66 protein-coding genes and 4 tRNA genes (1 of these 70 cut by a window edge) are annotated in these 55,045 nt (G+C 70.0%); 69 read left to right on the top strand and 1 reads right to left on the bottom strand.

Annotated features, from left to right (window positions below; translation table 11 throughout):
- From ABZV78_RS12755 to truA, 65 genes are all read left to right on the top strand, one after another.
- Positions 1-75: transfer RNA gene (locus ABZV78_RS12755), tRNA-Tyr, on the top strand; it begins 9 nt to the left of the window's first position.
- A 172-nt stretch (positions 76-247) separates the two neighbouring features.
- Positions 248-631: a DUF2750 domain-containing protein gene (locus ABZV78_RS12750; protein WP_355638043.1), complete on the top strand. Its 384-nt coding sequence runs from the start codon at positions 248-250 to the stop codon at positions 629-631.
- Positions 632-864: 233 nt separating this feature from the next.
- Positions 865-1,110, top strand: a complete 246-nt coding sequence (locus tag ABZV78_RS12745; protein ID WP_355638041.1) for a hypothetical protein — start codon at positions 865-867, stop codon at positions 1,108-1,110.
- An 11-nt stretch (positions 1,111-1,121) separates the two neighbouring features.
- The gene (locus ABZV78_RS12740; RefSeq protein ID WP_355638039.1) at positions 1,122-1,379 is read left to right on the top strand and encodes a hypothetical protein; all 258 of its coding nucleotides are present in this window, start codon (positions 1,122-1,124) and stop codon (positions 1,377-1,379) included.
- Between the two features lie 264 nt (positions 1,380-1,643).
- The gene (locus tag ABZV78_RS12735) at positions 1,644-2,093 is read left to right on the top strand and encodes a hypothetical protein (protein WP_355638037.1); all 450 of its coding nucleotides are present in this window, start codon (positions 1,644-1,646) and stop codon (positions 2,091-2,093) included.
- A 45-nt stretch (positions 2,094-2,138) separates the two neighbouring features.
- On the top strand, positions 2,139-2,705 hold the full coding sequence (locus tag ABZV78_RS12730; protein WP_355638035.1) for a GNAT family N-acetyltransferase: 567 nt from the start codon (positions 2,139-2,141) through the stop codon (positions 2,703-2,705).
- A 136-nt stretch (positions 2,706-2,841) separates the two neighbouring features.
- On the top strand, positions 2,842-3,495 hold the full coding sequence (locus tag ABZV78_RS12725) for a methyltransferase domain-containing protein (protein ID WP_355638034.1): 654 nt from the start codon (positions 2,842-2,844) through the stop codon (positions 3,493-3,495).
- Positions 3,496-3,538: 43 nt separating this feature from the next.
- Positions 3,539-4,051 (top strand): hypothetical protein, encoded by a 513-nt coding sequence (locus ABZV78_RS12720; protein WP_355638032.1) that lies wholly within the window; start codon positions 3,539-3,541, stop codon positions 4,049-4,051.
- A 256-nt stretch (positions 4,052-4,307) separates the two neighbouring features.
- Positions 4,308-5,501 carry an epoxide hydrolase family protein gene (locus ABZV78_RS12715; RefSeq protein ID WP_355638030.1) on the top strand — a complete coding sequence of 398 codons (1,194 nt, stop codon included), beginning with the start codon at positions 4,308-4,310 and terminating at the stop codon, positions 5,499-5,501.
- A 674-nt stretch (positions 5,502-6,175) separates the two neighbouring features.
- Positions 6,176-8,704: a bifunctional diguanylate cyclase/phosphodiesterase gene (locus ABZV78_RS12710; RefSeq protein WP_355638029.1), complete on the top strand. Its 2,529-nt coding sequence runs from the start codon at positions 6,176-6,178 to the stop codon at positions 8,702-8,704.
- 97 nt (positions 8,705-8,801) lie between these two features.
- A tRNA-Thr gene (locus ABZV78_RS12705) sits at positions 8,802-8,874 on the top strand.
- A 25-nt stretch (positions 8,875-8,899) separates the two neighbouring features.
- A tRNA-Met gene (locus ABZV78_RS12700) sits at positions 8,900-8,972 on the top strand.
- Positions 8,973-9,104: 132 nt separating this feature from the next.
- Positions 9,105-9,272: a 50S ribosomal protein L33 gene (gene rpmG / locus ABZV78_RS12695; RefSeq protein ID WP_067301359.1), complete on the top strand. Its 168-nt coding sequence runs from the start codon at positions 9,105-9,107 to the stop codon at positions 9,270-9,272.
- A gap of 120 nt (positions 9,273-9,392) precedes the next feature.
- Positions 9,393-9,839 carry a MaoC family dehydratase N-terminal domain-containing protein gene (locus ABZV78_RS12690; protein ID WP_355638027.1) on the top strand — a complete coding sequence of 149 codons (447 nt, stop codon included), beginning with the start codon at positions 9,393-9,395 and terminating at the stop codon, positions 9,837-9,839.
- Between the two features lie 3 nt (positions 9,840-9,842).
- The gene (locus ABZV78_RS12685) at positions 9,843-10,235 is read left to right on the top strand and encodes a MaoC/PaaZ C-terminal domain-containing protein (protein WP_355638025.1); all 393 of its coding nucleotides are present in this window, start codon (positions 9,843-9,845) and stop codon (positions 10,233-10,235) included.
- Between the two features lie 126 nt (positions 10,236-10,361).
- Positions 10,362-10,434 (top strand) — tRNA-Trp (locus tag ABZV78_RS12680).
- A gap of 214 nt (positions 10,435-10,648) precedes the next feature.
- A complete protein-coding gene (gene secE, locus ABZV78_RS12675; protein WP_355638023.1) occupies positions 10,649-11,056 on the top strand; it encodes a preprotein translocase subunit SecE in 408 nt (135 codons plus the stop codon).
- A gap of 35 nt (positions 11,057-11,091) precedes the next feature.
- Positions 11,092-11,814, top strand: coding sequence for a transcription termination/antitermination protein NusG (gene nusG / locus ABZV78_RS12670; protein WP_046567240.1), 723 nt, complete (start codon positions 11,092-11,094; stop codon positions 11,812-11,814).
- A gap of 186 nt (positions 11,815-12,000) precedes the next feature.
- The gene (rplK, locus tag ABZV78_RS12665; protein WP_091262825.1) at positions 12,001-12,432 is read left to right on the top strand and encodes a 50S ribosomal protein L11; all 432 of its coding nucleotides are present in this window, start codon (positions 12,001-12,003) and stop codon (positions 12,430-12,432) included.
- A gap of 82 nt (positions 12,433-12,514) precedes the next feature.
- Positions 12,515-13,231 (top strand): 50S ribosomal protein L1, encoded by a 717-nt coding sequence (gene rplA / locus ABZV78_RS12660; RefSeq protein WP_355638021.1) that lies wholly within the window; start codon positions 12,515-12,517, stop codon positions 13,229-13,231.
- 79 nt (positions 13,232-13,310) lie between these two features.
- Complete coding sequence (locus tag ABZV78_RS12655) at positions 13,311-14,093, top strand: ATP-binding cassette domain-containing protein (RefSeq protein WP_355638019.1); 783 nt, start codon at positions 13,311-13,313, stop codon at positions 14,091-14,093.
- The gene (locus ABZV78_RS12650; protein WP_355638017.1) at positions 14,090-14,779 is read left to right on the top strand and encodes a hypothetical protein; all 690 of its coding nucleotides are present in this window, start codon (positions 14,090-14,092) and stop codon (positions 14,777-14,779) included. Before ABZV78_RS12655 ends, ABZV78_RS12650 begins: the two co-directional genes overlap by 4 nt.
- Before the next feature lie 313 nt (positions 14,780-15,092).
- The gene (gene rplJ / locus ABZV78_RS12645) at positions 15,093-15,638 is read left to right on the top strand and encodes a 50S ribosomal protein L10 (RefSeq protein ID WP_355638015.1); all 546 of its coding nucleotides are present in this window, start codon (positions 15,093-15,095) and stop codon (positions 15,636-15,638) included.
- 54 nt (positions 15,639-15,692) lie between these two features.
- Complete coding sequence (gene rplL, locus ABZV78_RS12640; protein WP_355638013.1) at positions 15,693-16,076, top strand: 50S ribosomal protein L7/L12; 384 nt, start codon at positions 15,693-15,695, stop codon at positions 16,074-16,076.
- 573 nt (positions 16,077-16,649) lie between these two features.
- Positions 16,650-20,081: a DNA-directed RNA polymerase subunit beta gene (locus tag ABZV78_RS12635; RefSeq protein ID WP_355638011.1), complete on the top strand. Its 3,432-nt coding sequence runs from the start codon at positions 16,650-16,652 to the stop codon at positions 20,079-20,081.
- Between the two features lie 81 nt (positions 20,082-20,162).
- Complete coding sequence (locus ABZV78_RS12630) at positions 20,163-24,050, top strand: DNA-directed RNA polymerase subunit beta' (protein WP_355638009.1); 3,888 nt, start codon at positions 20,163-20,165, stop codon at positions 24,048-24,050.
- A 94-nt stretch (positions 24,051-24,144) separates the two neighbouring features.
- Positions 24,145-24,513 carry a hypothetical protein gene (locus ABZV78_RS12625; protein ID WP_355638007.1) on the top strand — a complete coding sequence of 123 codons (369 nt, stop codon included), beginning with the start codon at positions 24,145-24,147 and terminating at the stop codon, positions 24,511-24,513.
- A gap of 494 nt (positions 24,514-25,007) precedes the next feature.
- Positions 25,008-25,430, top strand: a complete 423-nt coding sequence (locus ABZV78_RS12620) for a hypothetical protein (protein WP_355638057.1) — start codon at positions 25,008-25,010, stop codon at positions 25,428-25,430.
- Positions 25,431-25,964: 534 nt separating this feature from the next.
- Positions 25,965-26,339, top strand: coding sequence for a 30S ribosomal protein S12 (gene rpsL / locus ABZV78_RS12615; protein ID WP_007465318.1), 375 nt, complete (start codon positions 25,965-25,967; stop codon positions 26,337-26,339).
- A gap of 1 nt (position 26,340) precedes the next feature.
- The gene (rpsG, locus tag ABZV78_RS12610) at positions 26,341-26,811 is read left to right on the top strand and encodes a 30S ribosomal protein S7 (RefSeq protein ID WP_088647009.1); all 471 of its coding nucleotides are present in this window, start codon (positions 26,341-26,343) and stop codon (positions 26,809-26,811) included.
- 76 nt (positions 26,812-26,887) lie between these two features.
- Complete coding sequence (gene fusA / locus ABZV78_RS12605) at positions 26,888-28,984, top strand: elongation factor G (RefSeq protein ID WP_355638005.1); 2,097 nt, start codon at positions 26,888-26,890, stop codon at positions 28,982-28,984.
- A gap of 223 nt (positions 28,985-29,207) precedes the next feature.
- Entirely contained in the window at positions 29,208-30,401 is a 1,194-nt protein-coding gene (gene tuf / locus ABZV78_RS12600; RefSeq protein ID WP_091262807.1) for an elongation factor Tu, read from the top strand.
- A 353-nt stretch (positions 30,402-30,754) separates the two neighbouring features.
- Positions 30,755-31,063, top strand: a complete 309-nt coding sequence (gene rpsJ, locus ABZV78_RS12595; RefSeq protein WP_007073037.1) for a 30S ribosomal protein S10 — start codon at positions 30,755-30,757, stop codon at positions 31,061-31,063.
- A gap of 11 nt (positions 31,064-31,074) precedes the next feature.
- Positions 31,075-31,740 carry a 50S ribosomal protein L3 gene (gene rplC / locus ABZV78_RS12590; RefSeq protein WP_355638004.1) on the top strand — a complete coding sequence of 222 codons (666 nt, stop codon included), beginning with the start codon at positions 31,075-31,077 and terminating at the stop codon, positions 31,738-31,740.
- Positions 31,737-32,387: a 50S ribosomal protein L4 gene (rplD, locus tag ABZV78_RS12585; RefSeq protein WP_355638003.1), complete on the top strand. Its 651-nt coding sequence runs from the start codon at positions 31,737-31,739 to the stop codon at positions 32,385-32,387. Before rplC ends, rplD begins: the two co-directional genes overlap by 4 nt.
- Entirely contained in the window at positions 32,384-32,686 is a 303-nt protein-coding gene (rplW, locus tag ABZV78_RS12580) for a 50S ribosomal protein L23 (RefSeq protein ID WP_091317975.1), read from the top strand. Before rplD ends, rplW begins: the two co-directional genes overlap by 4 nt.
- Positions 32,687-32,698: 12 nt before the next feature.
- Positions 32,699-33,538 carry a 50S ribosomal protein L2 gene (rplB, locus tag ABZV78_RS12575; protein ID WP_088976123.1) on the top strand — a complete coding sequence of 280 codons (840 nt, stop codon included), beginning with the start codon at positions 32,699-32,701 and terminating at the stop codon, positions 33,536-33,538.
- Positions 33,539-33,550: 12 nt separating this feature from the next.
- Positions 33,551-33,832 (top strand): 30S ribosomal protein S19, encoded by a 282-nt coding sequence (gene rpsS, locus ABZV78_RS12570; protein WP_091079388.1) that lies wholly within the window; start codon positions 33,551-33,553, stop codon positions 33,830-33,832.
- A gap of 40 nt (positions 33,833-33,872) precedes the next feature.
- Entirely contained in the window at positions 33,873-34,346 is a 474-nt protein-coding gene (gene rplV / locus ABZV78_RS12565) for a 50S ribosomal protein L22 (RefSeq protein WP_154228719.1), read from the top strand.
- Positions 34,346-35,218, top strand: a complete 873-nt coding sequence (rpsC, locus tag ABZV78_RS12560) for a 30S ribosomal protein S3 (protein ID WP_091262800.1) — start codon at positions 34,346-34,348, stop codon at positions 35,216-35,218. The genes rplV and rpsC overlap by 1 nt, the downstream gene beginning before the upstream one ends.
- 3 nt (positions 35,219-35,221) lie before the next feature.
- Complete coding sequence (gene rplP, locus ABZV78_RS12555; RefSeq protein WP_073834927.1) at positions 35,222-35,647, top strand: 50S ribosomal protein L16; 426 nt, start codon at positions 35,222-35,224, stop codon at positions 35,645-35,647.
- Entirely contained in the window at positions 35,647-35,883 is a 237-nt protein-coding gene (rpmC, locus tag ABZV78_RS12550; RefSeq protein ID WP_007073028.1) for a 50S ribosomal protein L29, read from the top strand. The genes rplP and rpmC overlap by 1 nt, the downstream gene beginning before the upstream one ends.
- On the top strand, positions 35,880-36,155 hold the full coding sequence (gene rpsQ, locus ABZV78_RS12545; protein ID WP_154228718.1) for a 30S ribosomal protein S17: 276 nt from the start codon (positions 35,880-35,882) through the stop codon (positions 36,153-36,155). The genes rpmC and rpsQ overlap by 4 nt, the downstream gene beginning before the upstream one ends.
- 97 nt (positions 36,156-36,252) lie before the next feature.
- Entirely contained in the window at positions 36,253-36,621 is a 369-nt protein-coding gene (gene rplN / locus ABZV78_RS12540) for a 50S ribosomal protein L14 (protein WP_007073026.1), read from the top strand.
- The gene (gene rplX, locus ABZV78_RS12535) at positions 36,618-36,938 is read left to right on the top strand and encodes a 50S ribosomal protein L24 (RefSeq protein ID WP_007465276.1); all 321 of its coding nucleotides are present in this window, start codon (positions 36,618-36,620) and stop codon (positions 36,936-36,938) included. The genes rplN and rplX overlap by 4 nt, the downstream gene beginning before the upstream one ends.
- Complete coding sequence (rplE, locus tag ABZV78_RS12530) at positions 36,938-37,507, top strand: 50S ribosomal protein L5 (protein WP_091262796.1); 570 nt, start codon at positions 36,938-36,940, stop codon at positions 37,505-37,507. The genes rplX and rplE overlap by 1 nt, the downstream gene beginning before the upstream one ends.
- Position 37,508: 1 nt before the next feature.
- Positions 37,509-37,694, top strand: a complete 186-nt coding sequence (locus tag ABZV78_RS12525; RefSeq protein ID WP_007073023.1) for a type Z 30S ribosomal protein S14 — start codon at positions 37,509-37,511, stop codon at positions 37,692-37,694.
- Positions 37,695-37,790: 96 nt separating this feature from the next.
- A complete protein-coding gene (gene rpsH, locus ABZV78_RS12520; protein ID WP_148430080.1) occupies positions 37,791-38,198 on the top strand; it encodes a 30S ribosomal protein S8 in 408 nt (135 codons plus the stop codon).
- Between the two features lie 16 nt (positions 38,199-38,214).
- Complete coding sequence (gene rplF, locus ABZV78_RS12515) at positions 38,215-38,757, top strand: 50S ribosomal protein L6 (RefSeq protein WP_091262793.1); 543 nt, start codon at positions 38,215-38,217, stop codon at positions 38,755-38,757.
- On the top strand, positions 38,754-39,143 hold the full coding sequence (gene rplR, locus ABZV78_RS12510) for a 50S ribosomal protein L18 (RefSeq protein WP_355347936.1): 390 nt from the start codon (positions 38,754-38,756) through the stop codon (positions 39,141-39,143). Before rplF ends, rplR begins: the two co-directional genes overlap by 4 nt.
- A gap of 33 nt (positions 39,144-39,176) precedes the next feature.
- Positions 39,177-39,791, top strand: a complete 615-nt coding sequence (rpsE, locus tag ABZV78_RS12505) for a 30S ribosomal protein S5 (protein ID WP_091262790.1) — start codon at positions 39,177-39,179, stop codon at positions 39,789-39,791.
- The gene (rpmD, locus tag ABZV78_RS12500) at positions 39,791-39,973 is read left to right on the top strand and encodes a 50S ribosomal protein L30 (protein WP_013473693.1); all 183 of its coding nucleotides are present in this window, start codon (positions 39,791-39,793) and stop codon (positions 39,971-39,973) included. The genes rpsE and rpmD overlap by 1 nt, the downstream gene beginning before the upstream one ends.
- Positions 39,973-40,416, top strand: coding sequence for a 50S ribosomal protein L15 (gene rplO, locus ABZV78_RS12495; RefSeq protein ID WP_355638000.1), 444 nt, complete (start codon positions 39,973-39,975; stop codon positions 40,414-40,416). Before rpmD ends, rplO begins: the two co-directional genes overlap by 1 nt.
- Positions 40,417-40,651: 235 nt before the next feature.
- Positions 40,652-41,977, top strand: a complete 1,326-nt coding sequence (gene secY, locus ABZV78_RS12490; protein ID WP_355637998.1) for a preprotein translocase subunit SecY — start codon at positions 40,652-40,654, stop codon at positions 41,975-41,977.
- Positions 41,978-42,631 (top strand): adenylate kinase, encoded by a 654-nt coding sequence (locus tag ABZV78_RS12485; protein WP_151463666.1) that lies wholly within the window; start codon positions 41,978-41,980, stop codon positions 42,629-42,631.
- A gap of 90 nt (positions 42,632-42,721) precedes the next feature.
- Positions 42,722-43,573: a type I methionyl aminopeptidase gene (gene map / locus ABZV78_RS12480; protein ID WP_355637996.1), complete on the top strand. Its 852-nt coding sequence runs from the start codon at positions 42,722-42,724 to the stop codon at positions 43,571-43,573.
- 142 nt (positions 43,574-43,715) lie between these two features.
- Positions 43,716-44,219: a DUF1707 domain-containing protein gene (locus ABZV78_RS12475; protein ID WP_355637994.1), complete on the top strand. Its 504-nt coding sequence runs from the start codon at positions 43,716-43,718 to the stop codon at positions 44,217-44,219.
- 274 nt (positions 44,220-44,493) lie between these two features.
- Positions 44,494-44,715 (top strand): translation initiation factor IF-1, encoded by a 222-nt coding sequence (infA, locus tag ABZV78_RS12470; RefSeq protein WP_007073013.1) that lies wholly within the window; start codon positions 44,494-44,496, stop codon positions 44,713-44,715.
- A 93-nt stretch (positions 44,716-44,808) separates the two neighbouring features.
- Positions 44,809-44,925, top strand: coding sequence for a 50S ribosomal protein L36 (gene rpmJ, locus ABZV78_RS12465; RefSeq protein WP_091262778.1), 117 nt, complete (start codon positions 44,809-44,811; stop codon positions 44,923-44,925).
- 264 nt (positions 44,926-45,189) lie between these two features.
- The gene (gene rpsM, locus ABZV78_RS12460) at positions 45,190-45,570 is read left to right on the top strand and encodes a 30S ribosomal protein S13 (protein ID WP_091262776.1); all 381 of its coding nucleotides are present in this window, start codon (positions 45,190-45,192) and stop codon (positions 45,568-45,570) included.
- An 18-nt stretch (positions 45,571-45,588) separates the two neighbouring features.
- Positions 45,589-45,996, top strand: a complete 408-nt coding sequence (gene rpsK / locus ABZV78_RS12455) for a 30S ribosomal protein S11 (protein WP_076466649.1) — start codon at positions 45,589-45,591, stop codon at positions 45,994-45,996.
- Positions 45,997-46,009: 13 nt separating this feature from the next.
- The gene (rpsD, locus tag ABZV78_RS12450; RefSeq protein ID WP_148430064.1) at positions 46,010-46,636 is read left to right on the top strand and encodes a 30S ribosomal protein S4; all 627 of its coding nucleotides are present in this window, start codon (positions 46,010-46,012) and stop codon (positions 46,634-46,636) included.
- 96 nt (positions 46,637-46,732) lie between these two features.
- Positions 46,733-47,755: a DNA-directed RNA polymerase subunit alpha gene (locus ABZV78_RS12445; RefSeq protein WP_007073009.1), complete on the top strand. Its 1,023-nt coding sequence runs from the start codon at positions 46,733-46,735 to the stop codon at positions 47,753-47,755.
- Positions 47,756-47,789: 34 nt separating this feature from the next.
- Complete coding sequence (rplQ, locus tag ABZV78_RS12440; RefSeq protein WP_355637992.1) at positions 47,790-48,353, top strand: 50S ribosomal protein L17; 564 nt, start codon at positions 47,790-47,792, stop codon at positions 48,351-48,353.
- 71 nt (positions 48,354-48,424) lie between these two features.
- Positions 48,425-49,258 (top strand): tRNA pseudouridine(38-40) synthase TruA, encoded by an 834-nt coding sequence (gene truA / locus ABZV78_RS12435; RefSeq protein WP_355637990.1) that lies wholly within the window; start codon positions 48,425-48,427, stop codon positions 49,256-49,258.
- Positions 49,259-49,313: 55 nt separating this feature from the next.
- Here the strand turns inward: truA and ABZV78_RS12430 are convergent, their stop codons facing one another.
- A complete protein-coding gene (locus tag ABZV78_RS12430) occupies positions 49,314-50,501 on the bottom strand; it encodes a hypothetical protein (protein WP_355637988.1) in 1,188 nt (395 codons plus the stop codon).
- A gap of 126 nt (positions 50,502-50,627) precedes the next feature.
- On the opposite strand from ABZV78_RS12430, the gene ABZV78_RS12425 reads away from it, so the two are divergent.
- The 4 genes from ABZV78_RS12425 (at position 50,628) to ABZV78_RS12410 (ending at position 54,866) form a co-directional block, all read left to right on the top strand.
- Complete coding sequence (locus ABZV78_RS12425; protein ID WP_355638055.1) at positions 50,628-51,233, top strand: methyltransferase; 606 nt, start codon at positions 50,628-50,630, stop codon at positions 51,231-51,233.
- Between the two features lie 40 nt (positions 51,234-51,273).
- Entirely contained in the window at positions 51,274-52,953 is a 1,680-nt protein-coding gene (locus tag ABZV78_RS12420) for an ATP-binding cassette domain-containing protein (RefSeq protein WP_355637986.1), read from the top strand.
- Entirely contained in the window at positions 52,950-53,747 is a 798-nt protein-coding gene (locus ABZV78_RS12415) for a nucleotidyltransferase domain-containing protein (RefSeq protein ID WP_355637984.1), read from the top strand. The genes ABZV78_RS12420 and ABZV78_RS12415 overlap by 4 nt, the downstream gene beginning before the upstream one ends.
- Before the next feature lie 156 nt (positions 53,748-53,903).
- Positions 53,904-54,866 carry an aldo/keto reductase gene (locus ABZV78_RS12410; protein ID WP_355637982.1) on the top strand — a complete coding sequence of 321 codons (963 nt, stop codon included), beginning with the start codon at positions 53,904-53,906 and terminating at the stop codon, positions 54,864-54,866.
- Positions 54,867-55,045: the final 179 nt, after the last annotated feature.

Here is a 55,045-nt window from a genome sequence, read left to right as displayed (position 1 = left end):
CCCGAGCGGCCAATGGGAGCGGACTGTAAATCCGTCGCGAAAGCTACAGAGGTTCGAATCCTCTACCCGCCACCAGGGAACGGCAAGGCCTCTGACCTGCGAAAACGCGGTTCAGAGGCCTTTGTCGTCTCCTGCTGCTGTTGACCGCGAGTGCCCCCGGTTTACTGGCTGATCGGGCACGCAACGGGCACGTAGGCGGGTTGTCGGTGAGGTCCGCAGAAGCGCCGGCACGTTCGGGAGGCACGGTTTGACTGTCAGTGCTGCTCACTCTGCTGCGTTCAGGAGCGAGGCTCCTGCTGCCGGGCGTGTTTGGACCCTCCTAGAGGATGACGGCTCCTACATCGCGCCCCACAAGCCCGATGGGAGCCGGGCGATGCCCTTCTGGTCGCTGCGGTCACGGGCGCAACGTGTGGTCGAACAGGTGCCCGCTTACAACGGGCTCGAGATCGACTCCATGCCGTTCGATCAGTGGCTGCACGACTTTGTGCCCTGGTTAGCGGAGCAGGGGGTCCTGATCGGCGTCAACTGGAGCGGGGAACGAGCCACCGGCTACGACGTGAGCCCTCAAGACATGCTCGGCTGGTTCGCCGGGCTTGAAGGCAGCTCATCGCCTACATCTGCGATTGATTGACCGCCAGGCTGCCCCCTTCCCCCGATAGGTGCCAAGGACTGCGGCGCCGGCGGCCGGGGCCTTGGGATTAGAAGAAGATCGCGGATGGCTGGTCAGGTAACTGCGGACATGGTCATTCGGTCCGTCGTTGTCGGGCAGTGTCGACGTCCGCGGGCGGGCTTGGCTGTACGGATGGCTGTACGTGCCCGCTCAGGGGTACAACGTCATGATCATTACCTGCCTAGACTGCCGCGATGGACACGGAGCGGAACCGCGAGCCCCACTGGTCGACAAGACCTGGTGCACTGACCGGCTTCTGGGGCAGCCTCGCGGCAGCCGCAGGAGTCATCGTGATCATGGTCAACTACCAAACGCCCGGCTACGAGGTCGGTTTCTTCATCGGTGCCGTACTCATCGGCGGCGGCCTCCTACTCCGCATCGAATCGGCAATTCGAAGCACGGGCCACAGACCAACCGCTCACGACAGCGGACGAGAGTGAGGGAGCCCGGCATGGAGGCGGAGCCACCGGAGAACCGCGGCTTGGCTGCGCTGATGGTCGCCTCCGGCGCTGGAGGGCTGATACTGCTACTTGCCGGCAGCGGGGATCGGTCCCTGGTCCTCGCCTTGGTGGCCTTCGCTTGTTTCATCGTCTCCGTCGCTCTGCTCGGCTTGAGTTCGGTTCTGCGGCAGCACGAGCTCTGGCGCGTATGGTCCGACCGGCAGCGGTTGAACGATGAGAAGGCTGACGAAGAGGCCGCGGACTGCTAGCGCTCCCGCGAGGTCAAGGGCTGCTTTCGAGCCCCGCGCCTGCCAGGTGGACCGCCGCATCCGCCGAATCTCGTCTCCTGCCATTGCTGACCGCTGTTGCGCCTGATCGACCGGCCGGGGGTTCTTGCGTAGCCCTCGTGGTGCCTGACCGAGGAGATCCCCCGTCCGCCGATCTCCGAGGGAAGGCCGGGGTTCGGGGCGGAGCCCCGAGGATCAAACCGCCCGCTAGGCTCCTCGCCTCAACGTCAGAGTGCGGGAGCGTACGTGATCAAGCTGTTCAGGACCAAGAAGCCCACGTGCCGCTGTCGGCCCCAGTGGCCGGCTCTGGTGACGGAGATGAACGGCCATGTCATGCCATGCCAACCATCCGAGCATGGCAGTCCGATGACCAGGCTATTGGAGCTGTCAGCCCGGTGCGTCGAGTGCGCCGCGACCTACCCGGGCAACTTCATCATCGAACCAGGCACGCCGCCCCCGTTCGATTGGGCGCGCGAGCCTGAGAACACCGTGTGCTCCTGTGACCCGCGGTGGCCGAAGCTGATGGTCATGCTGCGTGGCCAGTGGTACCTCGGCGACCCAGGTACGGAGGGCCAGCTGGTAGTTGACGGCGCAGCGGAGGGGGCCTTCTGCGATAGCTGCGGGGCCCGCTTCCTGGGGGCCATGGTGGTCGACCTCAATGACAGGTCGCACCTCGAAGATCCTGACGAGACGTAGCAGGTGTGGCCGGCCAGCCCGGCCGATGCCGAGAAAGAGACGCGCATGGCGCACGCCTTTCCTGAGGTGTCGATACATGAAGGGGCTCTGACTCTCCGGCCGTTCACCAGCGAGGACGTCGAGGCTACTCAGGCGGGGTGTTCGGACGAGTTGACGCAACGGTGGCTGCCACTACCTCAGCCATACACGCTCGACCACGCCACTGCTTGGTGTACGAAGGTCGCGCATGCCTTGCGGGAGTCCGGTGACGGTATCCACTTCGCGATCACCGACGCGAGGAACGATCATCTCCTGGGCACGGTCGGTCTGAAGAAGACCGACTGGGGCGCGCGAATCAGTGAGGTCGGCTACTGGATCGCCCCTTGGGCCAGAGGACGCGGAGTCGCGACCGAAGCGACTCGGGTGGTGGGGCGCTGGCTCTTGGCCGACCAGGGTTTCGAGCGTATGGAGCTGAAGGCAGCGGTTGACAATGTCGCCTCTCAGAAAGTGGCTGAGCGCGCGGGGCTGCATCGAGAAGGCATCATGCGAAATGCTGGTCTCATCCATGCTGGCCGGGTCGATGTCATCCTGTTCTCGCTGGTGCCCGGTGATCTCGGAGCGCCCCGGCGATAGTGGATGACCGCTGTCGCCGTTGGTGGTCCGTCTGATCGGGCACCAGGAGACTAGGGTGGGCGACCAACACGGTGAGGCCCTTCGCGCCGACTCGAAGCCACGGGTCCAGGGCTTCGCCGGAGGCGAGGGGTTGTCCGTGCCCGACAACGATCTGACCCAGCAGTTGTCTTCTCCGGCCACCGCCGAGAGCGATCCGGCCGGCTGGTTCGAGCGGCTCTACGCCGAAGCCGAGCGGGGCGAGGCGGTCGTCCCGTGGGACCTCGACCGGGCGCATTCCCTGCTCAGCGAGTGGACCGACCGGACCCGGCCGGACGGATCCGATCGGCGCGCCGTGGTCGTCGGGTGCGGCTTCGGCCGCGACGCCGAACATCTGGCCCGCCTCGGCTTCGCCACCGTCGCCTTCGACATCTCTCCCACGGCGGTGCGGGCGGCCCGCAGCCGCCACCCGGACTCCCCGGTCCGGTACGAGACCGCCGACCTGCTCGACCCGCCGCACGACTGGCTGGGCGGGTTCGATTTCGTGCTGGAGAGCATGAACGTGCAGGCACTGCCGGCTGAGCTGCGGCAGCGGGCGATCCCGGCGGTCGGCCGGTTGGTCGCGCCGGGCGGGACGCTGCTGGTGATCGCGGCCGGCCGGCGGGACGACGAGGTCGTCGAGGGCCCGCCCTGGCCGCTGGTCCGGGCTGAGGTCGACGCCTTCGCGGCCGGCCCGCTGACCCCGGCCCGGGTCGAGGAGATCGTCGCCCCCGACGGTGGGATCCGCTGGCGCGCGGAGTTCCGCCGTGCCTGAGCGGCATGAGCGCCGGGTGTCGGGCTGCCGTTAACATCCGGCTGTGGCGGCCGAAGCAGCGGGAGCGTTTCGTCGGACGGCGATCGAGCGCTCAGATCAGCGCGTCGCGTGGGAGCGGACCGACCAGGCATTCTTCGCTGCCGGGGCGTGTCACATCCTGGCCTGGGTCTGCCGGGATGCCTACCCGGACCGGCCGATCGAGGTAGCAGGGGTGCGCTTGGCAGGCGGCTGGCAGGTCTTCCACGCCTACGCGGTCTGGGATGGCTGGGCGTTCGACCACTCGGGCTGGAATCCCGAGCCGCAACTGCTGGCGGTCAACACAGCCTTCGAAGGCCGCCCGCTGGAGAGCATCAAGATCGTAGACAGCCTCGCTGAGTTCTGCGAGACGCACTACTCCCGCATGCCGGACCAGTACTGGCAGGACCCGGTTCCTCGTGCACGCGACTACGTGAGCCGATACACCCCACCCTGGGCTCAGCACCTTCCATCACGCGCTGCTGTCGCAGGTCATGGCCTCAGCCAACCAGTTCGTGGCCGAGCTCTTCCGCCGGAATGACCTCCCGGTCCTGGTCCTCGCCCACGCCGGCTGCGCATCGGGGAACCGCTGTGCCTGCGATGCCGGCACCTCGACGTGACCGATTGGCTGGCCTGACCGGCCTGACCCCGGATGACCCTCGGGCAACGCACGGTTGCCGGGGTCGCGCGAATTCGCGTTTCGGTCCGCCGGTCGCCGGGCCGCTGCGAGACTGGGCGCGTGCCAGCCCCCGCCGGCGCCCCGGCGCCGGTCGACGCGATCCGGCAGGTGGAGAAACATGGCCAACGAGGAAATCCGTCCCTTCCGGCTCGACGCGCCGGAAGAAGCGCTCGCCGACCTGCGGCGCCGGATCGAGGCCACGCGCTGGCCCACCCGGGAGCTGGTCACCGATCGCTCCCAGGGCGTGCAGCTGGCGACGGTCCAGGAGTTGGCCCGCTTCTGGACGAGCGAGCACGACTGGCGCGCCTGCGAGGCGAAGCTGAACGCCCTGCCGCAGTTCACGACCTACCTCGACGGCGTCGAGATCCACTTCATCCACGTGCGGTCGCCGCACGAGAACGCCCTGCCGCTGATCATGACGCACGGCTGGCCGGGCTCGGTCGTCGAGCTGCTCGGGTCCATCGGCCCGCTCACCGACCCCACCGCGCACGGCGGCACCCCCGAGGACGCCTTCCACCTGGTGCTGCCGTCCCTGCCCGGCTACGGATTCTCCGGCGAGCCGACCGAGCTCGGCTGGGAGAACGGCCGCATCGCACGCGCATGGGCGGAGCTGATGAGCCGCCTCGGCTACCAGCGCTACGTCGCCCAGGGGGGCGACGTAGGCGCCGCCGTCACCGACGCGATGGGCCGTCTGGCACCCGAGGGGCTGCTCGGCATCCACCTCACCCTGCTCTCCGGGGCGATCGGTATCAAGGACAAGCTGCCGGCGAATTCCGAGCAGGAACGCGCGGCGCTCGACGCGCTGAACACGTTCACGACGGACGGCTTCGGCTACTTCCTGGAGCAGTCCACTCGGCCGCAGACGATCGGCTACTCCCTGCTGGATTCACCCGTCGGGCTGGCGGCCTGGATGCTTGACCATGACACCGACAGCTACTACAAGATCTCCCGCGCCTTCGTCGACGGCAAGCCGGTGGGCGGCCTCACCCGGGACAGCATCGTCGACAACATCACGCTGTACTGGCTGACGGGCACCGGCGCCTCATCCGCCCGGTGGTACTGGGAATTCGGCCGGTTCCGGGCCGCAGCCAGTGCGTCGGGCCAGGCTCCTCCGCCCGTCAGGGTTCCGGTCGGCTTCACCGTGTTCCCCGGGGAGCTCTGGGCTGCCCCGCGCAGCTGGATCGAGATGGTCTACCCCGGCGTCGCGTACTTCAACGAGGTCGACAAGGGCGGCCACTTCGCCGCCTGGGAGGAGCCCGAACTGTTCGCTACCGAGGTGCGGGCCGCGTTCCGGCCGCTGCGGCAATCCTGAGCCAGCCGCAGCCCTGCCGTTCGTCGGGACGGATCCGGACCAGCTCTTGATCCGCTCCCGGTCGAGGTGCGCGAATCGGACAGCCGGAGCCTCTTGCCCGGCCATCGAAGATGGTGGAGTCTGTTCGACGGGATGCCCGTCGCCGCCCGGTTAGCCGTCCATTGTGGTCATGATCGCCGATCATCATGCCTGGTAGGCGAATCTAGTCTTACGTGTGGTTTAACCGGGAAGTCGTTGTGCGCGCCTTCCGTAGCAGCGCCGGGACCGATCGTGACAGCAGGCTGGGCCGGAGGGGCGGGCGTGCTGGTCGAACGGATGATTTCCCTGTCTGCCGCCGCGAGGGGGGCCCTCCACTGCTTTTCCGCGTGCTCCACGTGTGGCACGATCGTGGAACCTCCACCATCGCTGAAACTCTCTCGACAGGAGCAATCATGTCTGGTCGAAGGTTGGGCCGGCTGCTTGGCTCACTTCTCGTTCTCGCCGCCCTCATCGGTGGTGTCGGCGGCGTCGACTTCGATGGCAGCACGGGGGGCGCGCAGACCCAGGACCTCATCTGGCAGTGACCGGGTCTCCGGTCCACCCTTGTCGATCTCCGGTTGACACGAGCATCGCGCCAGCCGGAGATCGACCCGTGCCGGTGACGGGACGGCGCGCCGCCAATGAAAAGGAGCGGCATGATCGGTCGCGGTCAGCCACGGCGCAGGTCGTCTGAGGACGCCTGGATCATCACGGCGCCGATGGCCCTGGTCGCCGTGGCCTGCGCCACGGTGACCGGCCTGCTCGCCGACCACCCCTTCGGCCACTGGCCGCAGGCGGCGCTCTTCCTGGTCCTCATGACCGCAGCCGGGCTGCCGCTGCTCAGCCTGGTCGTCCGCCGGCAGACGCTGGGCGTCACGCTGACCGAACTTCCGCTGGTCCTGGCGCTCTACTTCCTGCCGCCGCTGACGGTCGTACTCATCTACACATTGGCCACGCTGATCACCCACATTCGGCACCGGCTGTCGGCGCCGAAGGTCTGGTTCAACGTCGCGCGGGCCGCGGCCGGCACCTCGCTGGCCGTGCTGGTCCTCCAGGCGTTCCCGCCGATGGTCACGGTGGGGCCGCGCACCTGGGTCAGCATCTTCGCCGCCGTGAGCATGGTGCTGCTGGTGAGCGTGGTCAGCGTGGTCGCCGTGCACACCCTCCTGCACGGCTGGCAGACCGGCCGCGGGGCGCTGCGCAGCGCCAGGACCGCGCTGCTGACCGCGGCGATCAACGTGACGGTCGGCCTGATCATGCTGATCCTGGTCGACAGCACCTGGTGGTCGCTGCTGCTGCTCGCCGCGCTCGGCGCCGGGCTGGTGCCGGTCTACCGGTCGTACGCGCAGTTCTTCCGGCAGCACCGCACCCTGACCGACCTCTACGAGCTGACCCGCGCCGTGGTCGAGAGCGGGCAGAGCGGCACCCTGGCCGACGCCCTGCTCGGCCGGGTCCGCGCCCTCATGCAGGCCGAGTACGCGACGCTCTGGCTCCCGGCCCAGGGGCGGCACCCGGAGACGCTGCTGACCGCCCGGGTCGACGACCCGGGGCTGCTGGACATGGCCCCCACGCCGCAGGCGCTCCGGGACAAGGTGCGGGACAGCCGCCGCACGGTCGCGTTCGGCCGTGGGGTGACCACCGACGGCGAGTTCCGGGCGGAGCTGGGGGAGCGGCGGGTCAAGGACGCCGTGGTGGTGCCGCTGCGCTCCGGTCCGGTGGTGATCGGCACCCTGGAGGTGGCCAACCGGCTCGGCGACGGCAACCACTTCACCTCGGCGGACATCGCGGTCTTCGAGACCGTCGCCGCGCACGCCGCGGTCGCCCTGGAGAACTCGCGGTTGGTCGACCGGCTGCGGCACGACGCCGAGCACGACGCGTTGACCAAGCTGCCCAACCGCCGGCGGGTCACCGCGGCGGTGACCGAGGCGGTCCGGATCGCGGCGCCCGGCGAGGTGGTGGCGCTGCTGCTCTTCGACGTCGACCGGTTGCGCCAGGTCAACGAGTCGCTCGGCCACGCGGCCGGCGACAAGGTCCTCGTCGAGGTGGCCGAGCGCCTGCGCGCCTGCGCGCCCTCCTCGGCCCTGGTCGGCCGGGCCGGTGGCGACGAGTTCCTGGTGACGCTGCGGCTGGAGAGCACCGAGGCGGCGCTGGAGCTGGCCGGCCAGTTGCGCGAGCAGATCCGCGACGAGATGGTCTTCGACGCGCTCACCCTGGACGTGGACACCGCGGTCGGAGTCGCCGTCCACCCGGAGCACGGCAGCGACGCGGTGACGCTGCTCCAGCGGGTCGACCTGGCTGCCACGGCGGCCAAGTCGGTCCCGGGCAGCGTGCAGCTCTACAGTCCGGCGCTGGAGTCCCGCTCGCTGCGCCGGCTGGGCCTCGCCGGCGACCTGCGCCGGGCGCTGGACGACGGCAAGCTGGAGGTCTACTTCCAGCCCAAGGTCACACTGCGGGACCGGCGCCTGGTCGGGGTGGAGGGCCTGGCGCGCTGGGAGCACCCGGCGCACGGCACGGTGCTCCCGGACGACTTCGTCGCGGTGGCCGAGCACACCGGCCAGCTCGGCCGGCTCACCGAGTTCGTGCTGCGGGAGAGCCTGCGGCGCAGCCGGGACTGGAGCCACGGCGAGCAGGCCCTCGCCGTCTCGGTCAACCTCGCCGCCCGGACGCTCACCGACCAGCACTTCCCGGCGCTGGTGCGGGACCTGCTCGACGAATACGGCGTGCCGCCGCAGCGGCTCACCCTGGAGATCACCGAGGCCGGGGTCCTGGACGGCACCGAACGTCCCATCCCGACCCTGAAGCGCCTGCGCGACCTCGGTGTCCGGCTCTCGGTGGACGACTTCGGCACCGGCAACTCGTCCCTGGCCCAGCTGCGGCGGCTGCCCGTGCACGAGGTCAAGGTCGACCGCTCGTTCGTGCAGGGGATGGCGACGGACCCGGGCGACCTGGCCATCGTCAACGCCGTGGTGACGCTCTCCCAGCAGTTCGGCCTGGCCGTGGTGGCCGAGGGCGTGGAGAGCGAGCTGACCCTGGAGCTGCTCCAGGACATCGGCTGCGAGATCGGCCAGGGCTTCCTGTTCAGCCGGCCCCTGCCGTACGAGCGGTTGGAGGCCTGGTTCGGCGCCCAGGTCGACCCGGAGACGGTCGGCGCCAGCGAGCTGCCGCGCCTGCGTGTGGTGCCCTGAGCTGCCCGGACGCCTTAAGGGGGGATCCGATTTCACCTCGGCGGCGGGGTCGTGTACTGTTTCCTCTGCGCGACACCCCACCGGGGTGATCGGGTAGGCCCCCTTAGCTCAGTCGGCAGAGCGTCTCCATGGTAAGGAGAAGGTCTACGGTTCGATTCCGTAAGGGGGCTCAGAGGGTCCGGCTGGACCCGCCACGGCGGTGTAGCTCAGATGGCAGAGCAAGCGGCTCATAATCGCTGTGTCGCCGGTTCAAGTCCGGCCACCGCTACTCTCGTCCTCCGGGCCCCGCCCGGTGGTCGGTGGGATGGGCGCCACAGGCGCCCACTTTGCATGTCCGCGTAGTCAGCGCGTAGGCTGATGCGCCGTAGTTGTTACCCGTGAGCGAGGAAGGCACTCCGCCGTGGCGAAGGCGACCGATGTCCGGCCGAAGATCACTTTGGCGTGTGTGGAGTGCAAGGAGCGCAACTACATCACGCGCAAGAACCGCCGTAACGACCCGGACCGCATCGAGCTGAAGAAGTTCTGCCCCCGGGACGGCAAGCACACCATCCACCGCGAGACCCGCTGACCCGCGGCCGGCACGGCCGGCCCGCAGACAGCTACCCGAACGCCGGTCCGCACGGACGGCGGCCTCCGAGCCGCCCGCCCGTACGGATCGGCGTTCGTGCTTTGCGTGTAGGTTCGCGGCATGTCCCTGGACCCGTCCTTCGTCGGCCGGACCTATCCGCCGACCGCCCCCTACCAGGTGGGCCGAGAAAAGATCCGCGAGTTCGCCGCCGCCATCGGCGCGACCGACCCGGCGCATCACGACCCGGCGGCCGCGCGGGCGCTCGGCCACCCCGACGTGGTGGCCCCGCCGACCTTCCCGGTGATCGTGACCATGGCCGCGAGCCGGCAGATCGTCGAGGACCCGGCGCTGGGCGTCGACTACAGCCGGGTGGTGCACGGCGACCAGCGCTTCGCGTACACCCGGCCGGTGGTGGCCGGGGACGAGCTGATCTGCGTGAACACCATCGAGGAGGTCACCACCCGGGGCGGGCACGGCTTCCTGACCACCCGCACCGACGTGAGCACCGTCGCCGGTGAGCCGGTGGTGGCCGTCTGGTCCAAGATCGTCGTACGCGGGGAGGCCTGAGAGATGGAACTGCCCACCCAGACGTTCCGGGTGACCCGCGCGGACCTGGTCCGCTACGCGGGCGCCTCGGGCGACTTCAATCCGATCCACTGGAGCGACCGGACGGCCACCAAGGTCGGCCTGCCGGGGGTGATCGCCCACGGCATGTTCACCATGGCGCTGGTCGGCCGGGCGGTCACCACCTGGGCCGGCGCGGCGGACGCGGTGGTCGACTTCAACGTCCGGTTCACCCGCCCGGTGGTCGTGCCGGACACCGACGAGGGCGCCGAGGTCGAGGTCTCCGCGGTGATCAAGGAGACCACCGACGACGGCCTGACCAGGCTCGACATCACCGCGACCTGCCTGGGGGAGAAGGTGCTGTCGCAGGCTCGGGCGACCGTCCGGACGCCTCGCTGAGGATCCGTTCGACGCGCGAGGGGTGGACCGGTTGGGAAAGTCGCACGACTACCCGTACACTGGTCCGCCGTGGGGCAAGTGACCCCTGCTCGGCACTGCGTGTCCGGGTGGGGTGAGTTGCCGCACAGGGGTGTAGCTCAATTGGCAGAGCAGCGGTCTCCAAAACCGCAGGCTGCAGGTTCAAGTCCTGTCACCCCTGCGCCTCAGGCCTGACCGTTCCCGTGGGTCGCGCCGCCGCAGGGCGGCGCCCGGCCCGTGGTGGTGGCATCGGCGGGGTTGGTTCCGAGGCATTCGGGGCCCTCCCGGTCGGTCCGCCGGCCGCGGCCCGTCGCGGGACGGTTGGTCCGGCCGGCGTGACCACACGCCGCGCACGCCGCCCGGCGTGCGACCCGATATCCCGCACGGAGGGCGAAGTGGCCGAGAGCAAGCGGCGCGGCGAGGACGCCGGCGACGAGCGTCTGGACGACGACGCGACCGTCGACGGCGTGGCCGACGACGGCGTGGCCGACGACGACGCCACCGACGCGGACGAGCCCGTCTCCCGGGGCGGCACCGCCACCCGCAAGCGGGCCCGCGCCGATTCCACCGAGGGCCGGAAGACCCGGAAGGACACCGAGCGGATCGGGCTGTTCGCCCGCATCGCGCGTTTCTTCCGCGAGGTCGTGGCCGAGCTGCGTAAGGTCATCTGGCCGACCCGCAAGGAGCTGCTGACCTACACGGCCGTTGTGGTCACGTTCGTCGCCGTGATGTTGGCGATCGTGGCCGGCCTGGACTACGGCTTCGCGAAGGCGGTGCTGTGGGTCTTCGGCAACCCGAGCTGACCTGCGGACAGCGATAGTGACGGAAGTGAGCGAGCGTGCCTGAGTACGACGAGACCGCCGAGACCCCGGACGAGCAGTCCACGGTGGCGACGGCGGCCAACGATGAGTCGGTCGAGGCCGCCAGCGAGCCGGAGTTCCCGACCACCGAGCCCGCCCCGGACGAGGACTTCGACCCGGTCGCCGAGCTGCGCCAGAAGCTGCGCTACGCGCCGGGCGACTGGTACGTGGTGCACTCGTACGCCGGCTACGAGAACAAGGTCAAGACCAACCTCGAGACCCGGATCACCTCCCTCGACATGGAGGACTTCATCTACCAGGTCGAGGTGCCGACCCGGGAAGAGGTCGAGGTCAAGAACGGCAAGCGGTCGCAGGTCCAGGCGAAGGTCTTCCCGGGCTACATCCTGGTCCGGATGGAGCTGACCGCGGAGTCCTACTCCTGCGTCCGGAACACCCCGGGGGTCACCGGCTTCGTCGGCGCGACCGACCGGGCCGACCGGCCGGCGCCGCTGAGCCTCGACGAGGTGCTCAAGTGGCTGGCCCCGGCGGTCGAGACCGAGCAGAAGAAGGCCAAGCCCGAGGTCAAGGTCCTCGACTTCGAGGTCGGCGACTCGGTCACCGTCACCGACGGTGCCTTCGCCTCGCTGCCGGCGACGATCAGCGAGATCAACGCCGACCAGCAGAAGCTCAAGGTCCTGGTGTCGATCTTCGGCCGGGAGACCCCGGTCGAGCTCAACTTCAACCAGGTCGCCAAGATCTGACGTACGTCCGCACCGGCGGTGGGCCTCCCGGCCGGCCGCCGGTGCGTCGTTTTCGCCGTCCGCCGGACCTCGGCGGGGAGTGTGGCGCGAGGCTGCGCTACCCTAGAACGTCGGCTGTCCGCACCGCGCTGACCGTGCGCGCCCGCGGGCCGGCGAAAATCCCAGTTCCAAGCCCCAGGAAGAGACATGCCTCCGAAGAAGAAGCTCGTCAAGACGTTCACGCTTCAGCTGCCGGCGGGCCAGGCCACTCCGGCGCCGCCGGTCGGCCCGGCGCTCGGCCAGCACGGCGTGAACATCATGGAGTTCTGCAAGTCCTACAACGCGCAGACCGAGTCCCAGCGGGGCGACATCGTCCCCGCCGAGATCAGCGTCTACGAGGACCGCACCTTCACCTTCGTGCTGAAGACCCCGCCCGCCGCCCGGCTGCTGATCAAGGCCGCCGGCGTGCAGAAGGGCTCGGGCGTCCCGCACACGGAGAAGGTCGGCTCGGTGACCCGCGCCCAGCTCCGGGAGATCGCCGAGAAGAAGATGGCGGACCTCAACGCCAACGACATCGAGCAGGCCGAGAAGATCATCGCCGGCACCGCCCGGTCGATGGGCCTGACCGTCGCCGACTGACCTCGGCTCACCGCTCCACCCGATCAGTTCGTGGGAGGGCCGCGAGTCGCGGGCCCGCCATCAACCACAGGAGTTACGAGAAATGCAGCGCAGCAAGAGCTACCGCAAGGCCGCCGAGGTCATCGACCGGTCGAAGCTCTACACCCCCGCCGAGGCCGTCAAGCTGGCCAAGGAGACCACCAACGTCAAGTTCGACGCCACGGTCGAGGTCGCCATGCGCCTCGGCGTCGACCCCCGCAAGGCGGACCAGATGGTCCGCGGCACGGTCAACCTGCCGCACGGCACCGGTAAGACCGCCCGCGTGATCGTCTTCGCCGCCGGCGCGAAGGCCGAGGAGGCCGCCGCCGCCGGTGCGGACGAGGTGGGCACCGACGAGCTGGTCGCCCGGATCCAGGGCGGTTGGCTGGACTTCGACGCGGCGATCGCCACCCCGGACCAGATGGCCAAGATCGGTCGGATCGCGCGGATCCTGGGCCCGCGCGGCCTGATGCCGAACCCGAAGACCGGCACCGTGACCATGGACGTCACCAAGGCCGTCGCGGACATCAAGGGCGGTAAGATCACCTTCCGGGTGGACAAGCACTCCAACCTCCACCTGATCATCGGCAAGGCCTCGTTCTCCGAGACCCAGCTGATCGACAACTACGCGGCGGTGCTGGACGAGGTCCTGCGCTCGAAGCCGTCCGCGGCCAAGGGCAAGTACCTGAAGAAGGTCACCCTCACCACCACCATGGGCCCGGGCGTCCCGGTCGACCCGAACGTGGTGAAGAACCTGACCGAGGCTTCGGCCGAGGCCTGAGCACGACTGCCCTGACGGGGCCCCGCCACCACCCGGTGGCGGGGCCCCGTCCGTCTGTCCGGTGTGGCAGGCTCGGCGCATGCGGCTGGAAGGCGTCTGGCTGCGGTACCACCGGCGCGGCCCGTGGGTGCTGCGGGAGACCGACGTGGCGATCGGCGCGGGCGAGGCGGCGGTGGTGCTCGGGCGCAACGGCGTGGGCAAGTCCACCCTGCTCCAGCTCGCCGCCGGCGTGCTCCGGCCGACCCGGGGCCGGGTGGTCGACCGGCCGGCGACCGTCGGCTGGGTGCCGGAGCGCTTCCCCGCCGACCAGCCCTTCACCGTGGGGGTCTACCTCACCGCGATGGCCCGGGTGTCCGGCCTCTCCGCCGCGGAGGCCGACCGGGCGGTGCGGCGCTGGGTCGACCGGCTCGGCCTGGCGCGCTTCCACGGGGTGCGGCTGCCCCAACTGTCCAAGGGCACCGCGCAGAAGGTCGGCCTGGCCCAGGCGCTGCTCCGCCCGCCCGGCCTGCTCGTCCTCGACGAGCCGTGGGAGGGGCTCGACGCCGCCGCCCGCGACCTGGTGCCCGAGCTGATCGGCGAGGTGCTGGCCGACGGCGGCACGGTGCTGGTCAGCGACCACCGCGGCGAGACGGTCCGGCTCCCCGGCGCCCGGCACTGGTCGGTCGCCGACGGCACGGTCGCCGAGGCGGCGCCGTCCGGGGCCGCGGCCACCGTCGTGGTTGAGCTGGCGGTCCCGGCCGCCGGGGTCACCGCCGCCGTCGCCCGGTTGCGCGCCGACGGCCACCACGTCCTCCGGATACGCGACCACGCCGTCCCGCCCCCCGCCACGCGATCCGGTTCCGCCCCCGAGGTGGCCCGGTGACCGCCCTCGTCCGGTTGCGGCTGGCCGGCTTCCTGCGTACCGGGCGGGCGCTGGCCCCGGTGCTGGCCGGCCTGCTGGCCCTCGGCGTCCTCTACGGCGGTGGCCGGGCCCAGCCCGCGGAGGCCTACGGCGTCTCGGCGGTGGTGCTCTTCCCGGTGCTCGCCTGGCAGACCAAGATCCTGCTCGACGTCGAGCCCGACGTGCAGCGCCGGCTGGCCCGGGTGGTGATCGGCCCGGCGCGGGAGCGGGCCGCCGGCCTGCTCGCGGCGGCCGCGGCCGGCCTCGGCACGGTGGCCGTCGCGCTGGTCTTCCCCTGGCTGGTCGGCGGGGTGACCGGCCCGACCGGACCGGGGGACCGGCCGCTGGCCGAGGGGCTGGCGCTCGGCCTCTGGGCCCACCTGCTCGCCCTGCCAGCGGCGGTGGCGCTGGGCGCCCTGGCCAGCCGGGCGATCACCCGCAGCGCCGGCTACGGCGTCGCCGTGCTCACCCTCGGCGCGGTGACCGCGCTGGTCCTCGGCCTGTCCGGCTCGGTGGCGCCCTGGCTGGTCCCGCCGGTGCTGCCCACCGCCCGGGCGCTGGCGGGCCCGCTGGCGGCGTCCACCGGCCTGCTGCTGACCGCCTGGGCGCTGGCCTGGGCGGCCGTGGCGCTGACCGGCTACGCCTGGGGCCGCCGGAGCCGCGCCTGAGTGACGGGGAGCACTCCGGGGGCGATTTGGAGGTTACGGGACACGTCGCGTAACCTGGTCGCGTAGTTCCACCCAAAGACCGCTGGTCACCGTGCCCTGGCACGGTCGAAGGTCCCGCGATGACGGGCGACCCGCGTAGGGCGGCAAGCGAAAATCGGTGCTGTGCGTGGTCCGCCGACCGCGATCATGATGCCGGCCCTCGCCCCGTGCGCCCTGCGCCGGGGCTTTTCTCGTTGTCGTGATGCCTCCGCCGCCGTCGCGAGCCTTCGCTCGTCGCCGGCGTACCAGCTCCGAGCAACGAGAGAGGAGGGACATGGCGGACAAGCCGATCCGGGCCGACAAGGCCACGGCCGTCGCTGAGCTGACCGAGAGCTTCCGCAACGCGGGGGCGACCGTGCTGACCGAGTACCGCGGGCTCACGGTTTCGCAGCTCACCCAGCTGCGGCGCTCGCTCGGCAAGGAGACCAGCTACACGATCGCGAAGAACACGCTGGCCAAGCGTGCGGCGACCGATGCGGGCATCTCCGGCCTCGACGAGCTGTTCACCGGTCCTACCGCGCTGACTTTCGTTTCGGGCGACGTCGTCGAGGCGGCGAAGGGGCTTCGCGCCTTTGCGAAGGCCAACCCGAAGCTCGTCATCAAGGGCGGTGTCTTCGAGGGCAAGGCCATTTCCGCGGCCGAGGTCACGAAGCTCGCCGACCTGGAGTCCCGCGAGGTGCTGCTGGCCAAGCTGGCCGGCGCGATGAAGGGCAACCTGAGCAAGGCCGCGGCCCTGTTCCAGGCTCCGCTCTCCAAGGCTGCCCGCGCGGCGGCCGCCCTGGCGGACAAGCGCGAGAAGGAGGGCGCCGAGGCGGCCTGAGGTCACCCGGCGCACCCACGTTCTTAGTTTTCACTTTCAGAAAGGACGCCAGACATGGCGAAGCTCAGCACCGACGAGCTGCTCGACGCGTTCAAGGAGATGACGCTGATCGAGCTCTCCGAGTTCGTGAAGCAGTTCGAGACCACCTTCGAGGTCACCGCCGCGGCTCCGGTCGCGATGGCCGCCGCCGCCCCGGGTGCCGCCCCGGCCGAGGCTGAGCCGGAGAAGGACGAGTTCGACGTCATCCTCGACGCCGACGGTGGCAAGAAGATCCAGGTCATCAAGGTCGTGCGCGAGCTGACCGGCCTGGGCCTCAAGGAGGCCAAGGACCTGGTCGAGGCTGCTCCGAAGGCCGTCCTGGAGAAGGCCAACAAGGAGACCGCCGAGAAGGCCAAGGCCAAGCTCGAGGGCGAGGGCGCCAAGGTCACCCTCAAGTGACCTTGAGTTCGACCTGACGCGCGTCCGGCTCACGTGAGCCGGGGCACACCGCGTCGCGGCGGGCGGTGATCCGGGGAACCGGATCGCCGCCCGCCGTGTTGGTGCTACCCGGGGCAGCGGCGTGAGCAGGGTTTACAGGTTCCTCGCACCGGCTTCACAGCGGTGTCTGTCGGTAGCCCGTCGGTGGGAAAGACACCCCGAGCGGTAACCGGCCCTTGACGCGACACCCGGCTGACAGGCACGCTGGCACCAGCAAGACCTTCCGCGCTTGCAACGGCCGCCTCTCGGGTAAGGCAACGGCAGCACCACCGCCGCTCCGCCCGAGCGGACCGGCAGGAACATCGCGTTCCGAGCGGCCCGGTTGACCCGGTTTTCCGAGGTCCCGAGGCAAGTTCCGCGATGACCTGCGGGGTGGGCTGGACAGCGGTTAGCCTCTCGGCTACGCTGCTAGTTTGCGCTGCCTTCCGACTTGACCCCTGCTCGGAAATGTCCGTTTACGGATAATTCTGGTGGGGTCATTGGAGTGCACGCGTACCAGCCGTTCTGCAGCACCGGTCCTCGGAAGGACGCATCTTGGCAGCTTCCCGCCCTGCGAAGACCAGTCGTACGTCGAGCGCTTTCGCGCCCCGCCGAGTTTCTTTCGGTCGGATTACCGAACACCTCGAGGTCCCCAACCTCCTCGCCATCCAGAACGAGTCCTTCGACTGGCTCGTCGGCAACGAGGCTTGGCAGGGCCGGTCGTCGGACGACCCGCACGCACGCTCGGGTCTCGCGGAGATCCTCGACGAGATCAGTCCCATTGAGGACTTCTCCGGCACCATGTCGCTCTCCTTCTCGGCTCCGCGCTTCGACGAGGTCAAGGCCTCGATCGAGGAGTGCAAGGAGAAGGACCTGACCTACTGCGCGCCGCTGTTCGTGACCGCGGAGTTCACCAACAACACCACCGGCGAGATCAAGAGCCAGACGGTGTTCATGGGTGACTTCCCGATGATGACGCCGAAGGGCACCTTCATCATCAACGGCACCGAGCGCGTCGTGGTCAGCCAGCTCGTCCGCTCGCCGGGCGTCTACTTCGACAAGCAGCCGGACAAGACCTCCGACCGCGACCTCTCCAGCGTCAAGGTGATCCCGAGCCGGGGTGCCTGGCTGGAGTTCGACATCGACAAGCGCGACACGGTCGGCGTACGCATCGACCGCAAGCGCCGGCAGGCCGTCACCGTCCTGCTCAAGGCCATCGGGTGGTCCGCGGAGCAGATCCGCGAGAAGTTCGGCTGGTCCGAGCTGATGATGACCACGCTCGAGAAGGACCACATCGCCGGGCAGGACGAGGCGCTGCTCGACATCTACCGGAAGCTCCGCCCTGGCGAGCCGCCGACCCGTGAGAACGCCCAGACCCTGCTCGACAACCTCTTCTTCAACCCGAAGCGGTACGACGTCGCCAAGGTCGGTCGTTACAAGTTCAACAAGAAGCTCGAGCTGGACGTGCCGATCACCACCGGCACGCTGACCGAGGACGACATCGTCGCCACCGTGGAATACCTCTGCCGGCTGCACGCCGGTGAGGAGGGCTACGAGGCCGACGACATCGACCACTTCGGCAACCGGCGCCTGCGCACCGTGGGCGAGCTGATCCAGAACCAGGTCCGGGTGGGTCTCTCCCGCATGGAGCGGGTCGTCCGCGAGCGGATGACCACCCAGGACGTCGAGGCGATCACGCCGCAGACCCTGATCAACATCCGCCCGGTGGTGGCGGCGATCAAGGAGTTCTTCGGCACGTCGCAGCTGTCCCAGTTCATGGACCAGACCAACCCGCTGGCGGGCCTGACCCACCGGCGCCGGCTGAGCGCGCTCGGCCCGGGTGGTCTGTCCCGGGAGCGGGCCGGCTTCGAGGTCCGTGACGTGCACCCGTCCCACTACGGCCGGATGTGCCCGATCGAGACGCCGGAAGGCCCGAACATCGGTCTGATCGGCGCGCTCTCCACCTTCGCCCGGGTCAACCCGTTCGGCTTCATCGAGACGCCGTACCGGAAGGTCATCGACGGTCGGGTCACCGACCAGATCGACTACCTGACCGCGGACGAGGAGGACCGGTTCGTCAAGGCGCAGGCCAACGCCCCGCTGAAGTCGGACGGGTCGTTCGCCGAGGACCGCGTCCTGGTCCGCCGTAAGGGCGGCGAGACCGAGGACGTGGCGCCGTCGGCCGTCGACTACATGGACGTGTCGCCGCGGCAGATGACCTCGGTCGCGACCGCGATGATCCCGTTCCTCGAGCACGACGACGCCAACCGCGCGCTCATGGGCGCGAACATGCAGCGTCAGGCGGTGCCGCTGGTCAAGGCCGAGGCCCCGCTGGTCGGCACGGGCATGGAGTACCGGGCGGCCGTGGACGCCGGTGACGTGGTCGTCGCCGAGGTCGGCGGTGTGGTCGAGGACCTCTGCGCGGACTACATCACCGTCCACCAGGACGACGGCCACCGTCGGACCTACCTGCTGCACAAGTTCCGCCGCTCCAACGCCGGCTCCTGCGTCAACCAGAAGCCGGTCGTCTTCGAGGGCGACCGCGTCGAGGCCGGCCAGGTCATCGCCGACGGTCCGTGCACCGACGAGGGCGAGATGGCGCTCGGGCGCAACCTGCTCGTGGCGTTCATGACCTGGGAGGGCCACAACTACGAGGACGCGATCATCCTGTCGCAGCGCCTCGTGCAGCAGGACGTGCTCACCTCGATCCACATCGAGGAGCACGAGGTCGACGCCCGGGACACCAAGCTCGGCCCGGAGGAGATCACCCGCGACATCCCGAACGTCAGCGAGGAGATGCTCGCTGACCTCGACGAGCGCGGCATCATCCGGATCGGCGCCGAGGTCGTCCCCGGCGACATCCTGGTCGGCAAGGTCACCCCGAAGGGCGAGACCGAGCTGACCCCCGAGGAGCGGCTGCTCCGCGCGATCTTCGGCGAGAAGGCGCGCGAGGTCCGGGACACCTCGCTGAAGGTGCCGCACGGCGAGACCGGCACGGTCATCGGTGTGCGTACCTTCTCCCGCGAGGACGGCGACGAGCTGCCCCCGGGCGTGAACGAGCTGGTCCGGGTCTACGTGGCCCAGAAGCGCAAGATCCAGGACGGTGACAAGCTCGCGGGCCGCCACGGCAACAAGGGCGTCATCTCCAAGATCCTGCCGATCGAGGACATGCCGTTCCTGGAGGACGGCACCCCGGTCGACATCGTGCTGAACCCGCTCGGTGTGCCGTCCCGGATGAACATCGGTCAGGTCCTGGAGACCCACCTCGGGTGGGTGGCCAAGACCGGCTGGAGCGTGGACGGCGACGACGCCGACTGGAAGCGCCAGCTCCGCTCGATCGAGGCGCACGAGTCCGAGCCCGACACCAACGTGGCCACTCCGGTCTTCGACGGTGCCCGGGAGGAGGAGATCTCCGGTCTGCTCGCGTCGACCCTGCCCAACCGGGACGGCAAGCAGCTGATCGGCTCCTCCGGCAAGGCGCAGCTGTTCGACGGTCGCTCCGGCGAGCCGCTGCCGGACCCGATCGCGGTCGGCTACGTCTACATCCTCAAGCTCAACCACCTGGTCGACGACAAGATCCACGCCCGGTCGACCGGCCCGTACTCGATGATCACGCAGCAGCCGCTGGGTGGTAAGGCGCAGTTCGGTGGCCAGCGCTTCGGTGAGATGGAGTGCTGGGCCATGCAGGCGTACGGCGCCGCCTACGCCCTGCAGGAGCTGCTGACCATCAAGTCCGACGACGTCCTCGGCCGGGTGAAGGTCTACGAGGCGATCGTCAAGGGCGAGAACATCCCGGAGCCGGGCATCCCGGAGTCGTTCAAGGTGCTGCTCAAGGAGCTGCAGTCGCTGTGCCTCAACGTCGAGGTGCTCTCCAGCGACGGCGTGGCCCTCGAGATGCGCGAGACCGACGACGAGGTGTTCCGGGCCGCGGAGGAGCTGGGCATCGACCTGTCCCGGCGCGAGCCGAGCTCGGTCGAAGAGGTCTGAGGCGAGCGGTCGGGAGCCGGTCCGCCGGCTCCCGACCCCGCCCGTTAGCTAGGCAGTACAGACGACGACATAGGGGACATAGTGCTCGACGTCAACTTCTTCGACGAGCTGCGCATTGGCCTCGCCACCGCCGACGACATCCGTCAGTGGTCCCACGGCGAGGTCAAGAAGCCCGAGACCATCAACTACCGCACCCTGAAGCCGGAAAAGGACGGGCTCTTCTGCGAGAAGATCTTCGGTCCGCAGCGGGACTGGGAGTGCTACTGCGGTAAGTACAAGCGGGTCCGCTTCAAGGGCATCATCTGCGAGCGCTGCGGCGTCGAGGTGACCCGCTCCAAGGTTCGCCGCGAGCGGATGGGTCACATCGAGCTGGCCGCTCCGGTGACCCACATCTGGTACTTCAAGGGCGTGCCGAGCCGGCTGGGCTACCTGCTGGACCTCGCTCCGAAGGACCTCGAGAAGATCATCTACTTCGCCTCGTACGTCGTGACGAGCGTGGACGCCGAAGCGCGTCACCGTGACCTCTCGACCATCGAGAACGAGATCCTGGCCGAGAAGCGGCAGGCCGAGAACAGCCGCGACTCGGAGATCGAGAAGCGGGCCGCCAAGCTCGAGGCCGACCTGGCCGAGCTGGAGGCCGAGGGCGCGAAGGCGGACGTCCGGCGCAAGGTCAAGGAGGGCGGAGAGCGCGAGATGCGCCAGATCCGCGACCGGGCCCAGCGCGAGATCGACCGCCTCGACGAGGTCCTCGACACCTTCCGCAAGCTCGAGCCGAAGCAGCTGGTCACCGACGAGCTGCTCTACCGCGAGCTGCGCGACCGCTTCGGCGAGTACTTCACCGGCAGCATGGGCGCCGAGGCCATCAAGGCGCTGGTCCAGAACATGGACCTGGAGGCCGAGGCCGAGAACCTGCGCGAGACCATCCGCTCCGGCAAGGGCCAGCGGAAGATCCGGGCGCTCAAGCGGCTCAAGGTCGTGGCGGCGTTCCAGAACACCCGCAACTCGCCGCTCGGCATGGTGCTGGACTGCGTCCCGGTCATCCCGCCGGACCTGCGTCCGATGGTGCAGCTGGACGGTGGCCGCTTCGCGACCTCCGACCTGAACGACCTGTACCGCCGCGTGATCAACCGGAACAACCGCCTCAAGCGGCTGATCGACCTCGGCGCGCCCGAGATCATCGTCAACAACGAGAAGCGGATGCTCCAGGAGGCCGTCGACGCGCTGTTCGACAACGGCCGTCGCGGCCGGCCGGTCACCGGCCCCGGCAATCGTCCGCTGAAGTCGCTCTCCGACATGCTCAAGGGCAAGCAGGGCCGGTTCCGCCAGAACCTGCTCGGCAAGCGCGTCGACTACTCCGGCCGTTCGGTCATCGTGGTCGGCCCGAAGCTCAAGCTGCACCAGTGCGGCCTGCCCAAGCAGATGGCGCTGGAGCTGTTCAAGCCGTTCGTGATGAAGCGGCTGGTGGACCTCAACCACGCGCAGAACATCAAGTCCGCCAAGCGGATGGTCGAGCGGCAGCGGCCGGTCGTGTGGGACGTGCTGGAAGAGGTCATCGGCGAGCACCCGGTCCTGCTGAACCGGGCGCCGACCCTGCACCGGCTGGGCATCCAGGCCTTCGAGCCGCAGCTGGTCGAGGGCAAGGCCATCCAGATCCACCCGCTGGTCTGCACGGCGTTCAACGCGGACTTCGACGGTGACCAGATGGCGGTCCACGTGCCGCTGTCCGCCGAGGCCCAGGCCGAGGCGCGGATCCTGATGCTGTCGTCGAACAACATCCTCAAGCCGGCCGACGGCAAGCCGGTCACCATGCCGACCCAGGACATGGTCATCGGCCTCTACCACCTCACCCACCTCACCCCGGGTGGGCAGGGCGAGGGCCGGGCGTTCAGCTCGGACGCCGAGGCGCGGATGGCGTTCGACAACCGTGAGCTGCACCTGCAGACCCCGGTCAAGATCCGCCTGCGGGGCATCGTCGGGGTCGACAACGGCGCCGGCGCGGAGCCGTGGGTCGCGCCCGAGGGCTGGGTCGAGGGTGAGCCGGTGACGGTGGAGACCACCCTGGGCCGGGTCCTGTTCAACGAGACGCTGCCGCAGGGCTACCGGTTCGTGAACTACGAGATCCGCAAGGGCCAGCTCTCCGCGATCGTCAACGACCTCGCCGAGCGCTTCCCGAAGGTGGCCCTGGCGGCCACCCTGGACGGGCTCAAGGAGGCCGGCTTCCACTGGGCCACCTGGTCCGGCGTCACCATCGGCATGGAGGACGTCATCGCTCCCCCGCGCAAGCGGGAGATCCTGGACCGGTACGAGAAGGAAGCCGACCGGATCGACAAGCAGTACCAGCGTGGTCTGATGACCGCCGAGGAGCGTCGCGGCGAGCTCATCGAGATCTGGACCAAGGCGACCAACGAGGTCGCCAAGGAGATGGACACCGCACTGCCGCAGGAGAACCCGCTGTGGAAGATGATCAACTCGGGTGCCCGCGGTAACCTGCTCCAGCTCCGGCAGATCGCGGCGATCCGTGGTCTGGTGGCCAACCCGAAGGGTGAGATCATCCCGCGGCCGATCAAGGCCTCGTACCGGGAGGGTCTGTCCGTGCTGGAGTACTTCATCTCCACGCACGGCGCCCGGAAGGGTCTCGCGGACACCGCCCTGCGTACCGCCGACTCGGGTTACCTGACCCGGCGTCTGGTGGACGTCTCGCAGGACGTCATCATCCGCGAGGAGGACTGCGGCACCGACCGCGCCATCCCGATGCAGATCGGCGAGCGGCTCGACGGCAAGCTGGTCGTGCACGAGCACGCCGAGACCAGCGTGCACGCCCGCACCCTGGCCGACGACATCAAGGGGCCGGACGGCACCGTGGTGGCCCACCGGGGGCAGGACATCAACTCGATCCTGGTCGACGCGATCGTCGCGGCCGGGGTGGAGACGGTGCGGGTGCGCAGCGTGCTCACCTGCGAGTCGAAGCTGGGCGTCTGCGGTGCGTGCTACGGCCGCTCGCTGCCGACCGGCAAGACCGTGGACGTCGGCGAGGCGGTCGGCATCATCGCCGCCCAGTCGATCGGTGAGCCGGGTACGCAGCTGACGATGCGTACCTTCCACACCGGTGGTGTCGCGGGTGAGGACATCACCCAGGGTCTGCCCCGTGTCCAGGAGATCTTCGAGGCCCGGGTCCCGAAGGGTAAGGCGCCGATTGCCGACACCCCGGGTCGGATCCGGATCGAGGACGGCGAGCGGTCCCGCAAGATCGTCGTCATCCCGGACGACGGCAGCGACGAGATCGTCTACGACAAGATCTCGAAGCGGGTCCGGCTCCGGGCGCACGACGGCGACCACGTCGAGGTCGGCGAGAAGCTCACCGAGGGCACCATCGACCCGCACGAGCTGCTGCGCATCCTCGGCCCGCGCGCGGTCCAGGTCCACCTGACCCAGGAGGTCCAGGAGGTCTACCGCTCGCAGGGTGTGCTCATCCACGACAAGCACATCGAGATCATCATCCGCCAGATGCTCAAGCGGGTGACGGTCATCGACTCCGGCTCGACCGAGTTCCTGCCGGGCGTGCTGGTCGACCGGGCGCTGTTCGAGTCGGAGAACCGCCGGCTCGTCGGCGAGGGTGGCGAGCCCGCCGCCGGTCGCCCCGTGCTGATGGGTATCACCAAGGCCTCGCTGGCCACCGACTCCTGGCTGTCGGCGGCCTCCTTCCAGGAGACCACCCGGGTGCTGACGGACGCGGCGATCCACGCCCGCAGCGACTCGCTGATCGGTCTCAAGGAGAACGTGATCATCGGTAAGCTCATCCCGGCCGGTACGGGCATCAGCAAGTACCGCAACGTCCGGGTCGAGCCGACCGAGGAGGCGAAGGCCAAGGTCTACTCGATGACCGGCTACCCGGAGACCGACTACGGCTTCGGGCCGGCCAGCGGCCAGGCGGTGCCGCTGGACGACTTCGACTTCGGGTCGTACCGCTAAGCAGTAGGAACGACGAGGCCCCCGGCGGATGCCGGGGGCCTCGTCGCGTCCGGGGACGCGTCGACCGGTGGTCCATCGGGGCATGATGGTGGGCATGACGACCGTGCCCGGGCAGGTGCCCGTCGCCCAGCAGGGGCAGCGCCATCCGCTCGACCCCGAGCCGGTCCGCTCGACCAAGGCCCGCGCGGTCTTCGCCCTCGGGCTGATCGGTGCGCTCACCGGCTTCTTCGTCGGCGGGGTGGTGCCCGCGACCATCGCGCTCACCCTCGCCCGGCAGGCCCGCCGCGAGGCGTACGTCTCGGGTGGTTTCCTCACCGGCGCGGGCTGGCTGCGCCGGGGCGAGCAGCTGGCCTGGACGGGTCTGCTGCTCGCGGCCGTCGCGATCGTGGCGGCCGTGGTGATCGGCGTGGTCCGGCTCGCCGGCGCGCCGTTCGGGCACGACTTCGCCCCGAACATCGACTGACCGGGCGGGGGAGCGCGACCGCGCCCGACCCCGCCGGCGGGACCCGCGACGGTAGCCTGGCCGGTGTCCGCCGCGCGGCGGACGAGCCACGGCGACAGGAGGACCCCGTGACGGAACCGGCCCCGCCGCCGGGAGGCGACCCGACCCGCCCCGGCACCGGGCCGGGTGACGGCTCCGCGGGTCCGTGGGCCGGGTCCGCCGAGGGGCCGGGCGCGCCGCCGGAGGCCGCCCGGGGGTACGCCTCGCCGCAGTCCGCGCCGCCCGGGTCCTGGCCGCCCGCCGGACCGTACCCGCCCGCTCCGGCGGCGCCGCCCGGCGTCGCTCCGCACCACGTCGGGCAACCCGCCCCGGCCGGCCCCGGCGCGCACCACAGCGCGTCCGCCCCGGCCGGTTGGCCGGTGTCCGGGGCGTACCCGGGGCAGCAGCCGGCGCACGGCGGTGGGTGGGCGGCGCCGGGGAGCGCGCCGGCCGGCGGTGGCTGGGGTGCTCCCGCCGTGCCGCCGCCCCCGCGCGAGGCGCCGCGCCCGCCGAAGCGCGTCGACGCCGTCCCGGGCACCCCGTTCGGGGTGGTCCACCTGGACGTGCCGCCGGTGACCTCGGGGCTCGCCATCGGGTCGCTGGTCACCGGGATCGCCTCGATCCTGGTCTCGCTGCTGGTGCTCTGCTTCGGCGTCGCCGGGCCGGACTACGGCGGGGCCTGGGCGGCCGGCGCGTTCACCGTGCTCGGGGCGATCGCCGGCACCGCGGCCGTCGTGGCGGGGCTGCTGGCCCGGCGGCAGATCCGGCGGCCGGCGCCGCCGCCGGCGGTCCGGTTCACCGGGCGCGGCCTGGCCATGGCGGGGCTCAGCTGCGGGGGAGTGGGGCTGCTGGTCAGTCTGGGTGGGCTCGCGCTGGCCCTGGTGGTGCAGATCACGTGAACCGGCCGCCCGGACGGGCGACGCGCTGACCAGTTACGACCGGTATGCCCGGATGTCCGGGGTCCGGGTGGAACCGGGCCCGCCGGTCCGAGCGCCGGGGAAGCCGGTACACTTGTCACCGTAGGTGCCCATGACGGGCGGGCGGGCACGACGCGATCGGCCGGCGGACTGCGACGTGGTCCTCCCGGACCGCTCCGTTTTGACCCGCGCGGCTGTGGTAGGTACTCTTTCCCCTTGTGCCCGGGCTAGCCCGGGCAATGCGTGCGTGCGCCGGAACCGGTCAACCGGTGATCGCGCGGCCGCACGACAGAGCCCCAAGACCTGGCGCCGGGAGTTTCCTGCGCCGGTGACAAAACCCGGTAACGACGCGCAAGCGACCGCACCGGGGACCGTGACTCGGGCGACACGCCCGACCGCGGGTGCTGGGACCCCCGTCAGGTGGCCCTGGTTGAAATGTAGGAGAGCCGTCCATCAGGCCGGCTAGAGCAGACGGCGCGGTCGCCTCGCAGCGGCCGAAGGGAGCGGAGAAACCCGGTGCCCACCATTCAGCAGCTGGTCCGAAAGGGCCGTCAGGCCAAGACGACCAAGACCAAGACCCCGGCGCTCAAGGGGTCTCCCCAGCGGCGCGGCGTGTGCACCCGCGTGTACACCACCACCCCCAAGAAGCCGAACTCGGCGCTGCGCAAGGTCGCTCGTGTCAAGCTCAGCAGCCAGATCGAGGTGACCGCCTACATCCCGGGCGTCGGCCACAACCTGCAGGAGCACTCGATCGTGCTCGTCCGCGGCGGCCGTGTGAAGGACCTCCCCGGCGTGCGGTACAAGATCGTTCGCGGTTCGCTGGACACCCAGGGTGTCCGCAACCGCAAGCAGGCTCGCAGCCGTTACGGCGCGAAGAAGGAGAAGAGCTGACATGCCGCGTAAGGGACCCGCTCCGCGGAAGCCGCTGGTCGCTGACCCGGTGTACAACTCGCCGCTGGTCACCCAGCTGGTGAACAAGATCCTGATGCGCGGCAAGCGTCAGCTCGCCGAGCGCATCGTGTACGCCGCCCTGGAGGGGTGCCGCGAGAAGAGCGGCACCGACCCGGTCGTCACGCTCAAGCGCGCGATGGACAACGTCAAGCCCACCCTCGAGGTGCGCAGCCGCCGGGTCGGTGGCGCCACCTACCAGGTGCCGGTCGAGGTCCGTCCGGCCCGCGCGACCACCCTCGGTCTGCGCTGGCTGGTGACGTACTCCAAGGCCCGTCGCGAGAAGACCATGGTCGAGCGGCTGATGAACGAGCTGCTGGACGCGAGCAACGGCCTCGGTGCCGCCGTCAAGCGGCGCGAGGACACGCACAAGATGGCCGAGTCCAACAAGGCCTTCGCGCACTACCGCTGGTAACACCCTGGTTCCGGCGCCCTCGAGGCGCCGGAACCGCCACCAGTTGTGTCGAGACGACGATAAGTAGGGATTAGAAGTGGCCGCCGCAGACGCGCTCGCCAACGTACGCAACATCGGCATCATGGCGCACATCGATGCCGGTAAGACCACGACCACCGAGCGGATCCTGTTCTACACCGGTATCACGTACAAGATCGGTGAGGTCCACGAGGGCGCCGCCGTCATGGACTGGATGGAGCAGGAGCAGGAGCGTGGTATCACCATCACCTCTGCTGCTACCAAGTGTGAGTGGAAGGGCCACACGATCCAGATCATCGACACGCCCGGTCACGTCGACTTCACGGTCGAGGTCGAGCGGTCGCTGCGGGTGCTGGACGGTGCGGTCGCGGTCTACGACGGTGTCGCCGGCGTGGAGCCGCAGACGGAGAACGTCTGGCGGCAGGCGGACAAGTACCACGTCCCGCGGATGTGCTTCGTCAACAAGCTCGACCGGACCGGCGCCGACTTCTTCCGCTGTGTGCAGATGATGATCGACCGGCTCAACGCCACCCCGCTGGTGCTCCAGATCCCGATCGGGCTCGAGGGCGACCACATCGGTGTCGTCGACCTGATCGGCATGCGCGCCCTCACCTGGCGCGGGGAGACCCAGAAGGGTGAGGACTACGCGATCGAGGAGATCCCGGCCGACCTGGCCGACTCCGCGGCCGAGTGGCGCGAGAAGCTCATGGAGACCCTGGCCGACGTCGACGACTCGGTGATGGAGAAGTACCTGGAGGGCGAGGAGATCTCCGTCGAGGAGATCAAGGCCGCCATCCGGCGCGCCACCATCGCCAGCAAGGCCAACCCGGTGCTCTGCGGCTCGGCGTTCAAGAACAAGGGCGTGCAGCCCATGCTCGACGCCGTGGTCGACTTCCTGCCGTCGCCGCTGGACGTCCCGGCCATCGAGGGCACCGCCACCGACGGCGAGACCCCGATGCAGCGGAAGCCGTCGACCTCGGAGCCGTTCGCCGGCCTGGCCTTCAAGATCCAGACCGACAAGCACCTCGGCAAGCTCACCTACGTCCGGGTCTACTCCGGCGTGGTCGAGACCGGCACCCAGGTGGTCAACTCCACCAAGGACCGCAAGGAGCGGGTCGGCAAGATCTACCAGATGCACGCCAACAAGCGGGAGGAGCGCGGCTCCGCCAAGGCTGGCGACATCATCGCGGTGCAGGGTCTCAAGCAGACCACCACCGGTGACACCCTGTGCGACCCGGCGAACCCGGTCATCCTGGAGTCGATGACCTTCCCGGAGCCGGTCATCGAGGTCGCGATCGAGCCGAAGACCAAGGCCGACCAGGAGAAGCTCAGCACCGCCATCCAGCGGCTGGCGGAGGAGGACCCGACCTTCCGCGTCAAGCTGGACGAGGAGACCGGTCAGACGGTCATCTCCGGCATGGGCGAGCTGCACCTGGACATCCTGGTCGACCGGATGCGCCGTGAGTTCAACGTCGAGGCGAACATCGGTAAGCCGCAGGTGGCGTACCGCGAGACGATCCGCCGCAAGGTGGAGAAGATCGAGTACACCCACAAGAAGCAGACCGGTGGTTCCGGCCAGTACGCCCGCGTGATCGTGAGCATCGAGCCGCTGCCGCTGGACAACGACTCGCCGACCTACGAGTTCGCGAACGCCGTCACCGGTGGCCGCATCCCCCGGGAGTTCATCCCGTCGGTGGACGCGGGTGCCCAGGACGCGATGCAGTACGGCATTCTCGCCGGCTTCCCGCTGGTGGGTGTCAAGCTGACGCTGCTGGACGGCCAGTACCACGAGGTCGACTCGTCGGAAATGGCATTCAAGATCGCCGGCTCGATGGTGATGAAGGAGGCGGCCCGCAAGGCCGACCCCGCACTGCTCGAGCCGATGATGGCCGTTGAGGTCACCACCCCTGAGGAGAACATGGGTGACGTCATCGGCGACCTCAACTCCCGGCGGGGCATCATCCAGGCGATGGAGGAGCGCAGCGGCGCCCGCATCGTCCGGGCCCTGGTGCCGTTGTCGGAGATGTTCGGCTACGTCGGCGACCTGCGGTCGAAGACCCAGGGCCGGGCTAGCTACAGCATGCAGTTCGACTCCTACGCCGAGGTTCCGCAGAGCGTGGCGAAGGAGATCATCGCCAAGGCGACGGGTGAGTGACGCTCACCTGAGCTGATCCGATGATCCGGGGCCGGTCGCGGGAGGGTTCTCCCGCCCGCGGCCACCTCGGTCGGATTGTGTGATTCCGGGCCTGTAGGCTTCATCGCCGCAGAACCCACAAAGGCTCTCCGGCCACCAGGTCGGAAAGGCTGTCGACAGAGTCCTAAGCGCCGACCCGGCGCACCGGGGCGAACGAACCAAGAAAGTCCACAGGAGGACACCAGTGGCGAAGGCGAAGTTCGAGCGGACTAAGCCGCACGTCAACATCGGCACCATTGGTCACATCGACCACGGTAAGACGACGCTGACGGCGGCCATCACCAAGGTCCTGCACGACCAGTTCCCGGACCTCAACCCGTACACGCCGTTCGACGAGATCGACAAGGCGCCGGAGGAGAAGGCCCGCGGCATCACGATCTCGATCGCGCACGTCGAGTACCAGACCGAGGCGCGTCACTACGCGCACGTCGACTGCCCCGGTCACGCCGACTACATCAAGAACATGATCACCGGTGCCGCCCAGATGGACGGCGCGATCCTGGTGGTGGCGGCGACCGACGGCCCGATGCCGCAGACCCGCGAGCACGTGCTGCTGGCCCGTCAGGTCGGTGTGCCGTACATCGTCGTGGCGCTCAACAAGAGCGACATGGTCGACGACGAGGAGCTCCTGGAGCTCGTCGAGCTCGAGGTCCGCGAGCTGCTCTCGTCGCAGGAGTACCCGGGTGACGACCTGCCGGTCGTCCGGGTCTCGGCGCTGAAGGCCCTCGAGGGTGACCCCGAGTGGACCGGCAAGCTCATGGACCTCATGAACGCTGTCGACACCGCGATCCCGCAGCCGGAGCGCGAGACCGAGAAGCCGTTCCTGATGCCGATCGAGGACGTGTTCACGATCACCGGTCGTGGCACCGTCGTCACCGGTCGCGCCGAGCGCGGCATCCTCAAGCCGAACGAGGAGGTGGAGATCGTCGGCATCCGCGAGAAGTCGATGAAGACCACCTGCACCGGCATCGAGATGTTCCGCAAGCTGCTCGACGAGGCCCGGGCCGGCGAGAACGTCGGTCTGCTCCTCCGCGGCATCAAGCGCGAGGACGTCGAGCGCGGCATGGTCGTCATCAAGCCGGGCACCACGACCCCGCACACGGAGTTCGAGGCGACGGTCTACATCCTCTCCAAGGAGGAGGGCGGCCGGCACACCCCGTTCTTCCAGAACTACCGTCCGCAGTTCTACTTCCGGACCACGGACGTCACCGGCGTCGTCACGCTGCCCGAGGGCACCGAGATGGTCATGCCGGGCGACAACACCACGATGTCCGTGAAGCTGATCCAGCCCATCGCGATGGAGGAAAACCTCAAGTTCGCGATCCGGGAGGGTGGCCGCACGGTCGGCGCTGGTCGCGTCACCAAGATCGTCAAGTGAGCTGGGTAACCCCGATTAGCGTCGCCGCCGGTCGTGCGGCATACTAGTCAGGTTGCGTAACGACGGTCAGTCGCCTGCGTCCGGTTAACGCTGGACCTCCGGGTGTCAGACAGTCTCGCGTGGGGTGGTTGATCGCCACTGGCGGTCAACCACCCTCGCGCGGCGTCCAGGTCGCGGTCACCGCGATCGGCGCCATGACCCACCGCGTGGTCGGAAATCGCTCCGGAGTCCCGGGGCGGAGCCTGGCCCACGGGCGCGACACGCCCGACCGCGGGGGTCGGCGAAGTGGGCCTGTGCCAGCCGGTACAGGCGCCCGCAACACAGCGGCATCGAGAGAAGGAACAGAAGCCACCATGGCGGGACAGAAGATCCGCATCCGGCTCAAGGCCTATGACCACGAGGTCGTCGACTCCTCGGCTCGGAAGATCGTCGAGACGGTGACGCGTACCGGGGCGCAGGTCGCTGGCCCGGTGCCGCTGCCCACGGAGATCAACCGTTTCTGCGTTATCCGCTCGCCGCACAAGTACAAGGACTCGCGCGAGCACTTCGAGATGCGCACGCACAAGCGTCTGATCGACATCATCGACCCGACCCCGAAGACGGTCGACTCGCTCATGCGCCTCGACCTGCCGGCTGGCGTCGACATCGAGATCAAGCTGTAGGGACCGGACAAATGGACAGGCAAGTCAAGGGGATCCTGGGCGCAAAGCTCGGCATGACCCAGGTCTGGGACAACAACCGCGTTGTTCCCGTGACCGTGGTTCAGGCCGGCCCGTGCGTCGTGAGCCAGGTTCGTAGCGCCGACAAGGACGGCTACTCCGCGGTCCAGCTGGCGTACGGGGCCATCGACCCGCGCAAGGTCAAGAAGCCGATCGCCGGGCACTACGCCAAGGCGGACGTCGCGCCGCGCCGGCACATCGTCGAGCTGCGCACCGCGGACGCCGCGGACTACTCGCCGGGCCAGGAGGTCACGGTCGAGGAGTTCCCGGCCGGCGTGACCATCGACGTCACCGGCAAGACCAAGGGCAAGGGCTACGCCGGCCCGATGAAGCGGCACGGCTTCCACGGCCTGCGCGCCAGCCACGGTGTCGAGCGCAAGCACCGCTCGCCCGGCTCGATCGGCGCCTGCGCGACCCCGGGTCGCGTCTTCAAGGGCACCCGGATGGCGGGTCGGATGGGTGGCGTGCGCTACACCGTCCAGAACCTGACCGTCCAGGCGGTCGACACTGAGAACAACCTCCTGCTCGTCCGTGGCGCCATCCCCGGCCCCAAGGGCGCGCTGGTCCTGGTCCGTACCGCGGCCAAGACCAAGGTGAAGAAGGGCGGTGCGGCCAAGTGACCACCGTTGACGTCCTCAACGTCGAAGGCAACAAGGCCGGCTCCGTCGAGCTGCCCGCCGACATCTTCGACGCCCAGGCCAACATCCCGCTGATGCACCAGGTCGTGGTGGCTCAGCTGGCGGCGGCCCGGCAGGGCACGCACAAGGTCAAGACTCGCGGCGAGGTCTCCGGTGGAGGCAAGAAGCCGTACAAGCAGAAGGGCACCGGTCGTGCCCGCCAGGGCTCGATCCGCGCGCCGCAGTTCGCCGGCGGTGGCGTGGTCCACGGCCCGGTGCCGCGCGACTACAGCCAGCGCACCCCGAAGAAGATGAAGGCCGCCGCCCTGCGTGGCGCCCTCTCCGACCGGGCCCGCGCCGGCCAGGTGCACGTCGTCGAGGCGTTCGTCTCGGGCGAGAAGCCGTCGACCAAGGCCGCGCTGGCCACGCTGGCGAAGCTGACCGAGGCCCGTCGGGTCCTGGTCGTGCTGAGCAGCACCGACGAGCTGAACTGGGTGTCGCTGCGCAACGAGCCGCGGGTGCACCTGATCGAAGCCGGCCAGCTCAACACGTACGACGTGCTGGTGGCCGACGACGTGGTCTTCACGAAGGAGGCCCTGGACGAGTTCCTGGGCGTTCCCGCCGAGACCACCGAGGAGGGTGGCAAGTGAGCACGATCGCCGATCCGCGCGACATCATCGTCGCTCCGGTCGTCTCGGAGAAGAGCTACAGCGAGCTGAACCGGAACTGGTACACCTTCCTGGTGCACCCGGACGCCAACAAGACCGAGATCAAGATCGCTATCCAGCAGATCTTCAACGTCCGCGTCCTGACGGTCAACACGCTCAACCGCGAGGGCAAGCGCAAGCGCACCAAGACCGGCTTCGGTCAGCGCAAGTCGACCAAGCGGGCGATCGTGAAGCTGGCTGACGGTGACCGTATCGAGGCCTTCGGCGGCCCGGTCAGCTGAGGGGTGTAGACAATGGCTATCCGTAAGTACAAGCCGACGACGCCGGGCCGGCGTGGCTCGAGCGTCGCCGACTTCGCCGAGATCACCCGGTCGACGCCCGAGAAGTCGCTGCTGGCTCCGCTGCCGAAGAAGGGCGGACGCAACGCCCACGGCCGGATCACCACGCGGCACCACGGTGGCGGCCACAAGCGGCAGTACCGTCTGATCGACTTCAAGCGGGTCGACAAGGACGGCGTGCCGGCGAAGGTCGCGCACATCGAGTACGACCCGAACCGCACCGCGCGCATCGCGCTGCTGCACTACGCCGACGGCGAGAAGCGCTACATCATCGCGCCGAAGGACCTGAAGCAGGGCGACCGGGTGGAGTCGGGGCCGAGCGCCGACATCAAGCCGGGCAACAACCTGCCGCTGCGCAACATCCCGGTCGGTACCACCATCCACAACGTGGAGCTGCGTCCGGGCGGCGGCGCCAAGCTGGCCCGCTCGGCCGGCGTCGGCATCCAGCTGCTCGGCCGTGAGGGCGCGTACGCGACCCTCCGCATGCCGTCCGGTGAGATCCGGCGGGTCGACGTGCGCTGCCGCGCCAGCATCGGCGAGATCGGCAACGCCGACCAGTCGAACATCAACTGGGGTAAGGCCGGCCGGATGCGGTGGAAGGGCAAGCGCCCGACCGTCCGTGGTGTCGCCATGAACCCGGTCGACCACCCGCACGGTGGTGGTGAGGGTAAGACCTCCGGTGGTCGCCACCCGGTCAACCCGCAGGGTAAGCCCGAGGGCCGCACCCGTCGTAAGGGCCAGCCGAGCGACCGGCTGATCGTCCGCCGCCGCTACGCCACGCGTAAGCGCGGCTGAGGGAGATAAGACATGCCTCGCAGCCTGAAGAAGGGCCCGTTCGTCGACGACCACCTGCTCAAGAAGGTGGAGACGCAGAACGAGAAGGGCTCGAAGAACGTCATCAAGACCTGGTCGCGGCGCTCGACGATCATCCCCGACATGCTGGGGCACACGATCGCCGTGCACGACGGGCGCAAGCACGTCCCGGTCTTCGTGACCGAGGCCATGGTCGGGCACAAGCTCGGCGAGTTCGCGCTGACCCGCACGTTCAAGGGTCACGAGAAGGACGACCGGAAGAGCCGCCGGCGCTGACGCCGCGGGCATACGGATAGAGGAACAAGGGGTTACAGCGATGCCAGGAAAGGGCGACGCTCCGGTGCTTCCGGGCGCGCGGGCGGTTGCGCGGCACGTGCGCATCTCGCCGATGAAGGCGCGCCGGGTGGTCAACCTCGTCCGCGGCCTGCCCGCGAAGGAGGCGCTCACGGTGCTGCAGTTCGCGCCGCAGGCTGCGAGCGAGCAGGTGTACAAGGTGCTCGCGAGCGCGATCGCCAACGCGGAGAACAACGAGCGGCTGGACCCCGACGCGCTGCTCGTCAGCGAGGCGTTCGTCGACGAGGGCCCGACGATGAAGCGGTTCCGGCCGCGGGCGCAGGGCCGGGCGTACCGGATCCGCAAGCGGACCTGCCACATCACCGTGGCGGTCGAGGCGGTTGCGCCGGCCGCGCCGAAGAAGTCGGCGAAGAAGGCCCAGGCGCAGACGAAGGCCGAGGCAACCAGCCAGGCCGGCGCGGCTGAGGGGCAGAGCACGACGGAAGGTGCCGAGTAATGGGTCAGAAGGTTCACCCCACTGGGTTCCGGCTCGGCATCTCGACCGACTGGAAGTCCCGCTGGTTCGCGGACAAGCTCTACAAGGACTACATCGGCGAGGACGTCAAGATCCGCCGGATGATGTCCAAGGGCCTCGAGCGCGCCGGGATCTCCAAGGTCGACATCGAGCGCACCCGGGACCGGGTCCGCGTCGACATCCACACCGCCCGGCCGGGCATCGTCATCGGCCGTAAGGGTGCGGAGGCCGACCGGATCCGCGGCGAGCTGGAGAAGCTCACCGGCAAGCAGGTCCAGCTGAACATCATCGAGGTGAAGAGCCCCGAGTCGGACGCGCAGCTGGTCGCCCAGGGCGTCGCCGAGCAGCTGTCCAGCCGGGTCAGCTTCCGTCGGGCCATGCGCAAGGCGATGCAGTCCGCGATGAAGAACCCGGTCTGCAAGGGCATCCGGGTGCAGGTCTCGGGCCGTCTCGGCGGCGCCGAGATGAGCCGGACCGAGTTCTACCGCGAGGGCCGGGTTCCGCTGCACACGCTGCGGGCCAACATCGAGTACGGCTTCTTCGAGGCCCGTACCACCTTCGGTCGGATCGGCGTGAAGGTCTGGATCTACAAGGGCGACGCCGTCCCGGGCCGCGAGGCCCCGGCCGAGGCCGCCCCGTCGCGCGGCCCGCGCCGCGACCGTGGCGACCGGCCGGAGCGGCCGCGCCGTGGCCGGTCGGGTTCGTCGGGTACGACCGCCGGTGGCACCGAGGCCGGCCGGGCTGCCGCGACCACCATCGCGCAGCAGGCGGAGACGCCGGCCGGTGAGCCGGTCGACGCCGGAGCCGTGGCCGCGGCCGCGACCCAGCCGGCAGAAACGCAGCAGGAGGGCTGACAGATGCTGATGCCGCGCAAGCCCCCGAAGGGCTTCCGCAAGCCGCACCACCCGGACCGCCACGGCGCGTCCAAGGGCGGTAACCGGGTGGTGTTCGGCGAGTTCGGGATCCAGGCTCTCGAGCCGGCGTACGTGACCAACCGTCAGATCGAGTCGGCGCGTATCGCGATGACCCGTCACATCAAGCGTGGCGGCAAGGTCTGGATCACGATCTTCCCGGACCAGGCCCTCACCAAGAAGCCGGCCGAAACCCGGATGGGTTCCGGTAAGGGTTCGCCCGAGTGGTGGGTCGCCAACGTCAAGCCGGGGCGGGTTCTCTTCGAGATGTCCTTCCCCAACGAGCAGATCGCGCGAGAGGCGATGCGTCGCGCGATCCACAAGCTCCCGATGAAGTGCCGCATTGTTACGCGCGAAGTGGGTGAATCCTGATGGCAGCGGGCGTCAAGGCCTCCGAGCTGCGTGAGCTCTCCGAGGAGGAGCTGGTCACGAAGCTGCGCGAGGCGAAGGCGGAGCTGTTCAACCTCCGCGTGCAGGCCGCAACCGGGCAGCTGGACAACAACCGGCGGCTGCAGGTCATCCGTCGGGAGATCGCCCGGATCTACACGATCATGCGTGAGCGTGAGCTGGGTCTCTCGGCCGCGCCGACTGAGGTGACTGCATCATGAGTGAGAACACCACCGCCGCCGCGCGGGCCCGTCGCAAGACCCGCGAGGGTCTCGTGGTCAGCGACAAGATGGAAAAGACCGTCGTGGTCGAGGTCGAGGACCGGGTCAAGCACGCGCTGTACGGCAAGATCATGCGCCGGACCAGCAAGCTGAAGGTCCACGACGAGCAGAACTCGGCCGGCATCGGCGACCGGGTCCTGATCATGGAGACCCGGCCGCTCTCCGCCACCAAGCGGTGGCGGCTCGTGGAGATCCTCGAGAAGGCCAAGTAGCGAAGGCTCGAGCTCGGCCGGGTTCGGTCGGGCGCAGGTTCCGCCAGGCTCCGGCCGCCCCCGGCGGCCGGAGAACCGGCAGACATAGGAGATAGACGTGATTCAGCAGGAGTCGCGACTGCGCGTCGCCGACAACACGGGTGCCCGGGAGATCCTGTGCATCCGGGTTCTCGGTGGCTCCGGTCGGCGCTACGCGAGCATCGGCGACGTCATCGTGGCCACGGTCAAGGACGCGATCCCCGGTGCCGGTGTGAAGAAGGGCGACGTCGTCAAGGCCGTCGTCGTTCGCACCGCCAAGGAGAAGCGGCGGCCGGACGGCTCGTACATCCGCTTCGACGAGAACGCCGCCGTCATCATCAAGGACGGTGGGGACCCGCGCGGTACCCGCATCTTCGGCCCGGTGGGCCGGGAGCTGCGGGACAAGCGGTTCATGAAGATCATCTCTCTCGCGCCGGAGGTGTTGTGACCGTGAAGGTCAAGAAGGGCGACACGGTCGTCGTCATCGCCGGCAAGGACAAGGGTGCCAAGGGCAAGGTCATCGCGGCCTACCCGCGGCAGGACAAGGTCCTGGTCGAGGGCGTGAACCGGGTCAAGAAGCACACTCGCATCAGCACCACCCAGCGTGGCGCCAAGACCGGTGGCATCGTCACCCAGGAGGCCCCGATCCACGTCTCGAACGTGCAGGTCCTGGACTCCGACGGCAAGCCGACCCGCGTCGGTTACCGGATCGACGACAACGGCCAGAAGGTCCGCATCGCGCGTAGCACCGGTAAGGACCTCTGATGACCACGGCTACCGAAACCAAGACCCTGCCGCGCCTCAAGGAGCGGTACCGCAACGAGGTCGTGGCGAAGCTGCAGGAGCAGTACAACTACGGCAACCCCATGCAGGTGCCCGGGCTGGTCAAGATCGTCGTCAACATGGGCGTCGGCGAGGCTGCTCGCGACGCCAAGCTGATCGACGGCGCCGTCCGCGACCTGGCCACGATCACCGGCCAGAAGCCGCTGGTGCGGCGGGCGACCAAGTCCATCGCGCAGTTCAAGCTCCGCGAGGGCATGCCGATCGGCGCGAAGGTCACCCTCCGGGGCGACCGGATGTGGGAGTTCCTGGACCGGCTGCTCTCGATCGCGCTGCCGCGTATCCGTGACTTCCGCGGCCTGGACGGGCGCAAGCTCGACGGCCACGGCAACTACACGTTCGGTCTGACCGAGCAGTCGGTGTTCCACGAGATCGACCAGGACAAGATCGATCGCCAGCGGGGCATGGACATCACGGTGGTCACGACCGCCACGACCGACGACGAGGGCCGGGCGCTGCTCAAGCTCCTGGGCTTCCCGTTCAAGGAGAACTGAGATGGCCAAGAAGGCGCTGATCCTCAAGGCGGCCGCGAAGCCGAAGTTCTCGGTTCGCGCGTACACCCGCTGCCAGCGGTGCGGGCGTCCGAAGGCGGTCTACCGCAAGTTCGGTCTCTGCCGGGTGTGCATCCGGGAGATGGCCCACCGCGGTGAGCTGCCCGGCGTGTCCAAGGCTTCCTGGTAATAGCCCGGCGCGCTTCGCGCGTCAGCTGAACTGTCTCTTCGCCGTAGGCCCCGGGCCTGGCCCGGGGAACCCCGGCGAGAAAGGTTGACGAATTTCATGACGATGACCGACCCGATCGCAGACATGCTCACGCGTCTGCGTAACGCCAACCAGGCGTACCACGACCGGGTGACGATGCCCTACTCGAAGATCAAGGCGAACATCGCCGAGGTCCTCAAGGCCGAGGGTTATGTCGCCGCCTGGTCGGTCGAGGAGCCCGAGGAGGGCGCCGTCGGCAAGCGACTGGTCGTCGAGCTGAAGTACGGCCAGAACCGGGAGCGGAGCCTGGCCGGCATCAAGCGCGTGTCCAAGCCCGGTCTCCGGGTGTACGCCAAGTCGGACGGGCTCCCGCGGGTGCTCGGCGGGCTGGGCGTGGCGATCATTTCGACGTCCCAGGGGCTGCTCACCGACCGGCAGGCCCGCAAGCGGAGCGTTGGCGGGGAAGTCCTCGCCTTCGTCTGGTAACGGGAGACAGGTAGAAATGTCGCGTATTGGACGTAAGTCGATCCCGGTGCCAGCCGGCGTCGACATCACCATCGACGGCCAGACCGTCAAGGTCAAGGGCCCCAAGGGCGAGCTGAGCCACGTACTGGCCGAGCCGATCACGGCGGAGCGGGGCGAGGACGGCGCGCTGCACGTCAACCGGCCCAACGACGAGCGCAAGGCCAAGGAGCTGCACGGCCTGAGCCGTACGCTGGTGGCCAACATGATCGTCGGCGTGACCGAGGGCTACCGCAAGAGCCTCGAGATCGCCGGTACCGGTTACCGCGTGACCGCCAAGGGCAAGGACCTCGAGTTCGCGCTCGGGTTCTCGCACCCGGTGCTGGTTCCGGCCCCGGAGGGCATCACCTTCACGGTGGAGCGGCCGACCCTGTTCCACGTGGCCGGCATCGACAAGCAGCAGGTCGGCGAGGTCGCCGCCAACATCCGGAAGATCCGCCCGCCGGAGCCCTACAAGGGCAAGGGCGTGAAGTACCAGGGCGAGGTCATCCGCCGCAAGGCTGGAAAGGCAGGTAAGAAGTGAGCGCCACGCTGCTCAAGCGCCGCCGCGGCGTCGCCGCCAAGCGGGCCGTCGGGCGTGCGCGCCGGCACTTCCGGGTCCGCAAGAACGTCAGCGGCACCACCGAGCGTCCCCGCCTGGTCGTCACCCGCTCCCTGCGGCACATCGTCGCCCAGGTCGTCGACGACACCAAGGGTCACACCCTGGCGTCGGCCTCGACCATGGACGCCTCGCTGCGCGGCGCCGAGGGTGACAAGAGCGCCCTGGCCGGCAAGGTCGGCGCCCTGCTCGCCGAGCGGGCCAAGGCCGCCGGCGTCTCGAAGGTCGTCTTCGACCGCGGTGGCAACCGGTACGCGGGGCGGGTCGCCGCGCTTGCCGACGCCGCCCGCGAAGCCGGGCTCGAGTTCTAGAAACCCCGTCACGAGAGAGAAGGAAGGCTGCTGATGCCAGGTCAACAGCGCCGTGGCGGCGGGTCCGGTGGCAACGAGGGTGGTCGCCGCGACAACCGCCGTGAGGGCGGCCGCGGAAACGCGCCCGTCGAGAAGACCCCGCACCTCGAGCGGGTCGTCGCGATCAACCGCGTCGCCAAGGTCGTGAAGGGTGGTCGTCGCTTCAGCTTCACCGCCCTGGTGATCGTGGGCGACGGCGACGGCACCGTCGGTGTGGGCTACGGAAAGGCCAAGGAGGTGCCCGCGGCGATCGCCAAGGGTGTCGAGGAGGCCAAGAAGCACTTCTTCAAGGTGCCGCGGATCGGCCAGTCGATCCCGCACCCGGTGCAGGGCGAGGACGCGGCCGGTGTGGTGCTGCTCAAGCCGGCCTCGGCCGGTACGGGTGTCATCGCCGGCGGTCCGGTGCGTGCCGTGCTGGAGTGCGCGGGCATCCACGACGTGCTCTCCAAGAGCCTCGGCTCGTCCAACCCCATCAACATCGTGCACGCCACGGTGGCGGCCCTGAAGGCGCTCGAGTCGCCCGAGCAGGTCGCGGCCCGTCGTGGTCTGCCGGTCGAGGACGTCGCGCCGGCCGCCATGCTGGCGTCGCGGGCGGGGGTGGCGTCCTGATGGCACGCCTGAAGGTCACCCAGGTCCGGTCCGAGATCGGGACCAAGAAGAACCAGCGTGACTCGCTGCGTTCGCTCGGTCTCAAGCGGATCAACGACGTGGTGGTCAAGGAGGACCGGCCGGAGATCCGGGGCATGATCTTCACGGTCAACCACCTCGTGAAGGTCGAGGAGGTCGAGTAATGACGATCAAGGTGCACCACCTGCGCCCGGCGCCGGGGGCCAAGACCGACAAGACCCGCGTGGGTCGCGGTGAGGGCTCGAAGGGCAAGACCGCCGGTCGCGGTACCAAGGGTTCCAAGGCCCGGAAGAACATCTCGCCGGCGTTCGAGGGTGGGCAGATGCCCATCCACATGCGCCTGCCGAAGCTCAAGGGCTTCAAGAACAAGTTCAAGGTCGTCTTCCAGGTGGTCAACCTGGACCGGCTCGCCGAGCTCTTCCCGAACGGCGGCCAGGTCGGCCCGGCCGAGCTGGTCGAGGCCGGCGCGGTCCGCAAGGGCCACCCGGTCAAGGTGCTCGGCACCGGCGACCTCGGCGGCGTGGCTCTCCAGGTGTCGGCGCAGGCGTTCAGCGCGTCGGCCAAGGAGAAGATCACCGCGGCCGGCGGCTCGGTCACCGAGCTGTAAGGCACGTTCGTGGCGCCCGCTCAGTTGTCCGCAACTGGGCGGGCGCCGTGCTCTACCTGGCGAATGTGCGCCGGGTAACATCGGATTCGTTTTATGTAGCCGGGCACATCTGCCCGGACCGGGAGCGGGCTGTTAGAGTCCCTTCCCAGCTATGGATATCGGGCGGTCCGCCCGGCACCCACCCCGCTCCGCCAGGGATCATGACCGGCGGCCCGCGTCGCGCAGGAGGAAGAAGTTGCTGTCCGCCTTTCTCAGTGCGTTCCGTACGCCTGACCTGCGCAAGAAGCTGCTGTTCACAGTAGGCATCATCGCGGTCTACCGGCTGGGCGCCACGCTGCCCAGCCCGGGTGTCTCGTACGGCAACGTCCAGAAGTGCCTCGACACCATCCAGGGCAGCACCGGCGTGCTGAACCTGCTGGACCTCTTCTCCGGTGGCGCCCTGCTCCAGCTCTCGGTCTTCGCGCTGGGCATCATGCCCTACATCACCGCGTCGATCATCCTGCAGCTGCTCACCGTGGTCATCCCGCGCCTGGAGCAGCTCCGCAAGGAGGGCCAGGCCGGCCAGGCGAAGATCACCCAGTACACCCGCTACCTGACGCTGGGCCTGGGCATCCTCCAGTCCTCGGCGTTCGTGGCGCTGGCCCGCTCGGGCCAGCTCTTCAACAACCAGTGCGACCAGTTCCCGATCGTCCCGCGGGGCACCGGCATCCCGGACTGGCTGACGCTGACCATCCTGGTCATGACGATGACCGCCGGCACCGGCATGGTGATGTGGCTCGGTGAGCTGATCACCGACCGGGGCGTCGGCAACGGCATGTCCGTGCTGATCTTCACCTCGATCGCGGCCCGGCTCCCCAGCGAGGGCTGGAAGATCAAGACCACCAAGGGCTGGGGGATGTTCCTCCTCGTCATCGCCCTGGTCCTGCTGGTCATCACCGCAGTCACCTTCATCGAGCAGGCCCAGCGCCGCATCCCGGTGCAGTACGCCAAGCGCATGATCGGCCGGCGGATGTACGGCGGCACCTCCACCTACATCCCGCTCAAGGTGAACCAGGCCGGCGTCATCCCGGTCATCTTCGCCTCGTCGCTGCTCTACCTGCCGCAGCTCGCCCTCCAGTTCTTCGACCAGAACAACCCGGGGAAGACCCAGGCCTGGATCCAGAACCACATCGTGAAGGCGAGCGCGCCGGAGCACATCGCGATCTACTTCCTGCTGATCATCTTCTTCACCTACTTCTACGTGTCGATCACGTTCAACCCGACCGAGGTCGCGGACAACATGAAGAAGTACGGCGGCTTCGTGCCGGGCATCCGCCCCGGCAAGCCGACCGCCGAGTACCTCGACTTCATCCTCAGCCGGATCACCCTGCCGGGTGCGCTCTACCTGGGCGTCGTCGCGGTCCTGCCGAACTTCTTCTTCATCTGGCTGGACAACCAGCAGTTCCAGAACTTCCCGTTCGGCGGCACCGCTGTGCTCATCATGGTCGGCGTCGGTCTGGAGACCGTGAAGCAGATCGAGAGCCAACTCATGCAGCGGAACTACGAAGGGTTCCTGCGGTAGATGCGACTCGTTCTGGTTGGCCCGCCGGGCGCGGGCAAGGGCACGCAGGCGGAGTTCATCGCCGCGCACCTGTCGGTGCCGAAGATCTCGACCGGTGACATCTTCCGGGCCAACGTCTCCCAGGGCACGCCCCTGGGAGTCGAGGCCAAGCGGTACATGGACGCCGGCAAGCTGGTCCCGGACGAGGTCACGATCAACATGGTGCGGGACCGGCTCGCCGAGCCGGACGCCGGCGAGGGCTTCCTCCTCGACGGCTTCCCGCGCACCACGCCGCAGGCCGCCGCGCTGGACAAGCTCCTCGCCGACCTGGGCACCGCGCTGGACCTGGTGCTGGAGCTGGTCGTCGACGACGACGAGGTGATCCGGCGGCTCTCCGGCCGGCGTACCTGCCGGGGCTGCGGCAAGATCTGGCACGTCGAGTTCGACGCCACCACGCGCGAGGGCGTCTGCGACCGCTGCGGCGCCGAGCTGTTCCAGCGGGACGACGACAAGCCGGAGACCATCGCGGCCCGGCTGCGGGAATACGCCGAGAAGACCGCGCCGCTGGTCGACTACTACGGCGCCCAGGGCAAGCTCGTCGGCATCGACGCGACCGGGCCGGTGGAGGACGTCACCGTCCGCGCCATCGACGCCCTCCGCTCGTACGGCGGCTGACGTCCCGCCGAACTCCGGCGGATAGAGTGCGAACAGCGGGGTACGTGCGACGTGCCCCGCTGTTCCGCGCAACGAAAGGTAAACGCCTCCATGCGTCGTCCCCAGCTGGACATCCAGCTGAAGACCCCCGAGCAGATCGAGCTCATGCGGGCCGCCGGTCTGGTGGTCGCCCGCGCGCTGCGCCGGATGCGGGAGGCGGTCGCCCCCGGCGTGACCACCGCCGACCTCGACGCGATCGCCGAGGCCACCATCCGCGAGGCCGGCGCGATCCCGTCGTTCAAGGGCTACCACGGCTTCCCGGCGTCGATCTGCTCCTCGGTCAACGAGCAGGTGGTGCACGCCATCCCGTCGTCGACCCAGGTGCTCCGCGAGGGCGACCTGATCTCGATCGACTGCGGGGCGGTGCTCAACGGCTGGCACGGCGACGCGGCCATCACGGTCGGCGTGGGCGAGGTCGACCCGGCCCTGCTGAAGATGGCCGCGGTCGCCGAGGACGCCATGTGGGCCGGCATCGCGGCCGCGGCGCGTGGCGCGGCCAGCGGCAAGGGCCGGCTCACCGACATCTCCCACGCGGTGGAGACCGCGGTCCGCCAGGGCGGCCGGTACGGCATCGTCGACGGCTACGGCGGGCACGGCATCGGCACCGAGATGCACCAGGACCCGCACGTGCTCAACCACGGGCGCCCCGGCAAGGGCCCGCGGCTCGTGCCGGGCCTGGCGCTGGCCATCGAGCCGATGATCACCATGGGCAATCCGCGCACCGTGGAGCTGTCCGACGGCTGGACCGTGGTGACCCGCGACCGGTCGATGGCGGTGCACGTCGAGCACTCGATGGCGCTGCTGGACGACGGCGTCTGGGTGCTGACCGCCGAGGACGGCGGCCGGGCCCGGCTCGGCGACCTGGTCACCGCCCGCCAGGCGGCGGACTCTCCGGCGGTCTGATCCGGTCCGTCCCGGTCTCGGTGCTCCTCGCACGAATCAGGCGGTTTCCGCCCGGCTGAACGCCCTGCGACCGCTTGTCCCCGCCTGCGGTCCGCGGACTGGGGTTACCGGGCGGTGGCACGCCGGTGGCATGCTTGCCGTCATGGACGGGCGGAGCGGGATGCGGGCGGCCGACGCCGACCGCGAGGCCACGGCGGAGCGGCTCCGGGCGGCCCTGGAGGAGGGCCGGCTCAACCTGCACGAGTACGACGAGCGGCTGGGCCGCGCATACGGGGCGAAGACCTACGCCGACCTGGACGAGGTGGTGGCCGACCTGCCCAGGACGACGCCCGCGCAACACGCCGCGGTGGCCCCGGCGGCGCCGCCCACGGCGACCGGCGCCGGCGGGACGGTCGCGGAGAGCGGGCACGGCACCGGCTCGCTGCTCGCGATCTGGTCGCCGTGGCTGCGGGTCGCCGGGATTCTCACCGCGATCTGGTTGTTCGCCTCGGTCGGCTCCGGGCACCTCGGGCACTACTGGCCGGTCTGGGCGATCGGGCCGTGGGGCTTCTTCCTGCTGATGCGCACCGTGAGCGGCCACGGCCAGGGGTGGCACCCGGCCGAGCGGCGGGGCCGGGCCCGGCGGGACGGTCGCCGGCGCCGCTGACCCGCCGACGACCGCCTGTGGCCAGCGCCACAGCCGGCGGGCGGGGCTCGGTGAATTTCCTCCGTCGAGGTGACCGACGGGGTGGTCGGTTTGGCGACGGCGCGCAGGCGGGCGTACACTTTCTGATCGGCGCACAGCGTCCACTCCGGCATGCCCACCCTGCGCTTCGGTGGGACTCGGAGCCGCGGCTGGCTCGGGCTCGGTGAATCTCGCCGGAGCCCGTGTAAGACGTTGTGGGCCGTCCGGAGTAACCGACGTCAGGACAGCGGAGGACATGCCGAAAAAAGACGGAGCCATCGAGATCGAGGGTCGGGTCATCGAGCCCCTGCCGAACGCCATGTTCCGGGTGGAGCTCGCGAACGGCCACAAGGTGCTGGCTCACATCAGCGGCAAGATGCGGCAGCACTACATCCGCATCCTGCCGGAGGACCGGGTCGTCGTCGAACTCTCGCCGTACGACCTGACCCGCGGGCGCATCGTCTACCGCTACAAGTAAGCCTGACGACGGCCGGGAACGTCCCCGTGTCCGTCTTCGACGTCCGGGTCGCGCATCGTCGCGTCTCCGGGCCAGATGGGAAGTAAGGCAACCGTGAAGGTCAAGCCGAGCGTCAAGAGGATCTGCAACAACTGCCGGGTGATCCGGCGGCACGGCCGGGTCATGATCATTTGCTCCACCGACCCGCGTCACAAGCAGCGCCAGGGCTGAGTCGTTCCCGCCGACCGTGACGAGCGGCGGCGGAACCGGCCCGGGTGGCAGATCCGGCACACACATCACCAGCTCGTCCCAGCCGCGAGCGGTACGCAGCGCGTACCCCCTCGTGGTTGACCCCCGGTCGGAGGCCGGGGCCCGCTCGGGCAGCGACCGATCCCGGTCGCCGGCGCTGATCGCGCCGGAAGGACAGGGACGGTCGGTAGCGGGGTGGGACGGGTCCACACCTCCGCCACAACATCACGAGGAGTACGCCCGCACATGGCACGTCTAGTCGGCGTGGACCTCCCCCGCGACAAGCGGATGGAGATCGCGCTCACCTACATCTTCGGGGTCGGTCGCACCCGCGCCCTGGAGACGCTCGCCGCCACCGGCATCTCGCCGGACAAGCGCGCTCGGGACCTCACGGACGAGGAGCTCGTGCAGCTCCGCGACCACATCGAGGCCAACTACCAGGTTGAAGGTGACCTTCGCCGCGAGGTCGCCGCTGACATCCGCCGCAAGGTCGAGATCGGCTGCTACGCGGGCATCCGGCACCGCCGGGGCCTGCCCGTCCGTGGCCAGCGGACCAAGACCAACGCGCGGACCCGCAAGGGCCCGAAGCGGACCGTGGCCGGCAAGAAGAAGCCCGGCAAGAAGTAACTAGGAGCGCACAGACTTATGCCACCGAAGGCTCGTGCCGGAGCCGCCGTCAAGAAGGTCCGGCGCAAGGAACGCAAGAACGTCGCCCACGGGCAGGCGCACATCAAGAGCACCTTCAACAACACCATCGTGTCCATCACGGACCCGACCGGTGCGGTCATCTCCTGGGCCTCCGCGGGCCAGGTGGGCTTCAAGGGCTCGCGCAAGTCGACCCCGTTCGCCGCGCAGCTGGCCGCCGAGGCCGCCGCGCGCCGGGCCATGGATCACGGCATGCGCAAGGTCGACGTGTTCGTCAAGGGCCCCGGCTCCGGCCGGGAGACCGCCATCCGTTCGCTGCAGGCCGTCGGGCTGGAGGTCGGGCAGATCTCCGACGTCACCCCGCAGCCCCACAACGGGTGCCGTCCGCCGAAGCGTCGTCGGGTCTGAGAGGTAGAGAGAGATGGCTCGTTACACCGGTGCTGACTGCCGCCGTTGCCGGCGGGAGAAGATGAAGCTGTTCCTCAAGGGCAGCAAGTGCGATGGCCCGAAGTGCCCGTTCGAGTCCCGGCCGTTCCCGCCCGGGCAGCACGGCCGCGGCCGCACCAAGGAGACGGAGTACCTGCTCCAGCTCCGTGAGAAGCAGAAGGCCCGCCGTGTCTACGGCGTGCTGGAGAAGCAGTTCCGCGGTTACTACGAGGAGGCCGTGGGCAAGCAGGCCAAGACCGGTGAGGTCCTCCTGCAGATCCTCGAGTCGCGGCTGGACAACGTGGTCTACCGGGCCGGCTACGCCAAGTCCCGGGACATGGCCCGCCAGCTGGTCAAGCACGGTCACTTCACGGTGAACGGCAAGAAGGTCGACATCCCGTCGTACCGCGTCAAGGAGCACGACATCATCGAGGTCCGGGGCAAGAGCAAGGAGCTCACCCCGTTCATCGTCGCGCAGGCCGAGGCCGGCTCCAAGACCGTTCCGGCGTGGCTCGAGGCCATCCCCAGCCAGATGAAGATCCTCGTGCACTCGCTCCCGGCCCGCCAGGTGATCGACACCCAGGTCCAGGAGCAGCTGATCGTCGAGCTCTACTCCAAGTAAGGGCTCGTTGCGGTGGCCCGCCCTCCGGGGCGGGCCACCGGAACAGTTTGTGTCGTGGGCGTCATATAGCGGGCGCCCCGGAAGAGAAGAGAAAAGATGCTCATCAGCCAGCGACCGTCTCTCTCCGAAGAGTCGATCAACGAGACCCGCTCCCGGTTCACCATCGAGCCGCTGGAGCCCGGCTTCGGCTACACCCTGGGCAACTCGCTGCGGCGCACGCTGCTGTCGTCCATCCCGGGTGCGGCGGTCACCTCGATCAAGATCGACGGTGTCCTGCACGAGTTCACCACCATCCCCGGTGTCAAGGAGGACGTGGTCGAGCTCGTCATGAACATCAAGGAGCTCTGCGTCAGCTCCGAGCACGACGAGCCGGTCAGCATGTACCTGCGCAAGCAGGGCCCGGGCGACGTGACCGCCGGTGACATCCAGCCTCCGGCCGGTGTCTCGGTGCACAACCCGGACCTGAAGCTCGCCACCCTGAACGGCAAGGGCCGGCTCGACATGGAGCTGACCGTCGAGCGGGGTCGTGGCTACGTCACGGCGGCGCAGAACAAGCAGGCGGGTGCGGAGATCGGCCGGATCCCGGTCGACTCGATCTACTCGCCGGTGCTCAAGGTGACCTACCGCGTCGAGGCGACCCGTGTCGAGCAGCGGACCGACTTCGACCGGCTGATCATCGACGTCGAGACCAAGCCGTCGATGGGCCCGCGTACCGCGCTGGCCTCGGCCGGCTCGACGCTGGTGGAGCTGTTCGGGCTGGCCCGGGAGCTGGACGAGACCGCCGAGGGCATCGACATCGGGCCGTCCCCGCAGGACGCCCAGCTGGCGGCCGACCTGGCTCTGCCGATCGAGGAGCTGGACCTCACCGTCCGCTCCTACAACTGCCTCAAGCGCGAGGGCATCAACTCCGTTGGTGAGCTGATCGGGCGTACCGAGGCCGACCTCCTCGACATCCGCAACTTCGGTCAGAAGTCGATCGACGAGGTCAAGATGAAGCTCGCCGGGATGGGCCTGGGGCTGAAGGACTCGGCTCCGAACTTCGACCCGGCGCACGTCGTGGACGCCTTCGGCGAGGCCGACTACGACACCGACGACTACCGCGAGACCGAGCAGCTCTAGTCCGCGCTGCCGCCACACCTGAGGAGCACCAAGCATGCCCACGCCCACCAAGGGCCCCCGCCTCGGCGGCAGCCCCGCGCACGAGCGGCTGATGCTGGCCAACCTGGCCACCGCGCTGTTCCAGCACGGCAAGATCCAGACCACCGAGACGAAGGCCCGGCGGCTGCGTCCGCTGGCCGAGCAGCTCATCACCAAGGCCAAGCGCGGCGACCTCGCCTCGCGGCGTCGGGTGGCGGGCGTCGTCAAGGACAAGGACGTGGTCTACGCCCTGTTCGACCAGATCGCGCCCCGGTACGCCAACCGCAACGGTGGCTACACCCGGATCGTGAAGACCGGCCCGCGCAAGGGTGACGCCGCTCCGATGGCGATCATCGAGCTGGTGGAGGAGCTTCAGGTCGCCGAGCCGAAGGCGAACAAGAAGACCGCCGCCCGCAAGGCCGCCCAGCAGGACAAGGTCGAGGCCCTGGCCCCGGCCGAGGAGGCCCCCAAGTCCAGCGAGGCCGCCGACCAGGACGCCGACGCTCCGGTCTCGGCCTCCGGTGACACCGACGCCGCCCGCGAGGACAGCGACGAGGCCGCCGAGAACGACAAGGCCTGAGCAGAGGCCGCATCGTCGGGCCCGGTACCCCCGCGCGGGGTGCCGGGCCCGACGGCATGAGGAGGTACGAGGTGGACGAGCGGACCCGGCTGCGGCTGGACGTCTCGTACGACGGCACGGACTTCTCCGGCTGGGCCGTCCAGCCCACCCGGCGCACGGTCGCCGGGGTTCTCCTGGAGACGCTGGACCTGGTCCTCGGCGCGGGCACCGCGACCGGGCTGACCGTGGCCGGCCGCACCGACGCCGGCGTGCACGCCACCGGGCAGGTCTGCCACCTCGACCTGCCGGCCGAGGTGTGGCGGCAGCACGACGGGAGGCTGCTGCGCCGGCTGGCCCGGCTGCTCCCGCCCGACGTGCGGGTCCGTGCCATGACCGAGGTGCCGGCCGACTTCGACGCCCGCTTCTCGGCCACCTTCCGCCGATACGAGTACCGGGTGACCGACGCGCCGTGGGGCGCCGAGCCACTGCGCCGCACCGACACCCTGGCCTGGCCGAAGCCGCTGGACCTGGCGGCGCTGAACGCCGCCGCGGCCGGCCTGGTGGGGGAGCACGACTTCGCCGCGTACTGCCGGCGCAAGGAGAACGCCACCACGCTGCGCGAGGTGACTCGGCTGGACTGGCGGCGCGACCCGGACGGGATCCTGGTCGCGACGGTGCAGGCCGACGCGTTCTGCCAGAACATGGTGCGCAGCCTGGTCGGCGCCATGCTGGTCGCCGGGGACGGTCGCCGGCCGGTCGAGTGGCCGGCCGGCCTGCTGAGCCGCCGGGAACGCTCCAGTGAGGTGACCGTGGCGCCCGCGCACGGGCTGACCCTGGTCGAGGTCGGCTACCCGGCCGACCCCGCCGAGTACGCCCGCCGCGCCGACCTCACCCGCCGCCTCCGGGTGCCGGTCGCCGAGGGCTGAGCACACCGAACGGCCCGCCGCCCCGGACGGGGACGACGGGCCGTGGTGGCCGGGCTCAGTTGCCGGTGCCGTCCTGGCCGGCGGTGCGGTCGGTCGGGCCGTCGGTGGGCTGGCTGGCCACCCCGCCGTTGGCCCGGCGCTCCAGCACGCTCCGGTTCAGGTAGACCTCGATCATGTCGTACAGGATGTCCCGCGCCTTGGTGTCGTCGGAGCTGATCCGCTCCCCGTCGGCCCGGGTGACCACGCAGTAGGCGAGGTAGTGGCCGCGGACCTGCCAGCCGACCCGGGCGGCGGCCGTGGCCACCACCTCGGTGTCCTCGCTCGCCGCCATGCCGCGGAACCGGCCCTGCCGTTCGTCCAGCATGGTCCGGATCCGGTCGCGCGCCCGCTGGGCGCTGGCCACGTCGGTCAGGTTGAACAGGCCGGCGGTGAACAGGTGGTCGCCGTCGGAGGAGCGGAGGGTGGCCCGGACCACCTGGTTGCAGCCGAGGCGGACCAGCAGGTCGGCGATCTCGCCGGTGGCCGCGACCGCGCAACTGCCGCTGGAATGCGTCTTGAGCACCCGGTACGCCGGCTGTCCGTCGGCCACCACCAGTTGCTGGCCGGGGAAGACCTCCTTGGCGGTGAGCGCCGCCTGGTCGGTGTCCCGGGAGTCCAGGTCGGTCCCGTCGGCCGCGGCGGACTGCGCCGTCACCGGCGGGCTGCTCTGCTGGCCGGCCTGCGGCGTGGCGGTCCGGTCCTCCAGCAGGGCGGCGACGGCCAGCCCGGTGAGGGCGAGCAGCATCAGCACGGCGGCGCCGCCGATCAGCACCTGCCAGGCGCGGCCGCCGCGCCGCCGTTCGGCCCGGCGGGGCCGGGACAGGTCCAGCGGATCGGTGGTCCGGACGACGGGGTCCGGCGGGGTCGACGTCGCCGGCCGGGGCGCGGCGGCCGGCGTCGGCTGCGGCACCGGTGGCGCCGGCGGGGGCACCGCGGGCGTGGGCTGCGGCACGGGAGCGGGCTCCCGGGGCGGGGCGGGCCGGCTGGGCGCCGGCGCGGGCGCCGGAGGCGGTGGGGCCGGCGCCCGGGCGGCGTCGGCGGCCGGTCGGGTGGGCCGGACCGGCGGAGGCAGCGACGGGGTGGGGAAGCGGGACGGCGAGGGACCCGCCGGCGGAGCCGCCGCGGTGCCGGGCACGGACGGGTCCGAACCGGGCCTCGGGTACTCCAGGAAGGCGTCCTCATCGGACTCGTACCGATACACCATGTTGGCTACACTAGGGGCCATTGTCCCTTTCGGGGGTAATATCGGGAAATTCTGGCGGAGTGGCGTCGTGTCCTGCCCCGCCCACCGTCGCCGGTGCCGTTCCCGGGCGGTGCGACAATGCCCGTCGTGACCGGCGACCACTACTTCACCGCTGAACCCACGACCCCCGCCCAGCCGCGCGAGGTCGAGTTCTCCGTCGCCGGGCGCGACTACACCCTCGCCTCGTCCAGCGGCGTCTTCTCCGCCGCCCGGCTCGACCCCGGCACCGCGGTGCTGCTGCGCAAGGCCGAACTGCCGGCGCACGACGCCACCGGCCCGCTGCTCGACGTGGGCTGCGGCTTCGGGCCGATCACCTGCGTACTGGCCAGCAGCGCGCCGGCCGCCACCGTCTGGGCGGTCGACGTCAACCAGCGGGCCCGCGACCTCACCGCCGCCAACGCCGCCCGGGTCGGCGCCGCCGACCGGGTCCGGGTGGCCGCGCCGGACGACGTGCCCGCCGACCTCGCCTTCGCCGAGATCTGGTCCAACCCGCCGATCCACATCGGCAAGGCGGAGCTGCACGAGCTGCTGCTGCGCTGGCTGCCCCGGCTCGCCCCGGACGGGGTGGCCTGGCTGGTCGTCGCGCGGCACCTCGGCGGCGACTCGCTGCACCGCTGGCTGGTCGAGCAGGGCTGGCAGGTCGAGCGGCACGCCAGCCAGAAGGGCTTCCGGGTGCTCCGGGTCACCCGGTAATCGGGTGTCGCCCCGCCCGCCCCTCGGGCAGGATGCCCGCGTGGGATACGTGGACGTGGCAGGGGTCGGGCACATCCTCCCGGACGGCCGGGAACTCTTCGCCGAGGTGTCGTTACGGGTCGGTGAGGGCGCCAAGGTGGCGCTCGTCGGTCCCAACGGCGCCGGCAAGACCACGCTGCTGCGCATGGTCGCCGGTGACCTGCCGGTGAAGACCGGCGCCGTCGCCCGAGCCGGCGGGCTCGGCGTGATGCGCCAGTTCATCGGCATGATCGGGGATGAGTCGACCCTCGCCGACCTGGCGCTGTCGCTCGCCCCGCCCGCGCTGCGCGACGCCGGCCACCGCCTCGCCGAGACCGAGGCGGCCATGCGCACCGCCGAGGTCCGCGGCAAGTACAGCAGCGCCGCCGGCAAGGCCCAGCTCGCGTACGCGGACGCGCTGGCCGCCTGGGGCGAGGTAGGCGGGTACGACGCCGAGGTGCTCTTCGACACCGTCGCCACCATCGTTCTCGACCTGCCCTGGGACACCGCCCGGGAGCGCCCGGTGCGGACCCTCTCCGGCGGCCAGCAGAAGCGGTTCGCGCTGGAACTGCTGCTCCGCGGCCCGGACGAGGTACTCCTCCTCGACGAGCCGGACAACTTCCTCGACGTGCCCGGCAAGCGCTGGCTGGAGGCCCGGCTGCGCGAGTCCGGCAAGTCGGTGCTCTACGTCTCGCACGACCGGGAGCTGCTGGCCCAGACCGCCGACCGGGTGGTCGCCGTCGAGGGCGGCAGCGCCTGGGTGCACCCGGGCGGCTTCGCCAGTTGGCACGAGGCGCGGGTGGCCCGGCACGCCCGCCTCGACGAGCTGCGCCGGCGCTGGGACGAGGAGCACCAGAAGCTGCGCGAGCTGATGCTGATGTACAAGCAGAAGGCCGCCTACAACGACGGGATGGCCTCCCGCTACCAGGCCGCGCAGACCCGGTTGCGCAAGTTCGAGGAGGCCGGGCCGCCGCCCGTACCCCCGAAGGAGCAGGACATTCGGATGCGGCTGACCGGCGGGCGGACCGGCAAGCGCGCGGTGGTCGCCGAGCAGCTCGAACTGGACGGCCTCACCTACCCGTTCGACCTGGAACTCTGGTACGGCGACCGGGTCGCGGTGCTCGGCGCGAACGGGACCGGCAAGTCGCATTTCCTGCGGCTGCTCGCCCGCGGCGGCACCGACCCCGACCCGGCCAACACCCCGGTCGACGGCGCGGCGGCGCTGGCCCCCGTCGCGCACGACGGCCAGGTGCGCCTCGGCGCCCGGGTCCGGCCCGGCCACTTCTCGCAGACCCACGACCGGCCGGAGCTGATGGCGAAGACGCTGGTCGACATCCTGTGGCGGGGTGACGAGCACCGGGCCGGCATGGACCGGCACGCGGCCATGGCGGCGCTGTCCCGGTACGAGCTGGCCGGGCAGGGCGACCAGCGTTTCGGCACCCTCTCCGGCGGCCAGCAGGCGCGCTTCCTGGTGCTGCTGCTGGAGCTGTCCGGGGCGACCCTGCTGCTGCTCGACGAGCCGACCGACAACCTCGACCTGGCCTCCGCCGAGGCCCTCGAAGCGGGGCTGGCCGCGTTCGCGGGGACGGTCGTCGCGGTCACCCACGACCGGTGGTTCACCCGCTCCTTCGACCGGTTCGTGCTGTTCGGGGGCGACGGCGAGGTGGTGGAGACCCCGGAGCCGGTCTGGGACGTGCGGTGATCGACGCCGCGCTGGTCGACCGGCTCTGCGCGGTCGGCGGCGTGGTCGCGGTGGCGCTCGGCGGCAGCCGGGCCCGGGGCGAGCACCGGCCGGACTCGGACTGGGACGTGGGCCTCTACTACCGGGGCGCGCTGGACGTGGCAGCCCTGCGGGCGCTTGCCGCCTCGGTCGCCGACGGCGAGGTGGCGCTCACCGCGCCGGGCGGCTGGGGACCCTGGGTGGACGGCGGCGGCTGGCTGCGCGTCGGCGGGGTGCCGGTGGACTGGATCTACCGGGACCTGGACCGGGTGCACGCCGTCTGGGCGGAGTGCCGGGCCGGCCGCTACACCGTCGGGGCGCAGGCCGGGCACCCGCTCGGCTTCTACTCCCACGCGTACGCCGGTGAGGTGGCGCTGGGCCGGGTGCTCGGCGACCCGACCGGGGAGCTGACCGCGCTGCGGGCGCAGACGCAGGCGTACCCGCCCGCGCTGGGGGAGGCCCTGGTGGCCGGCGGCTGGGAGGCGGGCTTCCTGCTCGACGGGGCGGCCAAGGGCGCGGCGGCCGGCGACGCCGGGTACGTGGCCGGCTGCCTGTTCCGCGCGGTCGGGGTGCTGGTCCAGGCGCTGCACGGCCGGGCCGGGTGCTGGCTGGTCAACGAGAAGGGCATGATCGCCTCGGCCGGGCGGCTGCCGGGCACGCCACCGGACTTCGCGCCGCGGGCGCAGGCGCTGCTCGGCGGGGTGGGGCGTACCCCGCAGGAGTTGGCGCGGACCCTGGCCGACGCCCGGCGGCTGGTGGCCGAGGTGCTCGGCTGACCGGCCGACGGCCGGCGACGCGTCGGCCGGGCGGCGTGGCGTGACGGGCGGCGGCCCGGTGTCGCGGCCGCTACGAGGTTGATGTCGTGGACGACTCGGCCGCGGCGGCGGTCGGCCCACGGGCTCGACCGGTGGCCCGGCGGCGAGCGGCATAGGGTGGATCTCGTGACTGAGATGACCTACCGCCGGCTGGGCGACTCCGGGCTCGTGGTGTCCGTCGTCGGCATCGGCTGCAACAACTTCGGCCGCAAGCTGGACCTCGACGGCACCCGCGCGGTAGTGGACGCCGCGCTCGACGCCGGGATCAACTTCTTCGACACCGCCGACATCTACGGTGAGCCGCAGGGCGGCTCCGAGGAACTGCTCGGGCAGGCGCTCAAGGGCCGCCGGGACGACGTGGTGGTCGCCACCAAGTTCGGCATGGACATGCACGGCCTCAACGGGCCGGACCACGGCGCCCGGGGCGCCCGCCGCTACATCGCCCGGGCGGTCGAGGCGTCGCTGCGTCGCCTCGACACCGACCACATCGACCTGTACCAGATGCACGAGCCCGACCCGGGCACCCCGATCGACGAGACCCTCGCCGCGCTCGACGACCTGGTGACCGCCGGCAAGGTGCGCTACCTCGGCAACTCGAACTTCGCCGGCTGGCAGATCGCCGACGCCGACTGGACCGCCTCCTCCCAGGGCCGCACCCGCTTCATCTCCGCGCAGAACCACTACTCGCTGCTGGAGCGGAGCGTGGAGGCCGAGGTGATCCCCGCGTGCGAGCGGTTCGGCCTGGGCATGCTGCCGTTCTTCCCCCTGGCCAACGGCCTGCTCACCGGCAAGTACAAGCGCGACGAGGCCCCGCCCGCCGGCAGCCGGCTCTCGGGCGGCGGACGCTACGCCGAGCGCCTGGCCGCCGCGGACTGGGACACCATCGAGACGATCGAGGCGTACGCGGCCGAGCGCGGGGTCAGCATGCTCCAGGTGGCCATCGGCGGGCTCGCCGCCCGACCGGCCGTGACCTCGGTGATCGCCGGCGCCACCACCCCCGAGCAGGTACGCGCCAACGCCGAGGCGGGCACCTGGCAGCCCACCGACGAGGACCTCGACACCCTCGACGCCCTCCTCTGACTGTGAGGCTGGCCTGGTCGGTCCGCGGGTGATGGGCTGATGGTCGGCAGCAGTGGACGTGACCCTTCCTCTGACTGGCTTCGCGCCTTTGGCGGGACTTGTCCGTCTGCTGCTGCCGGCGCCGGCCCGGCGGGAGACGTTTGGCCTGATCAGGAGCTTGACCGCCAGTAGCCGCTGGC

It is taken from the genome of Micromonospora sp. NPDC004540 (assembly GCF_040610095.1).
Classification (GTDB): Bacteria; Actinomycetota; Actinomycetes; order Mycobacteriales; family Micromonosporaceae; genus Micromonospora.
The sequence above is the reverse complement of the archived record's forward strand: the minus strand, read 5'-3'. Positions and strand labels throughout refer to the sequence as shown.

Excerpts from the sequence above, each read along its gene's own strand:
- ABZV78_RS12710 (WP_355638029.1), top strand. The coding sequence starts at position 6,176 with ATGATCGGTCGCGGTCAGCCACGGCGCAGGTCGTCTGAGGACGCCTGG.
- ABZV78_RS12745 (WP_355638041.1), top strand. The coding sequence starts at position 865 with ATGGACACGGAGCGGAACCGCGAGCCCCACTGGTCGACAAGACCTGGT.
- ABZV78_RS12625 (WP_355638007.1), top strand. The coding sequence starts at position 24,145 with ATGACGACCGTGCCCGGGCAGGTGCCCGTCGCCCAGCAGGGGCAGCGC.
- rpmD (WP_013473693.1), top strand. The coding sequence starts at position 39,791 with ATGGCACGCCTGAAGGTCACCCAGGTCCGGTCCGAGATCGGGACCAAG.
- rpsS (WP_091079388.1), top strand. The coding sequence starts at position 33,551 with ATGCCTCGCAGCCTGAAGAAGGGCCCGTTCGTCGACGACCACCTGCTC.
- rpsH (WP_148430080.1), top strand. The coding sequence starts at position 37,791 with ATGACGATGACCGACCCGATCGCAGACATGCTCACGCGTCTGCGTAAC.
- rpmC (WP_007073028.1), top strand. The coding sequence starts at position 35,647 with ATGGCAGCGGGCGTCAAGGCCTCCGAGCTGCGTGAGCTCTCCGAGGAG.
- ABZV78_RS12445 (WP_007073009.1), top strand. The coding sequence starts at position 46,733 with ATGCTCATCAGCCAGCGACCGTCTCTCTCCGAAGAGTCGATCAACGAG.
- rplE (WP_091262796.1), top strand. The coding sequence starts at position 36,938 with ATGACCACGGCTACCGAAACCAAGACCCTGCCGCGCCTCAAGGAGCGG.
- rpsK (WP_076466649.1), top strand. The coding sequence starts at position 45,589 with ATGCCACCGAAGGCTCGTGCCGGAGCCGCCGTCAAGAAGGTCCGGCGC.
- map (WP_355637996.1), top strand. The coding sequence starts at position 42,722 with ATGCGTCGTCCCCAGCTGGACATCCAGCTGAAGACCCCCGAGCAGATC.
- rpsD (WP_148430064.1), top strand. The coding sequence starts at position 46,010 with ATGGCTCGTTACACCGGTGCTGACTGCCGCCGTTGCCGGCGGGAGAAG.
- rplQ (WP_355637992.1), top strand. The coding sequence starts at position 47,790 with ATGCCCACGCCCACCAAGGGCCCCCGCCTCGGCGGCAGCCCCGCGCAC.
- ABZV78_RS12485 (WP_151463666.1), top strand. The coding sequence starts at position 41,978 with ATGCGACTCGTTCTGGTTGGCCCGCCGGGCGCGGGCAAGGGCACGCAG.
- rplL (WP_355638013.1), top strand. The coding sequence starts at position 15,693 with ATGGCGAAGCTCAGCACCGACGAGCTGCTCGACGCGTTCAAGGAGATG.
- rpsG (WP_088647009.1), top strand. The coding sequence starts at position 26,341 with ATGCCGCGTAAGGGACCCGCTCCGCGGAAGCCGCTGGTCGCTGACCCG.
- ABZV78_RS12715 (WP_355638030.1), top strand. The coding sequence starts at position 4,308 with ATGGCCAACGAGGAAATCCGTCCCTTCCGGCTCGACGCGCCGGAAGAA.
- rplP (WP_073834927.1), top strand. The coding sequence starts at position 35,222 with ATGCTGATGCCGCGCAAGCCCCCGAAGGGCTTCCGCAAGCCGCACCAC.
- rpsC (WP_091262800.1), top strand. The coding sequence starts at position 34,346 with ATGGGTCAGAAGGTTCACCCCACTGGGTTCCGGCTCGGCATCTCGACC.
- rplV (WP_154228719.1), top strand. The coding sequence starts at position 33,873 with ATGCCAGGAAAGGGCGACGCTCCGGTGCTTCCGGGCGCGCGGGCGGTT.
- rplF (WP_091262793.1), top strand. The coding sequence starts at position 38,215 with ATGTCGCGTATTGGACGTAAGTCGATCCCGGTGCCAGCCGGCGTCGAC.
- ABZV78_RS12525 (WP_007073023.1), top strand. The coding sequence starts at position 37,509 with ATGGCCAAGAAGGCGCTGATCCTCAAGGCGGCCGCGAAGCCGAAGTTC.
- ABZV78_RS12690 (WP_355638027.1), top strand. The coding sequence starts at position 9,393 with ATGTCCCTGGACCCGTCCTTCGTCGGCCGGACCTATCCGCCGACCGCC.
- rpsJ (WP_007073037.1), top strand. The coding sequence starts at position 30,755 with ATGGCGGGACAGAAGATCCGCATCCGGCTCAAGGCCTATGACCACGAG.
- infA (WP_007073013.1), top strand. The coding sequence starts at position 44,494 with ATGCCGAAAAAAGACGGAGCCATCGAGATCGAGGGTCGGGTCATCGAG.
- ABZV78_RS12685 (WP_355638025.1), top strand. The coding sequence starts at position 9,843 with ATGGAACTGCCCACCCAGACGTTCCGGGTGACCCGCGCGGACCTGGTC.
- rpsQ (WP_154228718.1), top strand. The coding sequence starts at position 35,880 with ATGAGTGAGAACACCACCGCCGCCGCGCGGGCCCGTCGCAAGACCCGC.
- rpsM (WP_091262776.1), top strand. The coding sequence starts at position 45,190 with ATGGCACGTCTAGTCGGCGTGGACCTCCCCCGCGACAAGCGGATGGAG.
- rplO (WP_355638000.1), top strand. The coding sequence starts at position 39,973 with ATGACGATCAAGGTGCACCACCTGCGCCCGGCGCCGGGGGCCAAGACC.
- ABZV78_RS12430 (WP_355637988.1), bottom strand. The coding sequence starts at position 50,501 with ATGGTGTATCGGTACGAGTCCGATGAGGACGCCTTCCTGGAGTACCCG.
- ABZV78_RS12730 (WP_355638035.1), top strand. The coding sequence starts at position 2,139 with ATGGCGCACGCCTTTCCTGAGGTGTCGATACATGAAGGGGCTCTGACT.
- ABZV78_RS12740 (WP_355638039.1), top strand. The coding sequence starts at position 1,122 with ATGGAGGCGGAGCCACCGGAGAACCGCGGCTTGGCTGCGCTGATGGTC.
- rplK (WP_091262825.1), top strand. The coding sequence starts at position 12,001 with ATGCCTCCGAAGAAGAAGCTCGTCAAGACGTTCACGCTTCAGCTGCCG.
- rplJ (WP_355638015.1), top strand. The coding sequence starts at position 15,093 with ATGGCGGACAAGCCGATCCGGGCCGACAAGGCCACGGCCGTCGCTGAG.
- rplB (WP_088976123.1), top strand. The coding sequence starts at position 32,699 with ATGGCTATCCGTAAGTACAAGCCGACGACGCCGGGCCGGCGTGGCTCG.
- ABZV78_RS12475 (WP_355637994.1), top strand. The coding sequence starts at position 43,716 with ATGGACGGGCGGAGCGGGATGCGGGCGGCCGACGCCGACCGCGAGGCC.
- ABZV78_RS12655 (WP_355638019.1), top strand. The coding sequence starts at position 13,311 with ATGCGGCTGGAAGGCGTCTGGCTGCGGTACCACCGGCGCGGCCCGTGG.
- rplA (WP_355638021.1), top strand. The coding sequence starts at position 12,515 with ATGCAGCGCAGCAAGAGCTACCGCAAGGCCGCCGAGGTCATCGACCGG.
- rpsE (WP_091262790.1), top strand. The coding sequence starts at position 39,177 with ATGCCAGGTCAACAGCGCCGTGGCGGCGGGTCCGGTGGCAACGAGGGT.
- rplC (WP_355638004.1), top strand. The coding sequence starts at position 31,075 with ATGGACAGGCAAGTCAAGGGGATCCTGGGCGCAAAGCTCGGCATGACC.